We start from the raw sequence: 57,671 nt of genomic DNA, 5'->3' as shown, positions 1-57,671 counted from the left end.
GATATACGTTTAATCCTGATTTCGGTAAGTCGAACAATGTCGTCTTCGGTGACGGGACGCTTCAAATGTTTGATATGGGGTTGTAATCCTTTGTCGATGGCTGCAATCACTCCTTCCCATGTTTCCTCTTCTTCAATATCGCGATAGACGCGATTTTCAATGAAGATTCGTTCTAAGGAGGCATAATGCCATTGTTCTTCCAGTTCGTGCAACTGAATTTCCAACTCACTTTTCAGCAATTCAACAGTGCGATCCGTCGATCTTCGCAACATTTCAGAAACTCCAATAAACAGAGGTCTGTTGTCCTCGATGACACAGCCCAGGGGTGAAATTGAAGTCTCGCAAGCCGTAAAGGCATACAAGGCATCGATGGTCTTATCGGGTGAAATTCCGCCCGGAAGATGAATGAGTATCTCAACCTCAGCAGCGGTATTGTCTTCTATCTTTTTGAGTTTTATTTTTCCTTTATCATTGGCCTTTAAAATGCTGTCAATCAATGAAGATGTATTGGTTCCAAAGGGTATTTCGGTAATCACCAAGGTGTTTTTGTCCAACTGATTGATACGTGCTCTACTACGAACTTTTCCGCCACGGAGTCCATCCTGGTAATTTTCAATATCTACAATTCCGCCGGTTGGGAAATCCGGGAACAACGTAAAGCGTTTTCCTTGAAGGTGTTTTATAGAAGCATCAATAAGTTCCAAAAAGTTATGCGGAAGAATTTTTGTGGAAAGCCCCACTGCAATTCCTTCGGCTCCTTGTGCCAACAACAATGGGAACATCACCGGAAGGTTGATAGGTTCCTTCTTTCTTCCGTCGTAAGAAGCCTGCCACCCTGTTATTTTAGGATTGTAGACAACATCCAACGCAAACTTAGACAAACGCGCTTCAATATATCGTGAAGCTGCAGCACGATCCCCTGTCAATATATTTCCCCAGTTCCCTTGTGTATCGATGAGCAGGTCCTTCTGCCCTATTTGTACCATGGCGTCTGCGATACTGGCATCACCGTGCGGATGGTACTGCATGGTATGTCCCACAATGTTCGCCACCTTGTTATAGCGACCATCGTCCAGATCTTTCATGGAGTGCATGATTCGGCGTTGTACAGGCTTAAAACCGTCTTCTATGGCCGGCACCGCACGTTCCAGAATTACATAACTGGCATAGTCCAGAAACCAATCCCTAAACATGCCGGTAACCTTAGTGATGGTTTCCCCGCTGGTATCTTCGTTCTCTCCCAGATAATCGGGAGTTTTATTTATTGGTTCTTCGTTGTTGTCAAGCTCTTCACTCATTGTACGTCCACTCTGTCAAGTTCAACTTTCAAATTATTGATAATAAATTCTTGTCGGTCCGGAGTATTCTTGCCCATATAGAAAGACAACAGCTCTTCAATACTCATAGATTTGTCGAGCATCACCGGATCCAGCCTGATATCTGCTCCTATAAAATGTACAAACTCATCCGGAGAGATTTCCCCAAGTCCTTTAAAGCGGGTGATTTCAGGTTTGGGCTTTAGCTTTTCGATGGCGTTTACACGTTCTTCTTCGGAATAGCAATAAATGGTTTCTTTTTTATTGCGTACCCTGAATAACGGCGTTTGCAGTATGTACAAATGCCCTTCTTTAATTACTTCAGGAAAAAACTGAAGGAAAAAAGTGATAAGCAACAGCCTTATGTGCATTCCATCCACATCGGCATCGGTGGCAATTACAATATTGTTGTACCGAAGGTCCTCCATAGACTCTTCAATATTGAGTGCGGCCTGCAACAAATTGAATTCCTCGTTCTCGTACACGATCTTTTTTGAGAGTCCGTAGCTGTTTAAAGGCTTTCCCTTTAGGCTGAAAACCGCCTGCGTATTCACATCCCGACTTTTTGTGATACTTCCACTCGCCGAATCTCCCTCGGTAATAAACAAGGTCGATTCCAGATTGCGTTCGTTTTTAAGGTCTCCCAGATGCACTCGGCAGTCCCGAAGCTTTTTATTGTGAAGATTGGCCTTTTTGGCACGATCCTTTGCCAATTTTCTAATTCCCGAAAGTTCCTTCCGCTCCCGCTCAGCCTGCATTATTTTTCGCTGAATCTTTTCGGCAGTATCGGGATTTTTGTGTAGAAAGTTATCGAGTTGGGTTTTTATAAAATCGTTGATAAAAGTACGTACAGTTGGTAACCCGCCTCCCATATCGGTGGAGCCCAGTTTTGTTTTCGTCTGACTCTCAAAAACAGGTTCTGTTACTTTAATGCTTATGGCAGAAACAACCGATTTACGGATATCGCTGGCTTCGTAGTTTTTTCCGTAGAATTCGCGAATGGTTTTTACCAAACTTTCCCGAAAAGCCGCCAAATGGGTCCCACCTTGTGTAGTATTTTGTCCGTTTACAAAACTGTGGTATTCTTCGCTGTACTGTGTTTTACTATGTGTGAGAGCTATTTCAATGTCATCGCCGCGAAGGTGAATCACCGGATAAAGCATATCTTCGGAAGAAATGTTGTCTTCCAACAAGTCTTTGAGACCGTTTTCCGAAAAGAATTTTTCGCCGTTAAAGTCAATGGTAAGCCCCGGATTGAGATACACATAGTTCTTCAGCATTTTTGCAACGTACTCGCTTCGGTATTTGTAATTCTTAAAAATAGTTTCGTCCGGAACAAAAATCACTTTGGTTCCTTTACGTTTGGTGGTTTCTTCTATTTCGGGATTTTCAGTAAGCTCACCTTGAGAAAACTCGGCATACTTTAACTGATTGTCCCGAACCGATTCTACCCGAAAAAACGCAGACAACGCATTAACTGCCTTTGTTCCCACTCCGTTGAGTCCAACCGATTTCTTAAACGCTTTGGAATCGTATTTTCCTCCGGTATTCATTTTGGAAACTACGTCGACTACTTTTCCCAACGGAATTCCTCGTCCGAAATCACGAACTTTTACTTCTTTGTCTTTTATTCGAATTTCAATGGTTTTTCCGGCCCCCATTACAAATTCATCGATGCAGTTATCGATCACTTCTTTCAGTAAAATATAGATGCCGTCATCGGGTGTAGAACCATCCCCCAGCTTTCCAATGTACATGCCGGGACGCATACGAATATGCTCCTTCCAATCCAGCGAGCGTATGTTCTCTTCGGTATATTGTGTTTCTGCCATAAAGTCTTGTGAATGGTCGATAAATATAGGGGTTCACCTACAAAATTGAAACCCAAATGCGGTAAAGTAATTAACAAATGGGAAGCCTCAATTGTTAGTAAGATTTTCTTAGATTTTTTTAACAAATAAAACTCCCCTTTCCAAAACTTAACCCAAAGTTTATCTAATAAATTGTTAAATGAAAATCTTTGGTTGAGGAAGCAAACTATATTTAATTCATGAAAAAACTAACACTACTATTCGCAATACTTTTTACGTATACATTGATCAACGCTCAATCTGCTTCATCACCGTATGAATGGGATTGGACAACAGACGGTATCTGGACCGGTGCCGGACTTCTTGGAAGTGCCGGAGGGCTGTTAATCATCCAGAATAAGGATGACATGACCATGGAAGAGTTCAACAATCTCAATATCGAGGATATCAATAGTATTGATCGCTGGGCTGCCGGAAATCATTCTGAAACTGCCAGTAAATTAAGCGACATGCCTTTTGCCTTTTCTTTTGCCTCCCCACTCATTCTTTTATTTGATGATGAAATAAATGACAATACGGGTCAGGTACTGCTTTTGTATGTTGAAACACTGGCCACAACTGCAACCATGTATACATTTACTGCGGGATTAATAGATAGGTCACGTCCATATGTGTACGATGACAGTGGAGATACTTCACTGGGAAGAAGGATGTCTAACAACGGCCAACGCTCGTTTTATGCAGGACACGTTGCTGCTTCTGCGACCGCTACCTTTTTTGCCGCGAAAGTGTATAGTGATTTTAATCCGGACGCATCGGGTAAATTTTGGGTTTGGGCAGGAGCTGCCGCCATTCCTGCATCTGTTGCATACTTACGAATTGAAGCAGGACAGCATTTCTTAACCGATGTAACTTTGGGATATGTGTTGGGAGCTGCAACCGGAATTTTGGTTCCCGAATTACACAAAAAGAAAAACGAAAACGTTCAGGTGTATCCTACTACTGGAATGAGCCTTACTGGTGATGAATATCGAGGAATGGCTCTGCGATTAACTTTCTAAATTATACATTAAATCGGAAGTGCATTACATCACCATCCTGTACAATGTATTCTTTTCCTTCAACGCCCATCTTACCTGCCTCTTTTACTTTGGCCTCACTGCCGTAGTTGACGTAGTCACTGTACTTTATAACCTCAGCGCGAATAAATCCTTTTTCGAAGTCGGTGTGAATAACACCGGCTGCCTGTGGTGCAGTAGACCCAACGGGAATTGTCCAGGCACGCACTTCTTTCACTCCTGCGGTAAAATAGGTTTGAAGATTTAATAATTTATACGCTCCCCGAATTAATTTCGCCGATCCCGGTTCTTGCAATCCCAGATCTTCCAAAAACATTTGTCGCTCTTCGAAGGTTTCCAATTCGGTGATATCGGCTTCGGTACCTACTGCAAGTACGATCACTTCGGCATTTTCACCGGCAACCGCTGCTTTTACTTTCTCGACATAGTCATTTCCGGTCGCCGCAGCTTCTTCATCTACATTGCACACATACATCACAGGCTTGTCTGTAATGTATTGCATCGGTTCAATAAATTCCTCGCGCTCTGTTTCGGTAAGCGTAATGGCTCGCACCGAAATTCCTGCCTCCAGACCTTGTTTTACTTTTTGCAAGGCTACCTCCTCTTTTATTGCCTCTTTATTTCCTGTTCTCGCTGCTCGTTTTACCTTCTCTAGTTTCTTGTCGGTAGTATCCAGATCCTTCAATTGCAGTTCTATATCAATGGTTTCCTTATCTCGTACAGGATTTACACTTCCGTCTACATGTACAATATTGTCGTTGTCGAAACAACGTAGCACATGTAAAATAGCATCGGTTTCGCGAATATTCCCAAGAAATTGATTTCCCAATCCTTCACCTTTGCTGGCTCCCTTCACCAATCCTGCAATATCAACTATTTCAACTGTGGCAGGCAATACACGTTCTGGCTTTACCAATTCTTCCAACTTCACCAACCTGCTATCGGGAACATTAACCACACCAATGTTGGGTTCGATGGTACAAAAAGGAAAGTTGGCGCTTTGCGCCTTTGCATTCGATAAGCAATTAAAAAGTGTTGACTTTCCTACGTTTGGCAATCCTACGATTCCTGCTTTCATATTCGGTAATTTTTGAAATCCTTCAGAAGCAATAAATGCTTCAATTTTTGAAGTTGCAAATATACATCTTCATAGCAATAAATAACTGCTTTTGAAGCACATCATTTTCAGAAAAAATATAGGAAACATTTTAGACAGGTTTAATACTCTTTTAACAACTTATGGTTTAAGTTTACATTGTAATAACCAATAAACAATAATTAAGATGAAATTAATAGCAATAGTATGTGCTGCGCTTTTTTTAGGTATAAATTCAATATCGGCGCAAGAAAATAAAGATGTAGACCAGAAGACGACCATTAAAAAAGTGGTGACTAAAGACACCACCGTTCAGACCAAAGTAATTAAGGAAACAGATACCGAGGTAGGAGTTGTTGTGGTTGAAGGAAATGAAAAAGAAGATCAAAACACAAATGTCGTTACAAGAAAAGTAGATGATAAGCAGGTTGTTGTAGACGATGTTTCGGAAGACGCTAACAATAAAGCGATGCAGGAAGAAATTGCCAGAAAGAAAAAATTAGAGCTTGAAGCTTCCATTAAAGCAGAAAAAGAAAAAGCTGAAAGAGAAAAAGCAGCGTTAGCCGCTATAAAAGAGGCTCAATTAAAAGAGATGGAAGCCAATAGACAACGATTGGAACACCGTCCTAAAGGAATGGCGAAGTTGCAGAAAGACAACTAATTCATTAAAGATATTAAAGGAAAACCCTCAGTTAACTGGGGGTTTTTTATTGTAAAATAGTTTCAATTTCTGTTGTATAGGCATTAAAATTAATAAGATCGTTGTGGTTCCCCCCCGTAATTGTAATAAAACTTACCCTTTTAGGCGGAATAAGTACCACCAATTTTTTGGCAGACGCATAGGGCACAGTGTTATCTTCGGTTCCATGGAAAATCACTATGGGACATGTTACATCTTTGATAAACCGATAGGTTGGAAATTTATAGCGTAACAATAATTTAACGGGTAGGAATGGAAATCGGCTTTTCGCCACATCTTCCATACTGTAAAAAGGCGTTTCCAAAAGCAGCTGCTTCGGATTGTTTTGAGAAGCCACATACGCTGCCATACTGGTTCCCAAGGATCTTCCGTACACAATAATTTCATGTTCCCCATAGCTTTTCAGTAAATGATCATAAAATAATTGAGCGTCTTTAAAAAATGCCTTTTCCGATAAGGCGCCGCTACTTTTTCCGTAGGTTCGGTAATCCATGACCAGGACATCGTATTGAAATTGTGTGAAATAGGATGTGACCTCTCCCCAACGCGATAAATCGCCCGCGTTTCCGTGAAAATACAGGATTACACCTTTCGGGTTTTCATTTTTAAAATGAATTGCATTGAGTTTTGCACCATCCTCGGTTTCTAAAAAAATTTCTTCGAAAGTTTCTTCAAATTGGAAGGTGTATTCTTGTGGGAGAGTCGAGGGATGAAAAAGCAATTTTTCTTGCATAAAGTAGAGTACGGTAATTCCAAAAAGCACTGCAAAGAAAACAAAGACGAAGAGTTTCTTTAGCCTTTTCATATTATTTTTTAGCTGAATGTTGCACACTCAAACTCGTTGTTGACAAATCTATTTTCTGTTCTTTGGAAGCAATTATCTCGCTAAGTACTTCGTGGTATTCTTCAAAATTATTCAGGTTTTTATGTCCGCCGCCAATAATAGGATACAACTTTGTGAGTTTCGGCTTTATCTGAGCCAATTTTACACTACTCTTAAAAGGAATCAATTTATCCTGAGTCCCGTGAATTATCCGTATAGGGCAATCAACATACTTCAACCATTTATAGGTAGGCATAGGATATCGCAATATCACCGAAAGTGGCATAAATGGCATGTATCTTCCCGTAACCTTTGTTAAACTGTAATAAGGCGCATCCAAAATAAGCATCTTGGGAGTATTCATAGATGCCAATTTTGTAGCAAAACCCGATCCCAATGAGCGACCGTAGAGAATGATATATTTTTCATCAACTCGTTCTCTAATTTTATTATAGATGTATTGTAAATCGTTTTTTATAGCTTTTTGTGATCTCTTTCCTGTGCTTTTCCCAAATCCGCGATAATCGACCATAATCACATCGTGGTGGTTTCGGGTAAAATCTACCGCAAACTTACCCCAGCCCTTTATACTTTTGGAATTACCCTTCAAATACAAAACCACGCCTTTGGGCGATTTCACTCTAAAATGTAGTCCGTTGATAGTAGCACCGTCCCTGGTTTCCAAATTGTATTCTTCCACGATCTGATTTTCATATAAAAACTGAAAATCACTTGGTAATTTTTCGGGTTTAAACAGAAAATATTCTTGCAAATAATAGAGAAGAATGCTAATGATTATGTAAATCACCACTACAATTAAAAGAATATGCAACCATATTGGCATGTATTGTTTTTCTTTAAAATTACGAAAATAAACACATCAAGCAAGTGATGATAACCTTGTTTATAACAATTGATTGAGAATTAAAAACGTCTTTTTTTTATATGTAGCTTTAACATTAATATAACAGAGTACTAACAAAACAACCTATCCCATGAAAAAAATTACACTTTTATTACTATTAGCAATCTGCGGAATTGGCTTTTCCCAAAACACAGTCACAGGAACTGTTGTTGATGCGGACGGCATTGCGCTTCCCTATGTTAATGTGGTCGAAAAAGACACTTCTAACGGTACAATAACCGCCGATGACGGTACATATTCCATCGAAGTGGGTGACAATGCCATCTTGGTGTTCAGCTATATAGGGTTTACACCTCAGGAGATTGAAGTAGCCGGACAGCCTATGATAGATGTTTCGCTTACCGAAGGGGAATCACTGGAAACAGTAGTTCTTGTAGGCTCCCGTAGTCCGAAACGTACCGCAGTGAATACCGCAGTACCTATTGATGTAATCAATCTGGAAGATGTTACTTCTCAGATTGGTAAGGTAGAAATTAACGAGCTGTTACAATATGCAGCACCCTCCTTTAATGCCAACAAGCAATCGGGTTCGGACGGAGCAGATCATATTGACCCTGCTTCTCTTAGAGGTCTGGGACCGGATCAAACGCTGGTTTTAATTAACGGAAAAAGAAGACATCAGTCTTCCTTGATAAATATTTTTGGAACAAGAGGCCGTGGGAATACAGGAACCGATTTAAACGCGATTCCGGCTTCTGCTATTAAGCGAATTGAAGTGCTTCGCGACGGAGCAGCTGCCCAATACGGTAGTGATGCTATCGCCGGGGTAATAAATATCGTATTAAAAGATAATATCAATCAGTTGACCGGTAGTGTGAGTTACGGTGCCTACAGCACCAATGCCGATGTAGACACCAGCGCCTTCGCCGAAGACGACTACGGGGTTTGGAACACAGATGGGTTCCGCTTAGACACCGACAAGGATGGCAATGCCATAGGAGAAGACAAAAACTTTGACGGTGGGTCGGTAAAAATTGCTGCCAACTATGGCTTCGGAATTGGCGAAAGAGGCGGATTTGCAAACTTTACAACCGAATATATGAATAAGGAAAAAACGCTACGTCCTGCCTTCGATTTCAGAAAAGGATTTGGTGAAGCAGCCATTGAAGGGTTTAATTTCTTCGGAAATGCGGTAATCCCCGTAAACGACAACACAGAGGTGTATGCATTTGGTGGTAGAAATTATCGCGATACCGATGCCTATGCGTTTACCCGTAACGGTGGAGCCCGAGTGATCCCTTCAATTTATCCGAATGGTTTTACCCCTAGAATTACGTCGCTTATTTTGGACAATTCTGTTTCGGCAGGAGTGCGTACCAAAACAGAAAGCGGCTGGCATGTAGATATCAGTAATACCTACGGAAAAAATAATTTCCACTATTACATTCAAGGTACATTGAATGCATCATTGCAGGATGCTTCCCCAACCGATTTCGATGCGGGGGGTCACAGTCTTTCGCAAAACACCGTGAATCTGGATTTTTCGAAATATTATGACGATGTGTTAAGCGGAATGAACCTTGCTTTTGGTGCCGAATACCGCACCGAACGCTTTATTATTTTTGCAGGAGAAGCCGGTTCGTACGGGACTTTCGACGTAAACGGTGTTTTAATTACTAATCCCGCAGACCAGGAACAACCCACCGATCCGGATTCGGGGGATGTGCGCCCAGGAGGATCACAAGGATTCCCGGGATATGGCCCGGATAACGAGGTAGACCGCAGCAGATCGAACCTTTCGTTGTATGCCGATGGAGAATTTGATATTTCGGAAGCCTTCCTAGTGGGGCTGGCAGGACGCTATGAAAACTACAGCGATTTTGGAAGTACCCTGAACGGTAAATTGGCAATGCGTTTAAAAGCAACAGACAATTTGAATGTGAGAGGATCGGTAAGCACAGGTTTTAGAGCTCCATCTCTGGCGCAGATTTACTACAACCTACGATTTACCAACTTTATAGGTGGCGTTGCCAGCGACCAGCTGTTATCACCTAACAACAGTCCTGTTACTGCGTCTTTTGGTATTGGACCTCTTCAGGAAGAGAAATCGCTGAACGCCGGACTTGGATTTACAGCTAATTTTTCGAAATTCACTGCTACTGCCGATTTGTATTATATCGACGTTCAGGACCGAATTGTATTGACAGGTAATTTCCCGGCCCCGGATCTTCCGGCAGTCGACAGTGCTCAGTTTTTCGCCAATGGTGCCGATACCGAAACTACAGGTTTAGATTTGGTGCTAGCATACAAGGATAATATAAATGACAATAGAATTGGTGTGTCCTTATTGGCCAACTTTAATAATATGGTGATTAAGGAAGTTAAAAATGGTCCTTTGGATGAGCAGACATTTTTTGGAGAAAGAGACAAGGCTTTTTTATTGGCTTCTGCCCCCGAAAGTAAGATTTCAGGGAATTTAACTTACGGAAGAGACTGGTTTAGCGCAGCTATAACAGCGACCCGATTCAGTGATGTTGAGTTGTTAGACTTTCAAGTGTTTGAAGATTCTGCCGATTATGGAGGCTTTGCTAATAAAATTGCGGCCGCAACCGATACCTATACTGCAAAGTTTGTATTCGACTTAAATTTAGGATTCGAGCTATCCAATAATTTCACTTTAAATGTGGGTGGTAACAACTTATTTAATGTGTATCCCGATCAACAAGACGATTGGACAGAAGCCGGTGGATACTGGGATTCGGTTCAAATGGGCTTTGGTGGAGCCTATTACTACTCCCGTTTAAATTTCAGTTTTTAAAATAACTTCCTAAATAATATTGACTGATAAACCCTCTCACTCCATTGAGAGGGTTTTTTATGATTTTTTAAGATAAAACACGTTAATTCTATGGAAGTTTAGGATAGTATTATCAACCCGTTAGCTGTATTTAACAACGATCTTAGGTAGATTTGACAATACTAATTATTAAATTCTACAACGATGAAAAAGATATTAATTGTTTTAGCACTTGCGGGTTTTTCAACCGCCTTTGCACAGGAAACAAAAAATGAAAACGAAAAGAAAACTACAACTATCACTAAGACAACTGTCGAAGATAGTAAAGGTAAAGACGTTTCTACTAAAGAGGTCACAGAAACTGAAAGTCAGAAATTAGCACTTAACAATTTTGACGGAACCCATAATTTCAATACGGTAATGCAACCCATCGAAATTAATTCGGATGTCAATTATATGAATGATGGTGTAACCTATAGATTTGAGCCGCATACAACCAGCGGATTTCAGTTAATGACTTTGGGAGCCGACAATATTAAGCCCGTGGAATACGCTGTATTGCGTCCTTCATCTCAAAAAGGATACTATATAATGTCACAAAACGGACAAAGTTCATTTGGCTATTTTAATCAGAATGGAAATTTTGTAGTGGAAAGTTACGATGCTAAGAATGATGTGGTTGTTACTACAGTTTACAAATTGGAAATGAAAGAGAAAAAGATCGAGAAAAAAAGTAAAATGTAATTATACATATTCCCTACAAAAGAAAGGCGCTTCAGTTAACTCTGAAGCGTTTTTTGTTTTTTAACGCCCCTTTTACTTTTGATGCATAAAAGCCTGCTTTCCTAAAAGTGTTTCTTCACTTTCCACATTGTCTTCATCGGGCACACAACAGTCTACCGGACAAACCGCTGCACATTGTGGTTCATCGTGAAAGCCTTTACACTCGGTACATTTATCGGGAACAATATAATAGATTTCGTCACTAACAGGTTCTTGCGTTTCATTTGCATTCACAGCTTTACCATTAGGTAAAACCACATTTCCTTCCAGATCGGTTCCATCGGCATAACGCCAATCGTCTGCACCTTCGTAGATAGCGGTATTAGGGCATTCCGGCTCACAAGCGCCACAATTAATACATTCGTCTGTTATTATAATTGCCATCGGGGTTGAATTTTCTAACTTTGTCGCAAATTTAATGCCTTATAAGGGCATCTCCAAACTTAGTATGCAATTACAACAAAGAATTAACGCATTTGTTGCGTTGGGTAGGTTTTTAGGGCAGTTTGGCCCCGGAAAAACAAACAAACAGGAAGGGATTCCTCAAAATGATTTGTTCTTCGACGGAATGCTTCGGCAAATTACATTGGCCGAACATCACAACGGATGGTTTACACATAATAATATCCTATTTGCGGTAAGCAGTTGGGCCGAAGCACTTTCAGAAGAAAACCTGCAGACATGGATTTCAAATTATAATATTCCGGAATCGAAATCAAAAACCATTGCTATTATCATGGCGGGAAACGTCCCTCTGGTTGGATTTCACGATTTTTTATCGGTTTTGCTCACGGGACATAAAGTATTAGGGAAATTATCTTCAAACGACAAACAACTCCTGCCCTATTTGGCCAATTATTTAATCGCAGTGGAGCCTGAATTTAAAGACCATATTACTTTTACGGAGGAAAAAATGGAAAATTTTGAAGCCGTAATTGCAACCGGCAGTAATAATACAGCGCGTTACTTCGATTATTATTTCGGAAAATACCCGCATATTATAAGAAAAAACCGAAATTCGGTTGCAATACTAACAGGCGATGAGACTCCAGAAGAATTAGAAGCACTTGCCGACGATATTTTCAGGTACTTTGGATTGGGTTGTAGGAACGTTTCCAAAATTTATGTGCCTGAGAATTACAATTTTGATGCATTTTTCAACGGAATATTTTCATGGAAGGAAATAGTACATAACAATAAATACATCAATAATTACGATTACAACAAGGCGGTGTATTTGATGAGTGCTATAAAATTGCTGGACAACGAGTTTTTGTTGTTAAAAGAAGATGAAGGATTCTCGTCTCCTATTTCGGTGGTTTTCTATGAATACTACAAAGATACCGCAGCTTTAGATCGAAAGTTGGGAAGCGCATCAGAAGAAATTCAATGTATTGTATCAAGAGATCACATTCCCTTCGGAAAAGGACAATCTCCTATGCTGTGGGATTACGCCGATGGAGTTGATACTGTGGCGTTTTTGTTGAAACTATCTTAATAAATTATCAATTATTTAATCCATAATAGGTGTTTAATTCACATCTTTGCACATTGAAAAATTCAAACTATGAAAAAACATAATTTTAGTGCCGGACCTTGTATTTTACCTCAATCGGTGTTAAAAAAAGCTTCCGAAGCCGTACTTAATTTTAACGGACTTGATTTGTCCTTAGTAGAAATTTCACACAGAAGTAAGGATTTTGTAGATGTAATGGAAAATGCGAGGGAACTCGCCTTAGAGCATCTTGGACTTCAAGACAAAGGCTACAAAGCGTTGTTTTTGCAAGGAGGCGCGAGTCTTGAGTTTTTGATGGTGGCTTACAATTTACTGGAGAAAAAAGCCGCATATTTAAATACCGGGACCTGGTCTGATAAGGCAATTAAAGAAGCTAAATTAGTTGGAGATATTGTTGAAGTAGCCTCCTCTAAAGAGCAAAATTTCAATTATATACCTAAAAATTATACTATCCCTTCAGGGGTAGACTATTTTCATTGTACTAGTAACAATACCATCTTTGGGACACAGCTTCAATCGTTTCCCGAAACTGACGCATTACTCGTTTGTGATATGAGTAGCGACATCTTTTCAAGACAATTGGATTTTTCGAAATTCGATCTAATATATGCAGGAGCACAAAAGAATATGGGTGCGGCCGGAACAACTTTGGTTGTTGTTAAGGAAGAAATTTTAGGCAAGGTATCCCGCACTATTCCTTCAATGCTGGATTATAAGGTTCATATAAGCAAAGACAGCATGTACAATACTCCTGCGGTTTTTCCGGTCTATGTTTCTATGCTAACGCTAGAGTGGCTGAAAGACCAGGGAGGTATTTCGGAAATTGAAAAAATTAATAACGCAAAAGCAAAGCTTTTATATACTGAAATTGATCGAAACCCTTTATTTAAAGGATTTGTGGCTAATGCCGAAGACCGATCCAAAATGAACGCAACCTTCAATTTAACCAACACAAATGACAAAGATCGTTTTGAGGCCTTGGTGAAAGCTGCAGGTATCAACGGCTTAAACGGTCATAGAAGTGTGGGCGGATACAGAGCCTCCATGTACAATGCATTGCCGTTGGAAAGCGTTAAGGTATTGGTAGATGTTATGCAGGAGCTTGAAAACAAAGGATAGAGATAAGTTCTAAGTCCTAATCTTTAAGCTATGATTGAGGAAAGAAGTTTCTAATTTGCAATTAGAATAATTGACTTAGTAAAAACAAGCCAACAAAAAATTTAAAACTTAAAATTCAACATTTATAATTATTATGAAAGTATTAGCCAACGACGGAATTTCACAAACAGGTGTAGCAGCATTGCAGGCCGCAGGATTTGAGGTAATAACCGTTAAAGTAGCGCAGGAACAAATTATTAATTATATCAACCAGCATCAGGTAGATGTTGTATTGGTGCGTAGTGCTACGCAAATTCGAAAAGATGTGATAGATGCTTGTCCGAGTTTAAAAATCATTGGACGTGGTGGTGTAGGGATGGATAATATTGATGTTGCCTATGCAAAAGAGAAAGGATTGTACGTAATAAATACCCCTGCCGCCTCTTCTGCGTCGGTAGCCGAATTGGTGTTTGCTCACCTATTCACCGGTGTAAGATTCCTTCACGATGCAAACCGTACAATGCCACTCGATGGCGACAGCCGCTTCAACGATCTTAAGAAGGCATATGCAAAAGGTAGTGAATTACGTGGCAAAACGATTGGAATTATTGGTTTCGGACGTATTGGTAAGGAGGTTGCTAAAATCGCATTGGGCTGTGGTATGAAAGTGATAGCGAGTGATAGTCATGTTGGCGAGGCAGATATTACTTTAGACTTCTATGACGGCCAGCAAGTAACATTGAAGATTAAAACAGAACCAGTTTCAGAATTGATCAAGCATAGCGACTTTATTACACTTCATGTTCCTGCACAAAAGGGATATGTAATTGGCAAAAACGAAATTGCACAAATGAAATCCGGTGCAGGAATTATCAACGCTGCACGTGGTGGCGTAATTGATGAAGTAGCTCTTGTTGAGGCTTTGGATAGCGGAAAACTATCTTTTGCAGGTTTAGATACTTTTGAAGAAGAACCTACTCCCGCCATTAAAGTGTTAATGAACGATAAAATATCCTTAAGTCCGCATATCGGAGCAGCTACCGAAGAAGCACAAGACCGCATTGGTACTGAACTGGCCGAGCAGATTGTAGCCATATTGAAACCGGTGTAGATCACTTATCATTGATAAAGAACGACGAACATAAGATCGTAAAACATGGTCGTATCAATCGACTTGCAGTATGGTGATCCAGAAAAAACAAGAATAACAAAATGTGTCATTCCCATTTGGATAAGATGGATAATTAGGTCGTATGCTAGAAAATGGTCGCGAATAGGATACCGAAGGATGGTAAAAAAAGTGTTGAATTATTGTTAAAGGGTTTAAAAAAGCATGGGTAGGAAGGATTTGTTTTTGTAACTTTATAAAAATTGAAACTATGAAATATTTACTCGCGATTTTAATTGTAGCTCTGGGGATTTACAGCTGTGAATCCAGTAAATCTTCCGTGGAAGGTGTTGCAACCACAGGGACCAGCGACACACTACGTATTGCAAATGATAGTTTGGAATACGAAATATTGATTATTGAGCCCGGCTTCGACTCTTGGCTTGTTACACAACCACCAAAGGGTTTTAACGGAATTGGATATTTGGAAACAAGAAATTATCAATATGTTCTGGAATACAATAACAGAGTATACAATCCCTCCTATTCCAAAACTTTATATCCGCAGCAAATAGATTATGATCCAAATATTCATTACGGCCTGGAAGTAAACTATCTATTGTACAACTACTTCAAATATTTTGAACAAAAATACAAGCAGAAGCTTAGATGAACAAATTAAAGCAGCGTTGGAACATTCATTCCAATTGGCAATTATTTGTAGTGTTTCTGGTATTTGCTATCACAGGTAGTACCGCAGCAAAGTTTGCCGCTCCCATGACCGATTTTGTTGGGATTACAAGAGAAATGGGCTGGTTTATTTATTGGCCAACCCGAATCCTGATTATTTTTCCGCTGTACCAAGTACTTTTGGTGCTTTTTGGTTGGTTGTTTGGAGAATTTTCTTTTTTTTGGGACTTCGAAAAGAAAATGTTGCGAAGTATGCGATTGGGTTTTTTGATAAAAGCGTAAATGAAATTAAGACACTCTATTTTCACGATAATAGCTTCTGTGGTGCTTACCATAGGGTTATTATTGCCTAGTGTTATTCAGTTTACACATATTTTTGAGAATCACCACCACACTGTTTGTACAGATTATACGGTTCACCTGCATGAAAAGATAACCGAATGTCCAATTTGCGATTTTCACCTATCCACTTTCAGTTTTAATCCGTTAGACAATTCTTTTGTCGCTGAAGTAAAGCAGAACGAAAGAACAGAAACCCTCTATTTTTTTTCAGCAAAACTTATTCCTCTTCAACACCCCGATTCCAGAGGCCCTCCTCTATTTCTTATTTGTTAGTTTTCAAATTTTTAATTACTAATTTTTAAGAAAATATTCTCATGAAAATAAATTTCTTACTGTTGACGGTACTTTTTTGTACCGTTAACACCATTGCTCAGAATACAATTTCGGGCACAGTACAATCACAAACGCAAGAACCCATTTCGGCTACAATATATATTCCTCAATTGGAAAAGGGTATGGTAGCCGATTTCAACGGTAATTATTCCATCTCAAATATTCCGGACGGAACATACACTGTCATATACTCCATGCTGGGTTATACAACCCTTTCAAAAAAAATCACGCTTTCTGAAAATGAATCCCATACAGAGGACATTCAACTTCTTGAAAGTGTGGTAGAAATGGAAGAAGTTATCATATCTACACCTTTTCACAAACTGCAAAGCGACAATGTGATGAAGGTAGAAAGAATGAGCACCGATCAAATAAAGGCAACAGGTGCAGTTTCGCTGGCGGAAGGCATTACCAACATCGCTGGAGTTGAAACGATTAGCACCGGAGTTGGTATTGGAAAACCGGTGATACGCGGGCTCAGTGCTAACAGAGTACTAACTTATACGCAAGGAGTTCGCCTGGAGAATCAACAGTTTGGTGGCGAACACGGATTGGGTGTAAACGATGCCGGAATTGAAAGCGTCGAGGTTATTAAAGGTCCCGCTTCTCTGCTCTATGGCAGTGATGCCTTGGGAGGCGTATTATATCTCAATCCGGAACGATTCGCAGCCACCGGAGATTTTGAAGCCGATTTGAATACTACTTACTATTCAAACACAGTAGGTACTTCCAGTAATTTTGGAGCTAAAACTTCTTCCGAAAAGTTTAAATTTCTTGTGCGAGGAGCTTATGTTTCACATAGCGATTACAAAACAGGGACCGGGATTCGTGTAACAAATACACGTTTCAATGAAAAAGATATAAAGACCGGTTTTGGATATCAGGATACTAAGTTAAAATCTACATTAAGGTATAACTACAATCGGGCTAACATTGGGATTCCTGAAGAAATTGGAGTTCAAACTACGGCAAAAACACCACTATTACCTTTCCAGGAGATCGACAACCATATTGTTAGCCTGGACAACACCTTTTTCTTTACGAACTCAAGTTTAGATGCTAAGATGGGATATTTGTTTAATGATCGCAGTGAATTTGAAGAGACCGTAGATAATGCTGCCCTGCGCATGCAACTAAATACTTTTAACTACGATGTAAAATACAATTTTCCTCAGCTCGGTAATTTTGAAACAATAGTAGGGGTGCAGGGAATGTATCAATCCAATAGCAATTTGGGAGAAGAGGTTTTAATTCCCAATGCAACGACAACCGATTTCGGGATTTTGGGAACAACCCATTACCATCTGGAAAAAATAGATTTTCAAGCCGGCTTACGTTTAGACATTCGAAAGATTGACAGTGAAGCAGCAGGAACAAGTGGCGATGATGAGTACATAGCTCCTTTGCAGCAGGATTTTAATAGTTTTAATGCAGCAATTGGCGCCAAACTTGATATCACCGAAAATCTTGTGGGACGGCTCAATATTGCCAGCGGATTCAGAGCTCCTAACCTGGCCGAATTAACTTCAAATGGAGTTCATGAAGGCACAAATAGATATGAAATTGGGAATCCGAATTTAGACAACGAACAAAATATCCAAACCGATCTTTCTTTGGAGTTTAAAAACGAACATTTCGAAATTGCTGCCAACGGCTTTTACAACGCACTTGGCAACTATATTTTTATAAGCCCGACAGGTGAGACCATTGAAGAAAACCCGGTGTTCAATTATGTTCAGAACGATGCTTCGTTGTATGGCGGCGAGGTGGGTGTGCATATCCACCCGCATCCTCTGGATTGGTTACATATTGAAAGTAGTTTCGAAATGGTTCGTGGCGAACTGAAAGACGCATCTAATTTACCCTTGCTTCCGGCAAACTCACTTCAAAATACACTGCGAATTGAATTTAATGATTTCCGAAGCATAAAAACCCCTTACGCTTTTGTAGGTGTAAAAAACACATTTAAGCAAGATCGTATAAGTGCTTTTGAAACAGAAAGTGAAGGCTACAATTTGGTCAATTTGGGAGCGGGACTCGAACTGGTACTTAAAAAGTTATCCATTGAAAGCGGCTTGACAATAACAAACTTACTCGATACCACCTATATTGCTCATTTATCCCGGCTTAAACCGGATGGAATACCTAATATGGGAAGAAACATTACTTTTCATTTGAAGGTAACACTCTAAATAAAAAAAAGCCCGAATCGGGCTTTTTTTTTTAATCGTTTACTTTTACTTCAATGGTTTGCGGCTCGGGCTGTGGTTGGGCTGCAAAGACATAGGTATAGATCCACATAAGTGTAAAGGTTGGAATAAAGTCGCTTATAGGCAGCAATTCCTCAATAAATACAAGTACCGATGCAATTTTACCTTCGGTTCCTTTGTACATATCACTCATCTTCTTAGCCGCATAAGGCGCCCAGATTATATCGAGAAAAGGCCCCACTACAGGAATGAACATTGTCGCCATCCCTATTGCATCGTATAGAATTCCTTTTCGAAGTAATTTATATTTAGGATTTTTCATAATGGTTTCGTTTATTATTCTGAAATTAATAACGCAAGAAGAGTGCCAAAATTATGCGAGATCGCTGCTTATGAGTTTTAGAAATTCGTTGCGAGTTTCAATTTTCTCGAATTGTCCCCGAAATCCCGAAGTTGTAGTCACACTGTTCTGTTTTTGAACGCCGCGCATCATCATACACATATGAGCCGCTTCAATAACAACAGCAACTCCTGTTGGCTTTAAGGTGTCGTTGATGCATTCGAGAATATCGTGAGTTAAGCGTTCCTGTACCTGCAACCTACGGGCAAATACATCCACTACTCTGGGGATTTTACTAAGACCAACAATGTGTCCGTTGGGAATATATGCAATATGGGCTTTCCCGAAAAATGGTAACATATGGTGTTCGCACAGGGAATACAGTTCGATATCCTTTATAATTACCATATCGTGGTAACTTTCGGCAAACATGGCGCTACGCAATATTTCAGCAGGATCCTGACAATGACCCGACGTTAGAAATTGCATCGCTTTTGCAGCGCGTTCGGGAGTTTTTAGCACTCCTTCTCTTTTAACATCTTCGCCAATTCCTTTTAGAATTTCGGAAAAATTATTTTTTAAGCTGTCTGTGACTTCTTGATTGTATTCTTCAAAAAATGAATAGGATCCCATTAAGTGGTTTTTAGTTTTTCTGAATAGTATTTTTTTATTTTTTCAACTTTTGGCGCAATGATAAACTGACAGTACGATTGCTCCTTATTCTCATTGTAATAGTTTTGATGGTCTTCTTCGGCTTCGTAAAAAACCGTTAAAGGCTCCAGTTTTGTTACAATAGGCTTGTCGAACACCCGGTTTTTAGTAAGGAGCTCTATAAAATCGGCTGCTTTTTGCTTCTGAATATCATTCGCATAAAAAACAGCACTTCTGTATTGTGTACCAATGTCGTTTCCTTGTCGGTTTAATGTGGTGGGATCATGAGTTGCAAAAAACACCTCCAATAAAGTTTCCAAAGAGACTTGAGTGGGATTGTATGTAATTTGAATTGCTTCTGCATGACCGGTTCTTCCCGTGCAAATTTCACGATAGGCAGGGTTTTTAATGTTTCCTCCTGTGTAGCCCGAAATTACTTCTTCAACACCTTCAATCCGCTGAAAGACAGCTTCGGTACACCAAAAACATCCTCCGGCAAGCACTATTTTTTCAAAATTCTCTTCCATGTTCTATCCAATATGGGAATTATTTTAATGTATTGTTAAAATTTATGCGCTTTTTAACTTTTTCTTAATAGTTCACTCCACGAGAGTAAGCTAGCTTTGTTACTCATCCCCTTTACAAGGAGCATCAATCAAAAATCAAAAAATGAAACTTTATAGTTTTCATCTCAATCATTTTTTACATTTTCCAAAATCGACAGGTTTTTCACTATCCACAATTTTACGTCAAAAAATTGTGGATCGCGTACCTAACAACAAATCCTATAAATTTAGAGGAATCTTAGACGATGCTTATTTACATTCATTACGGATTGGTGCTTTTTTGGCATCACCTGTAACATTTCAAAATTCAATGAGTCTTTAAGCAAACATCTAACAACGCCATCTAATGAAATATCTTTTTATCATTTTTACCTTAATAGCAGCTTTTACAGCGTCCGCACAGGAAAAAAAATCCCTTCAAATAAATAGAACTTCAGATGCTCCAAAAATAGATGGAATCTTAGATGATGCAGCATGGCAAAATGCAGATGAAGCCAAAGATTTTACACAATTCAGGCCCGAAATGGGTGTTGTGGAAGCTCCTCATCAAAAAACCATTGTAAAGATGGTGTACGATGACAATGCCATTTATATAAGTGCTTATTTATACGACAACCCCGATAAAATTATGCGACAATTAACCAGTCGTGATAATTTTGGGCAATCCGATTTTTTTGGAGTTATTCTCAACCCAAATAACGATGCTCAAAACGACACCGAGTTTTTTGTATTTACCTCCGGGACACAGGCTGATGCAATAGCAACGCCAAGTAATGGTGAAGATTTTGGATGGAATGCGGTCTGGGACAGTGCCGTCGAAATTGTATCGGACGGATGGATTGTTGAAATGAAAATCCCCTATTCTACCTTGCGTTTTTCCAATGAAAAAATACAAACCTGGGGCTTGCAATTCCACAGACGCTTTAGAACAGATAACTCTCAATATTCCTGGAATCCCATAGATCGTACCAAAGGAAATATCGGGCTGTACCATGGTTTATTACAGGGTATCGAAAATATAGAACCTCCTACACGCTTAAGTTTCTACCCGTTTGCTTCGGCAGTAGTCAAATCGTTTGACGGCGAAACAATCGACGATTACAATGCAGGGATGGATGTGAAATACGGAATTACCGAAAATTTCACCTTGGATGCAACACTGGTTCCCGATTTTAGTCAGACAGGTTTCGATGATGTCCGCCTTAATTTAGGCCCTTTTGAACAGACTTTTTCTGAACAGCGCCAGTTTTTTACTGAAGGTGTGGATTTGTTCACCAAAGGTAATTTATTCTATTCCAGACGTATTGGAGGTCGCCCTTCGAGTTTTCCGAATGTTGCCGAAGATGAAGAAGTTACAGAATATCCCAACAAGGTTAGCATGCTCAATGCTGTAAAAGTTTCGGGACGTACCAAAAATGGATTAGGAATCGGATTTTTTAATGCCATAACCGAAAAGACGTATGCTTCCATAAAAAACCTCACTACCGGTGAAACCCGAAAAGAAGTGGTTGAGCCTCTGGCGAACTACAATATTTTTGTTTTGGATCAACAATTCAATAAAAACTCTTCTATTAGCCTGATTAATACAAGTGTTATTCGTGATGGGCATTTTAGAGATGCCAACGTAACCGCCGCGGTTTTTGATATCACCGACAAGGCCAATAAATGGAATGTCGATGGAACATTAAAAGTAAGTAGCTTGAATTTACCGATTGAAAATCGATCCGGATTCAGTTCTTCGTTAGAAATTGAAAAAGTAAGCGGAAGTTACAGGTACGGGGTTGAAAATACGATTGCCGACAGAGAATACAACATCAACGATTTGGGAATCTCTTTCAGAAATAATTATAATAATTTTCGTGCTTTTGGATCCTACAGAATCTTCGAACCCACCGAAACTTTTAATAATTTAAGCATTTACACCTGGGCCGAATACAATATGCTTTTCGATCCCGGAATCTACACTGGCAATAGTCTGGGTTTCGATATTTACGCCCAAAACAAAAAACTGTGGGAATATGGATTTAACGCAAACGTGCAACCCGGAAAACAACACGATTACTACGAGCCCAGAGCGGAAGGCAGATTTTTCACATATAAAAATCCATTTAATGTTAGCACCTGGGTGAATACAAATTACGCCAAGAAATTTGCCTTCTTTGCGCATACAGGCTTTGTTACCTTGTTCGATTCGGAACGGGATTTATTTGAATACTGGGTTGGTTTTGAACCCAGAATGCGATTTAACGAAAAGTTTACTTTGGGGTATAATTTTAATTACCAGGACGGAAGTGGAAGTCGGGGTTTCGTAAGTACCGTAAATGATGATATTGTTTTTGGGCAGCGTGCGCAGACTACTATTGTCAATAGTATTTCGGGCAATTATAATTTTAATTCCTTTCACGCCCTATCACTTACGTTTAGAAATTATTGGGCGACGGTGACTTACGACAATACCTTGTACACATTACAAGAAAATGGAACAGTTTCTACAGAGGATAACTATACGCTGGCCGATGTAAACAATCCCAATGTGAATTTTAATACCTGGAACCTGGATTTTGGCTATTCCTGGCAATTTGCACCCGGGAGTCAGTTAACAGCGCTGTACAGAAATTCGTTGTTTAATTCAAATTCCGAGTCGTCTGCTACCTATTTCGAAAGTCTGGAATCGTTGTTTAAACAACCCATCGAGCATGTGTTTTCGCTACGAATGGTCTACTACATAGATTACAACAACATCAAGAACATCTTTAAGAAAAACTCCTAGGCCTTAGTTGTGTAATCGATAGGTTTATGCTATTTTCACGAAGCAAAAACTGCTGCATGATTATAGCCCGAAACATTCATAAACATTACGATACCTTACACGTTTTAAAAGGCGTGGACCTGCAAATTGCAAAGAGTGAGATAGTTTCCATTGTAGGAGCTTCGGGTGCGGGAAAGACCACCTTGCTGCAAATTATGGGCACCTTGGATTCTTTTGAAGATGAAATAGGATCCCTTCACATCAATAACACAGATATTGCGACGCTCAATCAACGGCAATTGGCAAAATTCAGAAACGAAAATCTTGGATTTATTTTTCAGTTTCATCAATTACTGCCCGAATTCACAGCACTTGAAAATGTTTGCATTCCAGCCTTTATTAAAAATACCTCTAAGTCTGAAGCGGAAAAACGCGCAAAAGAATTACTTCAATTTCTCGGGTTGTCGCATAGAGAAACACACAAGCCAAACGAATTATCCGGTGGAGAGCAACAACGGGTTGCAGTTGCACGAGCGCTGGTAAACAATCCTGCTATTATTCTAGCCGACGAACCGAGCGGTAACTTAGATACCGAAAGTGCCGAAAACCTGCATAATTTGTTTTTTAAACTGCGCGACGAATTTGGACAAACCTTTGTGATTGTTACCCATAACGAGGAATTAGCTGAAATGGCCGATCGTAAACTCGTGATGCAAGACGGAAAAATTATATCGTAATTCATGAATGCGCAGGAACTGAAAGATTTTCTAGACGAAAAATCAAACCAGTACAATCACCCTAGATTTATTGAAACGGATCCTATACAAATTCCACATCTTTTTTCGAAAAAGGAAGACATTGAAATCGCTGCGTTTTTAGTTGCGACTATTGCCTGGGGAAATCGTAAAAGTATTATTAAAAACGGAACTAAATTGGCAGCTATTATGGGGAATTCACCTTATGATTATGTCCTTAATTTTTCAGAAAAAGAGTCGCACAATCTTGTGAGTTTTGTACATCGTACCTTCAATGAAACAGATTTATATTATTTTCTGAAAGCCCTTCAGAATATATATAGAAACCACGGCGGACTCGAATCAATCTTTTCAAAACACGCAGAAGGCACAACACTTCAGCCGGCGATTCACCATTTCAGAAAAGTATTTTTTAGTCTGCCTCATGAAACAAGAACTCTAAAACATATAAGTGATCCTTTTAAAAATTCGGCAGCCAAACGCCTCAATATGTTCTTACGATGGATGGTACGCAAGGATGCTGCGGGTGTCGATTTCGGAATTTGGGAATCGCTCTCCCCTTCCCAACTTTCCTGCCCGCTGGATGTTCATAGCGGGAATGTAGCCCGAAAATTAGCACTGCTACATAGAAAACAGAATGATGGAAAGGCATTATTGGAGTTAGACACTTCACTTCGAAATTTAAATCCGGATGATCCTGTAAAATACGATTTTGCACTTTTTGGACTAGGTGTCTTTGAAGGATTTTGATTCATAGAGGTCTTTTTTGAGGATCTTTTTATCCATTTAATCGATAAAATGCATTATTTTATCGATTAAATGAATTATTTTTATATATTTGGCGAACCGAATCCAAATATTATATACTTATGAAAACAAAAACTACGTTACTTGTCGCAATTATTGCAGTACTTTTTAGTTGTTCCCCGGAACACAACGAATCGAATATGGACTCCCTCGTTCTAGATCGTGAAGGAGAGACATCAGGAGATCCTGTTACCTTGTACCAGACAGATCTTATGGCCGGACAAAACATTCTAATGGGCTATGTAAGAGTGGATCTTGTAAATGGCGAAATAGTAGTAACCTATCAGTCCGACGGAGACTGGGTTATTGAAGAAACTCATTTGTTTATTGGCGAATTAAACCAGTTACCGACCAACAATGGAGGAAATCCGAAAATTGGACAATTTCCTTATATAGGAACACATCCCGCCGGAACTACTACGGTTGCATATACAGGACAGTCTATGTTAACAGGACAATGCGTGTATGTTGCGGCGCATGCTGTTGTAACTAATACTATTAGTGGTCAATCGGAAACTGCATGGGGTGCAGGTGTTCCCATTGGTGGTAACAGCTGGGCAATGATGTTCGAAGTATGTAATTAAAAAATAATCTTATTAGGGTTATTTTCAGAAAGATAGGAAAGTGGGTGAATTAAGATTTTATTTCACCCACTTTCTTTTTGCAATCTGGCTATTAATATTCTCTTAAATAGTCTATATTTACCTAACCGGTATCATCTAAGGTACCATTAACTATTAAGGAGAGCGACATCTTGATTACACCGAAACTTCCTGACAACGAGGCCGAAAGGCTTTTCGCTGTGAAAGAGTATGAGTTGCTGGATACCTTACCCGAAAAAGATTTTGACAATATCACTACGCTAACAGCAAGTATCTGTGACGTTCCTATTTCTTTGGTTACACTTCTCGATTCGGACAGAAATTTTTTAAAATCTCATTTTGGGGTTCCATTTAGCGAATCTCCCAGAGAGACCTCCTTTTGTGGCCATGCCATCCTCGATGAAACTGAAATATTTATAGTAGAAGATGCCAGAAAAGACGCCCGATTTAAGGACAACCCTATCGTAACAGAACAAGGGGTTGTCTTTTATGCAGGTGTAAGACTAATGAGTCCGAATGGCTTCCCAATTGGCACGCTATGTGTTTTCGACACCAAACCAAGAACGCTGGATATTAAACAGAAAAACGCAATGATTGCTCTGGCGTATCAGGTTATAAACTTGTTTGAAGTGCGAAAGAACAATGAAATGCTTCGAGATCTTCAGAAAGAAATGAAAAGAAAAAATGAAGAACTTAAGAATTTTGCCGGTATCGTTTCACACGATATGAAAATGCCTCTTGCGAATATGATCATCACGGCAGATATATTAATAGCGAAATATTCCGATCAATTAGATGAGCGGGCCCATGAATATTTATCCTATTTAAAACAATCCTCTTTCACCTTAAGCGACTATATAACCGGATTGTTAATGCATTACGAAAGTGATAATATTGCAGAGAAGGAATATGAAGAATTTGAAATACAGCATCTACTCGAAGAAATTGTAGATTTACTCAACATCAATGTAAACTGCGATATAAATTTTCCGCCCGAAGACATGAAACTTTCCTGTAACAGAGTGGCTTTAGAACAAATATTTCTGAACCTAATCGGAAACAGCCTCAAGTACAATGACAAGGAAAAAATTAAGATAGATATCGATTGTGAACAAAAAAACACTCAATATCACTTTACAATTACAGACAATGGAATTGGGATTCCTCAAGAAAAACTAGGTCAAATTTTCAATTTATTTACCATTGTGGGAGAGTTGGATCGAAACGGAAACAAAGGACACGGAATAGGTCTATCTACGGTTCAAAAGCTTATTAAGAAAATGGGAGGCGAAATTACGGTGGAATCGGAAGTTGGAAAAGGCACCACATTTCGCTTTTTCGTTTTTGGGCGCAGCACTTAATTTGTCGGAATTAACAATAGTAAAAACGAAACTTTTACGTTTAGGTTAAAGAAACCCTCATAATTGTGTCGCATTTTATATCTTTGACGCGAGTTTAATGGAAGGTATTCATAAAATATAATTACCAAAACCCTCGGATGAGAAATAATTTTTCGAATGCAGTTTAAACACCCTGAACTACTTTACGCACTTCTTTTACTACTCATTCCTATTTTTATTCATCTATTCCAACTTCGCCGTTTTCAAAAAATCGATTTTACCAATGTAGCTTTTCTGAAAAAAGTGACCATTCAAACACGAAAAAGTTCTCAACTTAAAAAGTGGATTACCTTATTATTACGGATGTTGGCGCTTGCCTGCATCATTCTTGCCTTTGCGCAGCCATTTACCGCTAGCAAATCGGCGCTATCTGCACAAAAGGAAACTGTACTTTATATAGACAATTCATTCAGTATGCAGGCTACGGGAGCGCAGGGGCCATTGTTGCAACGATCTTTACAGGATTTGTATTCACAAGCAGCAGGAACAGAAAAGATTAGCTGGTTTACCAACGATTTCGATCGAAAAAATGTGTCGGTTCAAGATTTTAAAGCTGAAATTCTTTCCGTAGGGTACTCGCAAAAACAACTCACTCCTACCGAAGTACTACTCAAAGCCAATCAGCTGTTTTCAAAGGATGCTAATGCGCAAAAACGCCTGATTTATATATCCGACTTTCAGCTAAAAGCTCCGTTCCCGGAAATTCCGGACGCAGTACAACTTGATGCTGTCCAATTAAAACCGGTTTCTTCTGCGAACATTTCTATCGATTCGGTATATGTGGCTTCAAAATCGGCCGAAACCATCAAACTCAATGTAAGGCTATCGGCTTCCGGAGAAATTAGACAAGACATTCCTGTTTCTTTGTACAACGGCGCGACCCTCATTGCCAAGTCGGGGGTAAATTTTTCAGAAAATAAAACAACTACTCTTACCTTCGATATTGCAAATTCGGAATCATTTCTCGGGAAACTGGAAATTACCGAACCCAACTTACCATTCGATAACGCCTTGTATTTTAGTGTAAATACCCCTAAAAAAATAAAGGTTTTAAGCATTAATGAGGCAAATACCAACTATTTACAACGCTTATTTGATCAGCCTGAATTCGACTACCAGCAGCAAACCGGTACTACGCTGAATTACAATCAAATTCCGGATCAAAATTTTATTGTTCTAAACGAATTGAAAGATATTCCCGCTTCGCTTACCACTGCCCTCAAGTCGTTTACAGATAATGGAGGAAGCGTACTGATAATTCCTTCAGCCGAAGCAAAAATAAACACATACAATGCATTGTTGAACACTTTTGGAGCAGGGACCTTTTCAGAAATAGCAACTCAGGAAAAGAAAATCACTCAGATTGTATTTGACCATCCGCTCTTTAAAAATGTCTTTGAAAAACGTGTGGTAAATTTTCAATACCCGAAGGTAAATTCGTATTTCGAGATACAAACGGGTGCCACTCCGGTATTGCGGTTTGAAGACGGCAAACCCTTTATGCTGCAATCCGGAACCATTTATGTGAGCACAGCACCTATCAATTCTGAAAATTCGAACTTTCAAAACTCTCCATTAATTGTTCCGGCACTATACAATATGGCGCAACAGAGTTTACTATTACCCAAATTGTATTACACCATTGGACGGCAAAACAATTTTTCGGTACCTGTTCAGCTTATGCAGGATGAAATTCTAACCGTAAAAGACAGTACTTTCCGTTTTATTCCGTTACAGCAAACCAAGGCAAACAAGGTGGATATTACCACTTTGGATGAGCCCGGAAAAGCAGGAACCTATCAAATTGAGAAGGAAACGCAGTTTGTAGAAAACATAAGTTATAATTTTAACAGGGCAGAAAGCGTCCTACAATATGCAAATAGTGAGGATTGGCAGGGTGTTACAACACATTCGAATGTAAATGAATTGTTCGACAGTATCGCTGAAGCGAATTCGATACACAGTTTTTGGAAATGGTTTGTTATTTTTGCCTTGCTGTTTCTCGTTTTAGAAATGCTTATCTTAAAATTCTATAAATGAACATACTACTAAAATCGGCTGCCATTGTTGACTCCACGAGTAAACATCATTTAAAAAAACGAGATATACTTATTGAAAATGGAACTATAAAGAAAATTGCAGCTTCCATTGTCAATACCAAGCAGGTTAAGGAGGTTTCTCTACTTAACTTACATGTCTCTCAAGGTTGGTTCGATTCGAGTGTATCGTTTGGAGAACCGGGTTTTGAAGAACGCGAAACTATTAATAACGGATTAAAAACTGCGGCCTACAGTGGATTTGCACACGTAGCTGTTAATGCGAATACTTTTCCGGTAACCGATAGCAAAGGAAACATCAAATTCTTAAAGTCGAAAGCCGAAGGAAATGCGGTTAGCCTCTACCCTATTGGTGCCCTTACCATGGGTAGCAAAGGCGTGGATTTAGCCGAATTATTCGATATGAAAAATGAAGGAGCACTTTCCTTCTACGATTATAAAAAACCCATAGAAAACGCCAATCTCTTAAAAATTGCGCTGCAATACGCTCAAAATTTCGATGGCTTGGTGCAGTCGTTCCCCTACGAAAAATCGGTTTCCCGAAACGGAATGGTAAACGAAGAACTCAACAGCACCCTTTTGGGTTTAAAAGGAATTCCTTCACTTGCCGAAGAACTGCAAATTACCAGAGATCTTTATCTGCTGGAATATACCGGAGGAAAACTTCATATTCCTACCATCTCCACCAAAAAAGCTGTGGCCCTCATTAAAGAGGCGAAAAAGAAGGGATTGAATGTGACTTGTAGTGTAGCGGTTTCAAATCTGTTTCTCACAGACGATGCCCTGGAGAGCTTCGACACAAATTACAAACTACTCCCTCCTTTGCGAACTTCAGAAGATACAAAAGCGCTCCTAAAGGGCCTGAAAGAAGGTACTATTGACGGAGTAACCAGCGATCACGATCCTATCGATATAGAACGCAAAAAAACCGAATTTGATCATGCCGATTTTGGAAGCATCGGACTCGAAAGTTGCTTTGGGGCGCTAAATAAAGTAAGCGGATTCGAAACTGCGGTGGCAGCACTGACCGGGTTAAAGAAAGTCTTCGGTGTAAAGCCAGCTCCAATCGAAGAAGGCAAGAATGCCAATATAACGCTCTTTAATCCGGAAATAAACTGGACTTTTTCTGAAAAAGATATCATTTCTTCCTCTAAAAATGCAGCACTTTTACATTGTAAATTAAAGGGAAAGGCCTACGGAATCTATGCAAACAAAAAACTGGCAGTAAACGGCTAATGGATACAAACCCTTCAGGAAAACAAAAAGCTTTGATTGCATATCTAACTTTTGTAGGAATGCTTATTGCCTATTTTATGAATAGGGACGATAAACATGAGTTTGCAAAATGGCATATTAAAAACATGTTCGGATTGGTAATTCTTTTGTTTGTTTCGGTAGCGCTTCAAAATTATGAAATTGGATTTTATGTGTACTGGATTTCCGTTGGTTTGTGGATTCTATCCTTTGTGATGGCCTTGTTAAACAAACAAAAAGCGATTCCTTTTTTAAGTGAGAAATTTCAGACGTGGTTCACCTTTCTGGACTAGAATAGCATATCTTTAGGTATACTTATTACTCCGTATTAACTTCAACTTATTTTTTATATGGAAAAGGCGTATTTTTTATGTGCTGTCTTCATATTGTGTTGTTTGGCGTGTGACTCACAGGATGAAATTCTAACTCCCGAAGCTGAATTATTATTTAAGAATGCAAGCTCCACTCTCACAAATTCCGAAAAGAACGAAATCTTTACGCTCACTCAATTCCAGGTTGCAAAAAACGGAAAACAGTTTCAATTTAAAGATGGAACAGCTTCGGGGTTTCCTTTTGATGTCGTTGTGTACCCGGTAGATCTAAATAGGGATGGTAAAGAAGAAATCGCCTTGCAATTTGGCAATTCTTTTACATCGGGAGCCGATGGTGTTTCCTACCATCTGTTCATAAAGGATACATCAAAACGATATACTTCAAGTTTTGGGTTCCCGGGAGTGTTGTTACTGGCAACCACCAAAAACATGAATTACCCCGATATTTTAGTTGGAGGTGCCGGTTTCTCCCCATATCCTGTATGGCGATGGAATGGATCTGCCTATGAATATTTCGACACTGTTGAGCGATCGGTGGTCGAATCCATGCCCCCTGTTTTTATAACAGATGCCAGTAAAGCCTATGTTGCTGCGTTAGAAGATCAATAAATGTCCTGCTGCTAAAAATTAGTGTTTCTTCAATATAGAAATTTATTGACGCCTCGCAATAATTAAATCAGATGCCTTATCTTTAAAGGATTTAACTTTTTACTAACCTAAACAAAAGTATTATGACAGAAACTTCTGCAGACAATGGTAAAACCGTTGGTATTATAGCGTATGTATTTCTAATTGGGTGGATTATCGCCTTGGTGATGCACAATGGAAATAAAACCGAATACGGGGCATTTCATATTCGACAAATGTTGGGCATCATGATAGTGGGCTTTGCTCTATATCTTCTAAATGTCGCGCTTATTTTTGCCATTAATATAGGGATTCTTTCCTGGATCATTCAAATAGCAATGCTGGTTTTCTGGCTTTTGGGCTTTATAGGAGCTATTCAAGGAGAAAAGAAACTTGTTCCATTACTGGGAGCGCAGTTTCAGGAATGGTTTAAGGGAGTTGCCTAGGACGTACAATGATTTTTTATAGATGCTGTTTTTTATACTGAATTTGTTTCGGTTATAAAGCGGCATCTTTTATTTTTGTCACATGACAAAACAAACCCTCTTGTTGGAGCACAATTATAAGGCTCCTGTAACTATTTCCGAAAAAGCGCCGGCGATTATTATGCTTCACGGCTTTGGAAGTGATGAAAACGACCTTTTTTCATTTGCATCAGAAATACCTGAAAACTATCATATAATTTCCTTAAAAGCACCCATTGCCATGCAACCCTACGGAAATGCCTGGTACAACATCTATTTTGATGACAATGACGGAAAATTTAGCGATGATGAGCAGGCAATTGTTTCACGGGATCTCATTTCCGATTGTATCGATGATATTATTGAAAAATATCCAGTGGATAAAAATAACATTACCCTCCTTGGTTTTAGTCAGGGAACGATTTTAAGCTTTGCTGTAGCCCTTAGCTATCCCGAAAAAGTAAAAAATGTGATAGGATTGAGTGGTTATATTAATGAAGCCATTTTGACAAAAGATTTTAAAAACAATGATTTTAGTGATTTACATGTGTATACGTCCCACGGCAGTGTAGACATGGTCATTCCAGTAACATGGGCCAGAAAAACGAAACCAATTTTAGATGCTTTGGGTATTGACTGCACCTATTCGGAATTTCCGGTGGGACATGGTGTAGCCCCTCAAAACTTTTTTGAATTCAAAAATTGGCTGGCGACCGTAAATTCGTTGTAATTAATCTATTTAAGTTTACTGTGGATATAACAACGAACCCAATGTATGAAGCTCCAATTCACTGGCTTCGTTAAAGGAATATTCCAAAAGCATTTCTCCCCAATACTTTCCATCCGAAAAATCGGCCAACAGCCATCTGTGATTTAAAAATTTTATTTTATTTACTAACATTGTGCCATTTATACCTGCAAAGGGCACCAAGGGATTACCCCCTTGTTCAAGATTTTGATCGTAAATTGCATCGCTAACAAAGGCTTCAACTGCTTTTGGATCACGGCCGGTGTTTTCAAGATATACCATTGCATTTTCATTGCCCTGTAGCGTAAAATAATTCAAATCGGCCACCAGACTTTGCATATTCAATAATGAATCCTGCGCAACTGTGTACTTTTCGGATAAAGATGTTATTTTCTTTTCCTGAGCTTCAAAAATCGATTTCTCGTTCATGTATTGAAAAATTATAAACAATACAGCAAAAAAGAACAGGTACATAAATATTTTATTCTTCATAATTATAAGGTGATTTTTAAGGTGTCGTAAGCCAGGAATACATTTTCCGGTAGTTGTTTTGAGACTTCATCATGAAAGCCCAGTAAATGACTTATATGCGTTAAATAGGCTCTTTGCGGATTTACTTCCTCAATAAAGTCCAATGCTTCAGACAGACTGAAATGTGACGCATGCGGGTGTTCCCGAAGCGCATTTATAACAAGAATTTTGGTGTTTTTTATTTTTTCAATTTCGGCGTCGGCCATTGTTTTTACATCTGTCAAATATGTAAAATCTTCAATTCTAAATCCTAAAATAGGCAACGTATCGTGATAAGCTTCAACCGGGATTACCTTTTTATCCCCAATGTTGAAAGGCGTTTCCTTATTAATTTCGATCTCGGTGATGGTGGGTGCGCCGGGATACTTATTTTCAGTTTCAAAAATATAGGCAAAACGTTGGTGCAGCGATTTAAAAACTCGTTTATGAGCATAAAAAGGAATGTCTCCTTGCTTAAAATAAAAGGGTCTTATATCATCAATTCCGGCCGTATGATCACTGTGTTCATGAGTAAGTAACACTCCATTTATTCTCGAGCATTTTTCGCGTAACATTTGCTGTCTGAAATCGGGCCCAATGTCAATTACAAAATTAAAATCAGCCCAACTTAACAGGACAGAAACACGCAATCTTTTATCTTTTGGGTTTTCACTTTTACAAACCGGGTGTTCACTGCCAATTACAGGGATTCCTTGTGAGGTTCCGGTGCCTAAAAATGTAATTGTGAGGGGTGATTTCATTCTCACAAAAATAACAGTATTTTTTTTGTTTGCCTATTGTATTTGTTACCTTTGTTATACAATACCCCCTAATAAAAAATTGTTATGCCGGATCACATTTTAGGCGACAAGGAATTTGAAAATATTCCGTCCATAAGAAGTAAGGCTCTTCGGATAAATTTAAACGAAAATATCTACGGAACTTTTGCTGAAATCGGTGCCGGTCAAGAGACGGTCCGAAATTTCTTTAGAGCCGGTGGAGCCTCCGGAACCATTGCAAAAACAATGTCGGCTTACGATAAAGATTTTAGCGATGCCATTTACGGGGAAGAAGAAGACGGACGTTATGTAACAGAATCCCGTCTTAAAAAAATGCTTTCACATGAAATGCAGCTTATTGAAGAGCGTATCATTCGTGAAAAACATCCTAATAAATTATTCTTTGCGTTTGCGAACACCGTTGCTACCATAGATTTTGCTAAGAAATACAAAGGGCATGGATGGCTGGGAATTCGCTATCAGGTAGATCCCAAAGAAGATTATAACGAAATTACTCTTCATATTCGTTTTCACGAAAATGACGCTATGCTACAGCAAATTACGCTGGGAATCCTGGGCGTCAATCTAATCTATGGAGCGTATTATAAGTATGATGCTCCCAAAAAATTGCTGCGTTACCTCTACGATCATATAGACAAGGATAAAATTGAAATCGATACTATCAACTTTTCAGGTCCAAAATTTGAAGATGTTGACAATCGATTAATGAGTTTACAGCTTATTAAAAACGGAATGACCGACGCCATTATGTTTGGTCCCGATGGGAATAATTTGTTGCCCGCCAGAGTGCTTTATAAGAAGAACATTCTTGCATTGCGCGGAAGTTTCAGACCCGTTACCAAGGTAAATATCGACATGTACGAGAAATCGTATGAGATGTTCCTAAACGAAAACAAGGTAGAAAAGGAACGTACTGAAGTTATTTTTGAAATTACACTTTCAAACCTTCGTGCCGAAGGAGAAATAGACGAAGAAGATTTTATGGATCGCGCTCGCCTCCTCTGTTCACTGGGTCATACGGTTATGATTTCCAATTTTCAAGAGTTTTACAAACTCGTGGAATACTTTTCCAGATATACAAAAATGCGCTTAGGACTGGCCATGGGTGTAAACAATCTGGTAGATATTTTTGATGAAAAATACTATCGTCATTTAAGTGGTGGTATCCTTGAAGCCTTTGGAAAGTTATTCTTTAAAGATTTAAAAGTGTACCTATATCCTATGCGGGATGCAGAAACCGGTGAATATACCGATAGTGAAAATCTGAAAGTTCACCCACGTATGAAAGAATTATACAAATTCTTTAAATACAATGGAAAAGTTGTGGATATCAAAGATTTCAATCCTAACATTCTGGATATTTTCTCCAGAGAAGTGCTTACCAAAATTGAAAACGGCGAAGAAGGCTGGGAAGAGATGTTACCTCCCGGAGTATCTGAAATTATTAAAGAAAAATGCTTGTTTAGCTGTATAGCCTCTCCTTCAAAAAAGACCAAAGAAGCTACTAACTAAGTATCTGCTCTGCGTGAATTTTGCTTTTCACGTCATCTATAACCTTGGTCACAATTCCTTTTTCATCGATCACGAATGTAATTCGGTGAATGCCATTAAAGGTGCGTCCCATGAATTTTTTAGGACCCCAAACACCAAAGGCATTGATAACTTCCTTGTTAGTATCGGCTAAAAGCGGATATTGAAATTTATATTTCTTACTGAAATTTTTCTGTTTTCGTTCCGTATCGGCACTCACTCCCAGAATCTCGTATCCTGCCTCTTTCAACACAGCATAGTTATCCCGAAGGTTACAGGCTTCTACCGTACATGTTGGCGTACTAGCAGCAGGGTAAAAGAAAACAACTAATTTCTTTCCTTTGTAATCTGATAATGAGACCGTATTTCCATCCTGATCTGTTGTTGTAAAATTTGGAACAGCTTCTCCTACTTGTAGTATTTTCATTTCCCTTATTTTTGTGTAAAAGTAGCTAAAATGACCAAACAGGAAAAGGTAAACTTCGTTATTAATACCCTAAAGAGCATTTACCCCGAAATTCCGATACCCTTAGACCATAAAGATCCATATACCCTACTGATTGCTGTTTTGCTTTCGGCACAAAGCACCGACGTGCGCGTAAATAAAATAACTCCCTTATTGTTTCGAATTGCCGACAATCCCTACGATATGGTCAAACTTTCGGTGGAAGATATAAGGGAAATTATAAAACCTGTTGGATTGTCTCCCATGAAGTCAAAAGGAATTCACGGACTTTCAGAAATACTAATCGAAAAATACAACGGCAGAGTACCTGCCAGTTTTGAAGCTCTGGAAGCTTTGCCTGCAGTGGGTCATAAAACTGCCAGTGTGGTGATGTCGCAAGCCTTTAATATTCCTGCCTTTCCTGTAGACACGCATATTCACAGGCTATTGTACCGATGGGGATTTTCGAATGGAAAGAATGTGGTTCAAACCGAAAAGGATGCCAAGCGCCTTTTTCCAGAGGATTTATGGAACGAATTACACCTGCAGATTATTTGGTACGGAAGACAATACTCTCCTGCCAGAGGCTGGGATATGGAAAAGGATATCATTACAAAAACCATAGGAAGAAAATCGATCCTTACAGCTTATTACAAAGCAAAAAGAGGTAAATAGAATGCATAAAAAAACCCCGAAAATTGATTTCGGGGTCTTTCCAAAGTTTAGTTTAGAAGTGCTTCAAACTTCAATTTATTATAATCTATAACACTTAAAGCCTTCGAGTAATCCAGAAGAAAACGAATAGTTTCTTCTTTTGGAGCCAAATCTTTATTCACGCGCTCCGTACGTGAGGTTTCAGAGTACATTTTTTGCATAGAACGTAATTTTGAGGTTAATGTTACCTAATAACGCCGCAAAAAATGGATTATTGTATTAGTTCGTTAATATAATATTGTGTTTTTCAATCACCTTCCGCAAATTGATAAGTGCGTAACGCATGCGTCCCAAGGCTGTGTTAATACTCACGCCGGTTTGCTCGCTAATTTCCTTAAAGCTCATATCCTTATAAATTCGCATCATAAGCACCTGTTTTTGGTCCTCCGGAAGTTCTTCAATAAGACGGCGTACGTCGTTTTCAACCTGACCTTTAATCATTTGTTTTTCAATGTTTAATGCACCATCTGAAAGCACAGAAAATATATTGAAATCGTCGTTGTTTTCAAACTTGGGCATCCTGTTATTCTTTCTGAAATGATCAATCACCAGGTTGTGAGCAATACGCATCACCCAGGGTAGGAATTTACCCTCCTCATTGTAGGCTCCTCGTTTTAATGTTTTAATGACTTTAATAAAGGTGTCCTGAAAAATATCTTCAGCGACATCGCGATCGAATACCTTGGAATAAATAAAACTGTAGATTCTTTGCTTGTGGCGCGTGATTAGCTCGCAAAGTGCAGGTTCGTCGCCATTCATATAAGCGCTTACTAAAAGCGCATCTGTTGTTGGGCTTTGCTTCATATCAATACTTTTTAAAATAAACAACTATTACTTTTGGTTGCTTAGTTGTTGTGAATTTTTTATTCTTAAAAGTAGTAATATGCTATAGGCAATAATTTTTATAAATGACGTTAAGTGGGGTAAATATAACAACAAACAATTCACAAATGCAAAAAAAAGTGGGTTTTTTCTTAAAAAAAATATAATTTATGTTAAGGTGTATAGCCGATTTCTATGTAGTATCTTTGCAAAAATCTACTGAAAAACTAGGCAAAAGGTGAATCTCGATACCATAGACACTAAAAAAAACATAGTTATCCAGGGTGCAAAGCTGCATAACCTTAAAAATATCTCGGTTGCCATTCCTCGCAACAAATTAGTAGTGATTACGGGGCTTTCAGGTAGTGGCAAATCCAGTTTGGCTTTCGATACCTTATATGCTGAAGGCCAGAGACGCTATGTAGAAAGTCTGTCGTCCTACGCACGACAATTTCTTGGAAGACTTAATAAGCCGAAGGTTGATTCCATCAAGGGAATCGCTCCTGCAATTGCCATCGAACAAAAAGTAAATGCAACCAATCCGCGTTCAACGGTAGGAACATCCACCGAAATTTACGATTACCTAAAATTATTGTACACCCGTATAGGAATTACCTATTCCCCGGTTTCCGGCAACGAAGTAAAAAAGGATACGGTTAGCGATGTTATCAATTATATTAAATCGTTTCAGGAAAACGAAAAATTACTGTTACTCGCTCCTATTCACCTTGAAGAAGGCCGAAGTATGGAGAACAAACTGCAGGCTCTTGCGCAACAAGGATATGCGAGAGTGAAAATTAATAAGGAAGTCGTTCGGATTGATGAATTAAAAGGCAGTTCTTTTCCCAAAGACATTCAATTGGTAGTAGATCGTATTATTACCAAAAACGAAGAAGATTTTTATAACCGACTGGCAGATGCGGTGCAGATTGCTTTTTTTGAAGGAAAAGGCGAATTGTTCATCGAAAAACTTTCGGATGGATCTTTTCAGGAGTTTAACAACCGTTTTGAAGCCGACGGGATTGCATTTGTGGAACCCAATGTGCATTTATTCAGCTTTAATAATCCGTATGGTGCCTGCCCTACTTGCGAAGGTTATGGCGATGTGATTGGAATTGACGAAGATTTAGTAATTCCAAATACAGCCCTTTCAATTTTCGACAATGCCATCTTCCCATGGCGTGGGGACAGCATGGGTTGGTATAGAGATCAGCTTGTAAACAATGCCTACAAATTCGATTTCCCCATTCACAAACCCTGGTTTGAGCTTTCGGAAGCACAAAAGCAACTCATTTGGGAAGGCAACAAATACTTTGAAGGCCTAAACGATTTCTTTTCATATTTGGAATCTAAAAGTTATAAAATTCAGAATCGGGTGATGTTATCTCGCTATCGCGGAAAAACAAAATGCCACACCTGCCATGGAAAGCGACTGCGTCCCGAAGCCGGGTATGTAAAGATTGACGGAAAGTCGATCCAGGAACTGGTCGAATTACCACTGGACAAAACCGCCGAATTTTTTAAAAATATCACCCTTACCGAATACCAATCGAAAGTTGCCAAACGCTTACTGTTGGAAATTAACAACCGTCTTGCGTTCTTAATGGACGTTGGCCTGAGCTATCTCACCCTCAACCGGAAATCGAACACGCTGTCCGGCGGGGAATCCCAACGAATTAATTTAGCCACTTCGTTGGGGAGTAGCTTGGTAGGTTCTATGTATATTCTGGATGAACCCAGCATAGGACTCCACCCAAAAGACACCGAACGCCTAATTGTGGTTTTACAGGCGTTACGTGATTTAGGAAATACGGTAATTGTTGTAGAACACGACGAAGATATTATGAAGGCCGCAGACGAAATTATCGATATTGGTCCGGAAGCCGGAACTTTTGGAGGGGAAGTTGTCGCAACAGGAACCTACAAAGACATTTTAAAATCCGATTCGCTAACTGCCGGTTACCTCAATGGCACGTTGCAAATTGAAGTGCCCAAAACACGCCGTAAGTGGAAAAATGCAATCACCGTTAAAGGGGCACGACAAAACAATTTAAAAAATATAGATGCGATCTTTCCTTTGGGCGTATTTACCGCTGTCACAGGAGTTTCGGGAAGTGGAAAGAGCACACTTGTAAAAAAGATTCTGTATCCGGCAATCCTCCGTCAAATTGGAGGTTACGGCGACAAACCGGGTCAGTTTTCAGCTTTGGAAGGAAATTTCAGCAGCATTGGCAGTGTCGAATTTATCGATCAGAATCCTATTGGACGCTCCAGCAGGTCGAATCCGGTGACCTATATAAAAGCCTATGACGATATAAGAAACCTGTATGCCTCTCAAAAACTATCGGATATTCGGGGTTATAAGGCAAAGCATTTCAGTTTTAATGTAGACGGAGGGCGCTGTGAGACCTGTAAAGGGGAAGGTGAAGTAACCATCGAAATGCAGTTTATGGCCGATGTGCATCTGGAATGCGATACCTGTAACGGAAAACGCTTTAAAAAGGAAATTCTGGAAGTTACCTATGCCGGTAAAAACATCCACGATTTACTTACTATGACGGTGGATGAGGCTGTTGCCTTTTTTATTGAAAACAAGGAAACAAAAATTGTAACCAAACTACAACCCTTGCAGGATGTAGGGCTTGGTTATGTGCAATTGGGACAAAGCTCCTCTACCCTTTCCGGCGGAGAAGCACAGCGTATTAAACTGGCTTCTTTTTTGGTGAAGGGAACCACCAAGGAAAAGGCGCTGTTTATTTTTGACGAGCCCACTACCGGATTACACTTTCACGACATTAAAAAATTACTGGCTTCCTTTTATGCTCTATTGGACAAAGGCCATACAGTTATAGTAGTTGAGCACAATCTCGACCTTATTAAATGTGCCGATTATATCATCGATCTGGGATTGGACGGTGGCGAAAATGGAGGCCAAATTATGGCGCAGGGAACACCCGAAGAGCTTGTAAAAAATAAGGACTCTTATACTGCTTCTTATTTGAAAGAAAAGATTTAGTATCTTTAAGAATCTCCCTGGTGTTTTAGTGTTCATTTCAATATATCGATATGAAAGTGCTATTTACTTTTCTACTCCTTTTAAGCGTTAACTTCATATATGCGCAGTCCTACCTTCCTATGTTGGAAGACGGGAATACTTGGGGTGTTGTCACTTACGATGTTTATGACCCAACCGTATATTACCAATTCAGTTTAGGTGAGAATGTTCCAATTAATAATTATATTTATAAGAGGGTAAACGTTGACGGAAGTGCTACGGATTGTTTACTCCGTGAAGAAAACGGGAAACTATACTTCTTAAATACATCCAATGTTGAAACAATCCTATTAGATTTTACGCTTGAAGTTGGAGAAGTCTTTGAACACGGCTATTTTTCGTGCTTACCGCGTTGTTGCAACTTAACCGTAGTTTCTATTTCAAGTCAATTTATTGCGGGACAAGATCGGAAGGTACTTGAAATGGAAAATAATTACTATAATGAATTTTGGATTGAAGGAATTGGATCAACAAATGGAGGATTATGTCCTGGACGATCAAATATTGAAGGAGGTAGTGAATTACATTGTTTCAGACATAATGGCGAAATAATACTTTTTAATAATGCAACGGAATGCTTCTTAGGTGTCGATGAATATTTAACAAATCAAATCATCCTCTACCCCAACCCGGTTAAAAACATTTCCATCCTTCAGCTACCCACTAAAGCAGCTGTTGACCAAATTAAAATTTTTAACCATAATGGAAAACTCGTTAGAGATGAAAAAATAACAAAGGAGTATGTTACCATTAGCAATATGGATTACGCCTCAGGTCTGTACTTCTATCAGGTTTTTTCAGAAAATAAACTGCTAAAAACAAACAAGTTTATTGTACAATGAAAATCCATTCTTTAACAATAGATTACCACTTTAAATTATTTTTTGGCACGATGATTGTAATTTAGTTTACAGAGTTACTTAGTAGCTCAAAAACATTAGAAAAAGAAAAATAGTTTTTTGGTTGGTTAGTTAAAAATCCGTCGCTCCCGTAAAAAGGTTTGGCGGATTTTTCGTTTACACCTTTCTTTTAAAAATTTCCACTCCTCCAAAACCCCCGTAATATATGAAGTTTACATTTTTGGCACGGTCGTTGGTTACTATTTTAATGTACAAAGCTGACCAAAAAAATTAAAGCAAGTACAACCCTAATTTTAGCAGTATGAAAAATGTAACCACAGTAATTATCGCTCTCCTACTTATAGGAGTCTCAAGTAAGACAGTGGCTTCAAGTATGGTAAGCCCTTCAAATTTCAGCTACGACGGTTCCGCATATATTTTTGTGGAAGGTGGCGTAGAATTTTCAGTCTTCCCGGACGGTCAGTTTGATTTTGTATATCTGGGACGTGACCGAGGCGGAAACGTTAACGTGAATATCAACACCCCGAATGTAAATATTAACTTTAACTCGGGATACGATTACGATACCTACGTGCAGTACGATGATTACGGTGCTGTGATTCAGGTGGAAGATGTGCCAATTTATTATGACAGATACGGTCGTATTTCACAAGCCGGAAATACCGAAATTCAGTATAACGACAGAAGAATTGTCCGTGTAGGCGGATTACATGTGTATTACAATCCCTATGGGCATTTTTCCCACTATACAGGATATATAAACGTTTGGACACCTCATTATATTTATCGTCCATGGCACGTGTACTATGCTCGTCCGTATTACGCAAGTTGTGTGGTGTATGATTATCCATATAGACAATATTACAACCCACACCGTTATAGTTATCATCACCACAGACAGTACTATAAAAACAGACATCGTGTAGCCTATAACAATGGTAGACGTGATTTTCACAGACCAGGAAGTCGTAAGCACTACAAGGATGGTCGTGTAGCTAAAAACAAAGATTACAACCCTAATCGTAGAAATTCGTATGCCTCCGCGAACCCAAGAGGAGAGAGAGATTTAGCTAGAGGAAATTACAATAATGGGAATTCGAAACGTGAGAATACATTATCCAGAAATGGAAACTCATCTAACGGAAACAATTCAGTTAATAGAGGAAGACCCTCCAATGATATAAATTCCGGAAATACAAAAGGCAGACCTGTGGTAAGTCGGGGTAATCCTGATAATGGTAATTCTAAAGGCAGACCTACTGTAAACCGCGGTAATCCGGGTAGCAATAACACCAAAGGCAAGCCTGTTGTGACTCGTGGTAACCCTTCGAAGGGAGATGCAAGAGTTTCCAATAGCTCCAGAGCGTCAAGATCGGGAGATAAGGCAAAAAATACCAGACCTGTAATTTCTCAGCAACGAGGAAATACCTCAAAGGGAAGTACTATAAAAGGTGCTACACAGAATAAACGAAACTCAGCTGCGAAACCTACTTCAAGTAGAAAGCAGGTTACAAAACGCAGCAATTCGTCTAAAGGCTCTTCAGGAACTAAAAGAGAAGGTTCCAACTCACGAAGAGGCGGCGGACAATAAGATTTTTTTGGTTGGTTAGTTGAAACCCCCGTGAGACATCGTGTCGAGCGGGGGTTTCTTTTTATAGTATTGAAATGATTTGAATTCTTAGCAAATGCTTTTTATAATTTGCGCCATTCTACTGGTAAGCTCCCTTCTGCTGAAAGCTTCCACAGACGAGGAAATTTGTGTGAGCGTTCCTTCTGAATACCTTGTATACAGCCGAAGAATTTCCAGCTTTAACTCCTCTTCATTGTAATAGGTAAAAAAGGCACCGCTTCCTGTTTCCGAAACAATCCCGGCCATATCACTTCCTTGAGGCCCTATTGCAATAATAGGTCTTTTGGCGGCGAGGTATTCGAATAGCTTTCCGGGGATGATAGAGCGTGTCTCGGGACGATCCATTTCTATTAACAATAACACTTGCGCTTTATGCTGCAATTGCAATGCTTCGGAATGAGAAACATATCCCAAAATCTCCAAATTATCTTTCAGCTTATATTTTTCGATAGAAGCCAGAATATCTTCACTCACGGTTCCGGCTAATTTCAATACAAGATCCTTTTTAAACATATCGTTTTCCGAAGCAATTTCAGCAAGTACCTTCCATAAGACTTTGGGATTGCGCTCGGATAATAGAGAACCAATATGAGCAAGGGAAAATTTTGTATCCAGCCTCACATTAATTTTTTCTGATATGTCATAGCCGTTGGTTACAACTTCAATGGGTGTATCGGTAATCATTCCGAATTCTGCCTTTGTGGTGGGACTGGTAACAACTACCAAATTAGCTGTATCCAGGACTTTTGCCTCTAATGCTTTGTGTTTTCTTTCTGAAGACTCTGTGAGGCGTAGCGATTTATGATAATGAATCGTTGTCCAGGGATCTCTGAAATCGGCCATCCATGTAACATTTAACTGCTTCTTTAACTCAATTCCAATTAAGTGCAGACTGTGTGGCGGCCCGGAAGTAATAATAACATCGACCGGGTTTTTGGAAAGATATTCCTTTAAAAATCGAACCGAAGGTTGTACCCACCCTACGCGAGCATCGGGAATAAAATAATTTCCCCGGATATACAACAGCATTTTTTCCAGAAAAGAAGACTCTTTTTTGGCGATAATACCACTGCTTATTTGCTTTGTCTTCTTTTTTGAAAGCAGGCCAGCAAAACGATACGGTTCTTTAATGGGAAGACTTATAATTTCAACGTCTTTTGGCACTTCAGCGACAAAGGTCTCATCTATAAGGGGGTAATGCGGATTTTCGGGAATATAAACAATGGGTTCAATTCCAAATTCCTTAAAATATGTTACAAACTTAAGCCAGCGCTGTACTCCGGGACCTCCGGCCGGTGGCCAATAATAGGTAATTACAAGAGCTCGCTTCATACTATTAGTCGCTTGAATGTGACGTTCGCTTCCTATATGTAAACCATGCTGTCCCCAGAATCATAGCTAATAATAAGAGACTGCTCGCCAAGCTTATGGTACTTCCTGTTGTAACTACTTGTGGCTCAAATTTAAATTCAATTTTCGAATTTCCTGAAGGAACTCGAATTGCACGTAGCACATAATTGGCTCGAATATATTGAGCTGGCTTGCCGTTAATATAAGCGTTCCATCCGTGGGGGTAATACACTTCTGAAAAAACAGCAAGTTGCGGTGAAGTTGTCGCCGCTTCATACACCAAATGATTTGGTTGATGACTTACGAGTTCGATAGTGGCAGTAGAATCCCTCACAATCTTGTCTAAAGGCACTTCCGAAAGAAAATCCTTGAGAATTATTGCCGTTTCTTTGGTATTTAAGCTGTCCAGCAGTCTAATTTCTTCGTCTGCATTTTCGGCTAACATTACATTTTCAACAAACCAGGCACTTCCGTTAGCGTACGGATTACGCTGTGCCACCGCTCCTCCATTCTTAGCCTGCGTAATGATATACCGGACATTCATCATATTCAGAATTCCAATATCACCTTTGTTCAAATAAAAATCGTCTAAATCCTGAATCCTTCCCGGTTTTGCCGCATGGTAACCCCCTAATGCATTGTGGTAATAGCTTGCGCGACCACTGTTAAAAGGATTGGTAGTAGCATCGTATACTCTAAAGTACCCATCGTCTTCCAAAATTTGGACGTCGGCGCCATTTTTCTCAAAAGGTGCTTCCACCTGTCTGGCCGAAACAAAATTTTCATTATTCACATACCTTCTGTCTACGCCAACAAGATCGATTACTATTAGAATTGCCAACAAAGTTACCGTTGCGGTTTCCTTCAGCTTGGCTTTCAGAAAAAGCCACAAACTAGTAGCGGCAAGCAATACAAATACCAGAGATCTAATGGTGTCGGACGTCATAAGAGACATTCTGTCTTCACGCATGGCTTCAACAAACGGTAAGCCTAAGTCTTCCAAAAAATAGGTGTCGTAGGGACTGGCAAAATCGAATAAGCTCGACTTAAACAATAAAAATACCAACGCAGCCCCGCCGGCTATTCCGGTTGCGAACAACAATGCCTTCTTTTTCCGTTCTTGCTTTTCAAATCCATTAAAAAATTGATGTAATCCCACTACAGCCAGTATTGGCAGCACTAACTCTATGATTACCTGAATAGAAGAAACCGCCCTGAATTTGCTGTAAAGCGGAATATTATCGATAAAAAATTCGGTTAAAAAACTAAAGTTCTTACCCCAGGAGAGGAATAAACTCAATAAAAAAGCTGCTATAATCCACCATTTCAGCCTGCCTTTTACTAAAAAGAGAGCTAATAAGGCAAGAAAAATAACCACTGCGCCAATATAGGCGGGAGCAGCAACAATAGGCTGTTCTCCCCAGTAAACCGGCACCTGATTTAAAACTTGATTGGCATCCTGCTGCGATGCGCCCATGCGGAGCAATACTTCAACCGTTTCCGAATTTTCAGGAAGAGGGTCACCGGAACCACCTCCCATAAAATTGGGAATAAACAGATTGAGACTTTCCAGTTTACCGTAACTGTATTCAGTTATATAATCGTAATTAAGTCCGGAAGAAGCCAATTTCGGAGTGCCATCGGGGTTGATTGTTAACTCGCTCTTTCCACGCGTAGAAGTATCTGCATATTCTTTTGTGGCAAGAATATTTGTGGCGTTAAGCCCAACTGCGATCACGGCACCAATGGCCATCACACCAACTGCCTTGCCAAAGTGTGCCAGTTTTTTCTTTTTAACGGCATCTATTAGATAGGCAATTCCAATAATTATGACCAACAACAAAAGATAATAAGTCATTTGAAAGTGATTGGTCACCAGCTCCAGTGCCAACGCAATAGTTGTGAGGATGAACCCGTAGGCATATTTCCCCCGAAAGGTGAGGAATATTCCGCTTAATACGAGCGGCATATAAGCAATGGCGTGTGCCTTTGCATTATGGCCTACTCCAAGAATTATAATAAGGTAAGTTGAAAAACCAAATGCCAAAGCACCTAAAAAGGCCAGTTTGTAGTCGACTTTCAGCACTAAGAAAAGTATATAAATTCCCATGAAATACAGGAAGAGATAGTCTGCCGGTCTTGGCAAGAACCGTAATGCAAGGTCTAATTTCTTGATATAATTGTGCGGATATTTTGCACCCAGTTGATAGGTGGGCATTCCTCCAAACGCACTATTTGTCCAATATGTTTCCTGACCCGTAACTTCCCGAAAATCGTTTTGCTGCTTCGCCATTCCCGTATATTGTACAATATCGCTTTGAAATAGCTGCTTTCCCTGTAATACGGGACTAAAATAAGCTAACGAAGCAATGACAAAGAGAAAAAGTATTACAATATGTGGTAAGAAATCCTTTAAAAACCGTTGCATAGATTGTGTATGTGATATGAAGTTTGAAAATTAATCAATTTCTTCGTAATCCACATACTCACCAACGGTAGACTTACTTTTTGTTTTTGAAGAAGGCGTTTTATCGATGGAAATACTGCCTTCCTTTTCCTTTTTTGGAGGCTGGAAGGGGTTATTTCCGAAGGCTTGCTCAAATTTCTGGCCGGCTTTCTTTGCGATATACCGCATAACATAAGGAGTTAGCAGTTTTACAAGAAACTTTAATCCGAAGTATACCAGAAGGATGATTAAAATCGTTTTTAAAAAAGTCATCATAGTGGGTTGTAATCTTTTTCAAAAGTAAGGATTGATGCAGAAAAAGACGAAAATCAACTATTAAATAAATGATAAAATCTTATATCTTTGAACTAAACCGAAAATACTATGCACACCCGAAACATTTTATTTCTTTTTCTTCTTATTCCTTTTTTAAATGTTTCGGCTCAATACACCGAAGAACTCAATTCTAATCGCCCGGGTGCTTCATTAGGAGCGTTTTCGGTTGGAAAAAAAGTACTTCAGTTTGAATCCGGATTAAGTATTGGGAAAGAAAAACATAGGTTATTACAAACTGAAACGAATGCTTTTATATTCGATTACAGCGTGAGATACGGTGTTTGGAAAGAAGAACTGGAAGTAAGCCTAATGGGCGAATATCAATCTAACACCAATACTTTTTTACAATTTAACCCTTCGGAAGAGCGAAAAGTAAGCAATTTTAGAAGCAATACGCTTGGCGCCAAATATCTGGTATACGACCCCTACCGCAAAATGGTACTGGAAGGTCCTAACTTATACAGCTGGAAGGCCAATAATAAAATGCAGTGGAAAGACCTTATTCCTGCAGTTTCGGTCTATGCAGGTGCTAATTTTGATTTTACTGAAAATCCGGTTGATAAACTTACTAATCCGTATTCCACCTCAGAGGACGGTTCGTCTATAAGTCCGAAGTTCGTACTTTCCACTCAGAATAATTGGATTGGCGGATTTGTATTTGTGACCAATATTATAGTAGACCGAATTACTACCGACGAACCCGTATATTCCTATATTTTAACACTTACTCATACGCCAACCGATTGGTTTTCAATTTTTGTAGAAAATCAAGGAATCAAAAGCGACTTTTATGCAGATCAGTTGTTTCGTGGAGGGGCAGCGGTATTAATTACTGAAAACTTTCAAGTGGATGGATCGGTAATCATCAATTTTAAGGATACCCCTTCCCGTTTTTATGCACGTGTAGGAGCTTCCTATCGCTTCGATATGCACGACACAGACGAATATGTAGAAGAAAAAGGGAAATCGGGTCGTAAGAACAAAAAAGCAAATAAAGAGAAGCGAAAAAAAGACAAAAAAAGCAAACGTAAAGATGGTGTTGAAGATGATGGTGGTGATGGAGGAACCGATGGTGGAGACGGCGGACTTTAGCGAAAGTGATATATGATAAAAGTACTACAAGTAACCAACAAAAAAGACTTAAAGCAGTTTGTAACCTTTCCGTTTCAACTGTATAAAAACTGTAAATACTGGGTTCCTCCGCTAATTAAAGACGAAATGGAAACCCTGGACAGTACAAAAAATCCTGTTTTTAAAAACGCAGAAGCCGCTTACTATCTTGCCTATATGGGCAGAAAAATTGTTGGAAGGATCGCGGTGATTGTGAATCATCTGGAAGTAGAAGAAATTGGAAAGAAGAAGGTGCGCTTCGGGTGGTTGGATATGATTGATGATCTTGAGGTTACTAAAGCCTTGATGGAGAAAGTTTATGAAAAAGGCCGAGCCAATAATCTTGAATATGCTGAAGGCCCTGTAGGTTTTTCCAATATGGAAAAAGCCGGTATTCTCACCAAGGGGTTCGAGGAGTTAAACACCATGATTACATGGTACCATCATCCGTATTATGCAAAACATATGGAGGAATTGGGCTTTCAAAAACAAGCGACCTGGGTTGAATATTCACTGCAAATTCCAGAAACTGCTTACGAAAAAGTGCAGAAGTTTTCAAGAATTATCAGAGAGCGCTACGAACTTACGGTCATTAGATTCAAAAATAAAAAGGAAATACTACCCTACGTGGATGCCATGTTTGGCTTGTTGAACAAAACCTATAATACCCTGCAGACATTTGTGCCGGTTCAGCAATACCAGATTGATTATTACAAGGAAAAATATTTCAGCTTTATTCATCCCGATTATATTACCTGTATCAAAGATAAAACAGGGAAACTAATCGCCTTTTCGGTGGTGATGCCTTCCTTTTCTGAAGCGCTAAAAAAAGCCAATGGTAAGTTGATGCCTACAGGATGGTATCATATTTTACAGGCTCAGAAGAAAAACGACAAAGCTGCCTTCTACCTTATTGGAATTGACCCTGAATATCAAGGCAAAGGGGTGACGGCAATCATTTTCGAAGAAATGCAGCATCTTTTCAATGCCAAAGGAATTAAAACGGTAGAAACCAACCCCGAATTGATTGAAAATACTGCCGTACAACTACTTTGGAAAGATTACAATCCTGTACAACACAAAGAACGCAGTACCTATAGAATAGACCTCTAATAGAGTTTTTATACAATAATTAGTTTGTTTTTGGGTTTAATACTCTGTTAACCCCAAATTAAACCGTTTATGAAGACCCCTATTAAATTATTTCTATGCCTATTGGTAATTGCCGCTTTCTCATTTACTACCCCTACTACTACTTCAAAAAAAGAAACTGTTGTCGTGATCGATTTATCACACGGCGGTGATGATTTCGGCGTGCAGGTGGATGGCATTTCTGAAAAAGATGTCGTGCAGCAGATTGGCTATAAAATAGCTGAAGCGAATTCAGATAAAGGCATAAAAATTCATTTTACAAGAACTCACGACACCGAAATGTCGCTTTCGGAACGGGTAAATTTTATCAACTCACTAAAACCCGACGTGGTGCTTTCGTTGCATATCAATTCAAGTGAAAATCCTGAACATTCGGGTGTTGAAATTTATGTTGCTGAAACATCACAAAAATCGAAAGAGCTCGCAGACAAACTGAGTTTGAAATTTATTGCAACCGATAATTTTAATGAGGCCAAGGTGAAAAAAGCAAACTTTTATTTATTGAAAAATACTAAAGTGCCTGCAATGACTGTCGAATTGGGTTTCTTAAGTAACGAAAGAAATAGAAATGATTTGGTAAATACCGAGCAACAAACGGAAATTGCCAAAACCATTCTGGAATTTGTTTCAGATTTATAACACTCTAAATTTTACAAAAAAAAAGAGGCTGTTTTAAACAGCCTCTTTTTTTATATGTTCAACTTTTTATTCGCCCATGGCTGCGGCAACTGCTGCCGAAAGACGTTTATAAGTTCCATTTTCAAGGCGTTCACGAATTGCCGAAAAAGCAACTAATGTTTCTTCAATATCCTCCATCGTATGCGATGCCGTAGGAATCATACGTAAAAGTATCAAGCCTTTTGGGATCACCGGATAAACCACAATAGAACAGAAAATTCCATGATTTTCTCGTAAGTCCTTTACCAATGCCATAGCCTCAGGAATACTTCCTTTTAAATATACCGGAGTTACACAACTTTGTGTGGTGCCAATATCGAAACCACGTTTTTTCAATCCGTTTTGCAACGCATTCACATTATCCCAAAGCTTTTCCTTAAGCTCGGGCATGGTGCGTAGCATATCCAATCGCTTCAATGCGCCTTCAACCAACTGCATTTGCAATGATTTGGCAAACATTTGAGAACGTAGGTTGTATTTTAGATAATTCATAATTTCCTCATCGCCGGCGATAAAGGCTCCCGTACTTGCCATTGACTTCGCAAAAGTGGCAAAATACACGTCTATATCATCCTGAATGCCTTGCTCCTCACCTGCTCCTGCTCCCGTTTTTCCAAGGGTTCCAAAGCCGTGGGCATCGTCCACAAACAATCTGAATTTGAATTTTTTCTTCAGTTCAACGATTTCCTTCAACTTTCCCTGCTCTCCTCGCATTCCGAAAACTCCTTCAGAAATTAAAAGAATTCCTCCTCCTGTTTTTTCAGCAACCTTTTCGGCACGACGTAAGTTCTTTTCAATACTTTCCATGTCGTTGTGCTTATACGTAAAACGCTGACCTAGATGTAGACGCACTCCGTCGATTATACAGGCATGCGCATCTACGTCATACACTATTACATCGTCTTTGGAAACCAAAGCATCTATGGTTGAAACCATCCCTTGATATCCAAAATTCAGCAAATAAGAGGCCTCTTTATTAACAAAGGCTGCTAATTCGCGCTGTAGTTGTTCGTGAAGATCTGTATGACCACTCATCATTCGAGCACCCATTGGGTATGCCGAACCGTATTTGGCACCTGCCTCGGCATCTGCCTTTCGCACCTCCGGGTGATTTGCCAAACCAAGGTAGTCGTTAATACTCCAGGTGATCACCTCTTTGCCCTTAAATTTCATACGGTTAGAGATAGGTCCTTCCAGTTTGGGGAAGACAAAATAGCCTTCTGCTTGTTCAGCCCATTTCCCTAGAGGCCCTTTATCTTTGTATATTTTATCGAATAAATCTCTCATAAATACAGCGTGTTTCTTTGTCTGGGGCAAAAATACTTAAATTTAATATGATAACATATTTATTTTTTTTCAGATTGTAGAAATAAAAAAGCCGCTGCTAATAGCAACGGCTTCCAGTATATTGATACTCAATATTATTTGATATATTCTATTGAAATACTGTGTTCTGATTCGGCATCAAAAAATCCTTGCTGACTCATCCACTTATCACTGAATACTTTACTCATATATCGTGAACCGTGGTCCGGGAAAATAACAACTACCTTACTTTCGGGCGTAAACTCACCTTCTTCTTCTAATTGCTTTAAGCCTTGCATAGCAGCACCACTGGTATAACCTACAAAAAGACCTTCTTTTTTCGCCAATTCGCGTGCTGTATGAGCACTGGTTTCATCGGTTACTTTTATAAATTTATCGATCATATCGAAATCGGTTGCGGTAGGAATTAAATTCTTTCCTAAACCTTCAATACGATACGGATAGATTTCATTTGCATCAAACTCTCTCGTTTCATGGTATTTTTGAAGCACAGACCCAAATGCGTCAATGCCTATTACTCTTATATTGGGGTTTTGCTCTTTTAAGAATCGTGCTGTCCCCGAAATTGTTCCTCCTGTTCCGCTACAAGCAACAAGATGTGTGATTTCACCATTTGTCTGCTTCCAGATTTCCGGTCCGGTGGTATTGTAGTGTGCATCCATATTCAGTTCATTAAAATACTGATTGATATACACAGAACCTTTTATTTCGCTGTGAAGTCTCTTAGCAACCTCATAATAGGATCGTGGGTCGTCTGCGCTAACATGAGCAGGACAAACATACACCTTCGCTCCCATTGTTTTCAGCATGTCAATTTTATCGTTTGAAGACTTAGAGCTCACCGCCAAAATACACTCATACCCTTTAATGATACTCACCATAGCAATACTAAATCCTGTATTTCCACTGGTAGTTTCAATAATGGTATCACCGGGTTTTAGAATGCCTTTTTTCTCGGCTTCTTCAATAATATACAGTGCGATACGATCTTTGGTAGAATGCCCCGGATTGAATGCTTCAACTTTGGCGAAATAATTGCCTTTCATTTTTGAAGTAATGTTGCTGAGCTTAATTAGCGGTGTGTTACCTATAAGTTCCAGCACATTAGCATGGGCTTGAATTCCTTGTTTCATAAAGGGAGTTTTTTTGTAAAACCTAAGCGATCTTCTTAAATTTAAAAACCGTACAAAGGTACACTAAAATTTTTAATTACTCTTTTATTCCTTCCAAATCGAGTAAAAACGCATAGTCCATCGCCACTTCCTTTAAGGCTTCAAAGCGTCCTGAAGCCCCCCCATGTCCAGCGTCCATATTGGTATGAAAGTAAATTACATTATCACCTTTTTTTAATGCTCTTAATTTCGCGACCCATTTGGCCGGCTCCCAATACTGTACCTGCGAGTCGTGGTATCCGGTTGTTACAAACAGATTGGGGTATACTTTTTCGGTCACATTATCATAAGGCGAATACGATTTCATATAATTGTAATAAACAACTTCATTCGGGTTCCCCCATTCGTCATACTCTCCGGTGGTTAGAGGAATACTATCATCCAACATAGTAGTAACTACGTCAACAAATGGTACCGAGGCAATTACTCCGTTGTAAATCTCCGGCGCCATATTAATAACAGCCCCCATTAGTAGTCCTCCGGCCGACCCTCCCGACGCATATAAATGTTCTTTGGAAGTATAGCCATCGGATATTAAAAATTTGGAAGCCGCGATAAAATCGGTAAAGGTGTTCTGCTTTTTAAGCAATTTACCGTCCTCATACCATTGTCGACCCAAATATTCACTCCCGCGAATATGGGCAATGGCAAAAATAAACCCTCGATCTATCAAACTTAAACGAGAAGAGGAAAAATAAGGATCGATAGTTACTCCATAAGAGCCGTAACCGTAAAGCAATAAGGGGTTTTTACCGTTCTTCTTAACTCCTTTTCTGTAAACGATAGAAATTGGAATTTTTGTACCATCCTCGGCGGTTGCCCAAACTCGTTCCGACTGGTAGTTATTCTTATCGAATTTTCCTCCCAGCACCTCAACCTCTTTCATTATCGTTTTCTCACGAGTGTCCATGTTAAAATCGATTACCGAAGCCGGGGTCGTCAACGAATTATACCCAAACCGCAGTACCTTCGAGTTAAACTCCGGATTCTGCGTGGTATAAGCCGTATAGGTTTCATTGTCGAAGGGTAAATAATAATCTTCCTTCCCGTCCCAACGAATAATACGTAGCTTATTTAAACCGTTATTACGCTCACTCACCACTAAAAATTCCTTGAAAATATCTATGTCTTCCATTAAAACATCGCCTCGATGCGGGATTACATCTTCCCAATTCTCTTGTGTGGTATTTTTCTCGGAAGTCTTCATCAACTTAAAATTGGTAGCATCATCCTTATTGGTAAGCACATAAAAACTATCCCCCATATGAGAAATTCCATATTCCAGCCCTCTTTCCCTGGGTTGAAAAATTTTAAAGTTTCCGGAAGGGTTATTTGCTTCGAGAATCTGAAACTCGGATGTAAGCGTACTGAAGCATCCTATCACCAAATATTTATCCGATTTGGTTTTGTATACATAGGTATTAAAGGTTTCGTCTTCTTCAGTAAAAATTAATACGTCTTTCGCAGTATCAGTTCCTCGTAAATGCCTAAATATTTGATTTGAGCGCAATGTTTGCTCATCCTTTCGAGTGTAAAATAAGGTTTTGTTGTCGTTTGCCCAGGTAGAGCTTCCGGTTGTAAGCTCGATTGCCTGAGGCTGGATTTTTCCTGTTTCGAGGTTTTTTATATAGATGGTATATTTTCTTCGGCTCACTGTATCTACACCAAAAGCTGCCCATTTGTTGTCCGGACTCACATTCACACTAGTCAAATTGTAAAAGGAATGACCTTCGGCCATTTCATTTACATTAAAGAGAATTTCTTCAACAGCGTCTAATGTTTCTTTTTTTCGGGTATATACGGGGTAATCCTTTCCTGTTTCAAAACGGGTAATATAATAGTACCCATTGTAGAAATAAGGGACCGATTCATCATCTTCTTTAATCCTGCTCTTCATTTCTTCAAAAAGATCCTCCTTGAATTTTTTGGTATGCGCGGTCATTTTTTCGTAGTAATCGTTTTCGCGCTCCAGATAATCAATCACTTCCGGCTCATCTTTCTGATTCATCCAATAGTAGTTGTCAACGCGCACATCACCATGGATTTCAAGATTTTTTGCGACTTTATCTGCCTTAGGAGGAGTGATATTCATTCCGGTATTGGAGGTTTCTTTAGTGTTACACGAAGCGGCAAAAATAAGCGAAGCTATGCAAATAACCCGTAAATTTTTCATAAAGGATGGCTGAAATGTTTCTATGCAAAGTAGTAAATTTGCTTCTAATAAAAAACAAAAAACTATGTTTGGAGATTTAATGGGAATGATGGGCAAACTAAAAGAAACCCAAAAGAAAGTTGAAGAGACAAAAAAACGATTGGATACGGTATTAATCGATGCACAAAGTAGCGACGGGCTTGTAAAAGTTACTTTAACAGCTAATAGGACTTTTAAAAAGATTGCTATAGACGATGTGTTGTTGAAAGACAAGGAACAACTGGAAGATTACCTAATCCTTACCCTAAACAAGGCAATTGAAAAAGCTACGAATGTTCATGAAACCGAAATAGCTGCTGTTGCAAAGGAAGGAATGCCAAATATTCCTGGAATGGATTTGTTTAAATAAAGCTTTTTATCATTCGAAATCCCGCTACATAGACACTTCACATTCCTAAGATTTTGGTTTTCGATAAGTTGCATTCTATAATAGGTTAAAAACAGTATTTGCCGTAAAATGAACTCCTTATAAACTTTATGGACTAATTTTTTTTTGCGATATTGTAAACTCGTGATTACAAGTCTAACTCTTAAATGAAAAAACATGTTTGAATTAAAGAAAAGCAAGGATAAATTCCACTTTGTCCTAAAAGCAGGAAACGGTCAGGTAATACTTTCCAGTCAAATGTATGCCACCAAAGCGTCTGCTATGAACGGAATTGAGTCTGTGAAGAAAAATTGTGGAGACGAAAAATGTATTGAAAGAAAAACCGCTAAAAACGGAAAAGTTCACTTTAATATAAAATCTACCAACGGACAAATCATTGGAAGCAGCCAGATGTACGCCAGCGACGCCGGAATGAAAAACGGTATCGCTTCGGTAGCTAAAAATGCTCCGGGAGCACAGGTAAAAGAGGTATAATATATAGTACTTTCAAAATTAAAAAAACCTCCACTTCGGAGGTTTTTTTATTCAATAAGAATCCAATATCGTCAACAATTTTCGATGCATGGCATCGGTATAATCCAAATGGGTAACAATTCGAAGTTTCCCTTGTCCCATACTACTAATACGAACGTTTAATTGTTGTAAATCGTCCAGGAATTTCTTTTCCGAAATACGTGAAGAAAGGTAAAATATCACAATATTGGTTTCGGTGGGTTCCACACGCTCTACATACGTTTGTTTAGCCAGCACTGAAGCAATTTCCAAAGCTTTTTTATGGTCCTCCTCTAGGCGCTCAATATGATGATCCAGCGCGTAAATCCCTGCTGCTGCCATAAACCCAATTTGTCGCATTCCTCCTCCCAATACCTTCCGAACCCGGATGGCGTTTTTCATAATTTCCTTTTTACCAACCAATACTGTTCCCATGGGTACTCCAAGACCTTTACTTAGACAAATCGAAATGGTGTCGAACAACCTCCCATAAATTTTCGGGTCTTCCTTTTTTGCTACAATGGCATTGAAAATCCTGGCACCGTCCAAATGCAAACCGAGGCTATGAGCATCACAAACCTCTCGAATCTTCTTAATTTCTTCAAGATCATAGCATGCGCCTCCTCCTTTGTTTGTTGTGTTTTCCAGACAGACCAAGGACGTTAACGGACTGTGATAAAAATCGGGCGGGTTGATATTCTCTTCCACTTGCCGGGCGGTAATCATCCCCCGATTTCCGTCCACTAATTTACAGGAAACGCCACTGTTAAATGATACTCCCCCGCCTTCGTAATTATAAACGTGGGCCCATTTATCACATATTAACTGTTCTCCCGGCTGGGTGTGCATTTTTATGGCCGCCTGATTTGCCATACTTCCTGTGGGAAAGTACAAGGCGTCCTCCATGCCAAACAATTCAGCAAGGCGACGTTCCAGTTCGTTTACAGTGGGGTCTTCTTTATACACATCGTCACCGGTTTCGGCCTGCATAATAGCCTGCATCATAGCAGGAGTAGGCCTGGTAACAGTGTCACTTCGTAGGTCGATAATCATAGGTGAATTTTATTGTCTTCTGAATTTCGACTCCATCTCGCCGATAACATCATCCAGCATACCATCTAATTCAACCACCTTTAAGGTTGAATTATAGTCGTAATGAATATTCAGATTTTTAGCTTCGTTTGTTAAATCGAAAGTGTGATACGTTTGTCCGAAAGTATCATGCGACGTTGTAAACTGAAACTGTCGATAACACGGATATGCATTAGTACGAAGCGTTGGACCATCACTGGCAACTGCAGTTTCGTAGTTTTTTACTTCGCCCATCCGCAATTCATCTTCATGAGTTTCAAAAAAGGTATGTACAGAAGTATCGGGCAATTCTAGCGAATAATACATCCCGCAGTTGTCAATTTTCTTAATCATGGGTTTTCCTTCATCCATCCAAAAAACATATACGGCATAATAGGTCTCTTTAGAAGTACACATGCTTCCATCCTCCAACTTAAACATTTCAATGGTTCCATTGCAATATCTTTTCGTTACAAACCAACTGTTTATGTCTCTGCCCTTTAGGCTGGTAACAAATTCGGCAGTTGTAAGATCTACGTAAGCCAGATCATGCTGACCCTCACAAATTGTACAAAAAGCGAGGGCGATAATTGTCATTATTTGTTTCATAGATTTCTATTAAGATTTTATACTAAAACACTGAAAACTTCCTATAGGGCTTCCGTCCGGAATAGCCGGTGCAGCTATTACTTCAAACTCTAATGGATCTTCTCTAAAAGTAGTAATTTCCCGCAATAATTGCTTGCTAAAATTATCCTTCTTTTTAGAAAGTAATGATTCCAGATGATCGATGGTGGTGTTTGCAATTCCCTTTGTCTGCGGAATGGCTTTTTTACTCAATACCAACCGAATTATATATTGTAGCGTCTCAAACTGAACGGCATGTTGCACTTCTTTTTCATAATCTGAAGCCACCGAAGCTTCAAAGGTTGTCTCAATTAATTGTTCCAGAACCTCTTCCAGTCCGATATTTTGAGCATCTACCGCTTTTTGTTGTACCAGTCTGTTGGCTCTTTCCGGATGCAGCAGCAATTCCAAAGTCATTTCACCGGCCGTAGCAGCAGCTCCCAATGCATCAAAAGCCACTCCCATATTACTTTTAAAAGATTCTCTGGAACGTGAATAACTATACGCTCGTGGAGGAAACAATTTTAATTTATCTTCCGGAATTGCCAGGGACTTTGCCTCCAATGTCTTTAGTACTGCTCGTAATGCGGCGGTTTGCTGTTGCTTCGGAAGGGTTTGCACAACAGTTCCGGGATTGCCTTTGGTGGCGTAATTGTAGTTCAAACCTCCAATAAGCTTGACGGCTGCTTCCGTTTGAAACCGATGGTAAAAATACAAGGGTACAAATACATCCTCCAAAACCGAATAAGGTTCGCCTTTTCGAATATTATCTTCCGAAAAATTAGCAATTGCCTTTTCCCGAAGCTGCAACAAGGCTTCCAACTCTTCCGAAGCATTTTTGCCGTTGTCCCAAAGATGGGCATTAACGTGAGCTCCATCCTGTGCTCTGGCATCGCTGTCTGAAATAAATTGCATTCCGTTTGCAAAGGCTGTTTCCAAAATTGCATTGAGGGCTGTTTTCTCATCTGCCGCAGCGGGCAAATCTGAATAACTGTACGCAACTGTCACCTTGTCCCACTCGCCTAT

General features: G+C 39.3%; 55 protein-coding genes (2 of these 55 cut by a window edge). 32 read left to right on the top strand and 23 right to left on the bottom strand.

Annotated features, from left to right (window positions below):
• Together ATE92_RS11095 and ATE92_RS11090 are read right to left on the bottom strand one after the other, a co-directional pair.
• On the bottom strand, window positions 1–1,298 hold the start of the coding sequence (locus tag ATE92_RS11095; protein ID WP_100803779.1) for a DNA gyrase/topoisomerase IV subunit A. It extends 1,381 nt beyond the left edge of the window; 1,298 of the gene's 2,679 nt are visible here — the first part of the coding sequence; it begins with the start codon at window positions 1,296–1,298; its stop codon lies off the left edge, out of view.
• Window positions 1,295–3,148, bottom strand: a complete 1,854-nt coding sequence (locus ATE92_RS11090; protein ID WP_100803778.1) for a DNA topoisomerase IV subunit B — start codon at window positions 3,146–3,148, stop codon at window positions 1,295–1,297. Before ATE92_RS11090 ends, ATE92_RS11095 begins: the two co-directional genes overlap by 4 nt.
• Window positions 3,149–3,366: 218 nt before the next feature.
• On the opposite strand from ATE92_RS11090, the gene ATE92_RS11085 reads away from it, so the two are divergent.
• Complete coding sequence (locus tag ATE92_RS11085; RefSeq protein WP_100803777.1) at window positions 3,367–4,188, top strand: phosphatase PAP2 family protein; 822 nt, start codon at window positions 3,367–3,369, stop codon at window positions 4,186–4,188.
• A gap of 1 nt (window position 4,189) precedes the next feature.
• On the opposite strand, the gene ychF is transcribed toward ATE92_RS11085, so the two are convergent.
• Window positions 4,190–5,284 carry a redox-regulated ATPase YchF gene (gene ychF / locus ATE92_RS11080; protein ID WP_100803776.1) on the bottom strand — a complete coding sequence of 365 codons (1,095 nt, stop codon included), beginning with the start codon at window positions 5,282–5,284 and terminating at the stop codon, window positions 4,190–4,192.
• Window positions 5,285–5,489: 205 nt separating this feature from the next.
• On the opposite strand from ychF, the gene ATE92_RS11075 reads away from it, so the two are divergent.
• Window positions 5,490–5,963: a hypothetical protein gene (locus tag ATE92_RS11075; RefSeq protein WP_100803775.1), complete on the top strand. Its 474-nt coding sequence runs from the start codon at window positions 5,490–5,492 to the stop codon at window positions 5,961–5,963.
• 46 nt (window positions 5,964–6,009) lie between these two features.
• On the opposite strand, the gene ATE92_RS11070 is transcribed toward ATE92_RS11075, so the two are convergent.
• The gene (locus ATE92_RS11070; RefSeq protein WP_100803774.1) at window positions 6,010–6,807 is read right to left on the bottom strand and encodes an alpha/beta hydrolase; all 798 of its coding nucleotides are present in this window, start codon (window positions 6,805–6,807) and stop codon (window positions 6,010–6,012) included.
• Window position 6,808: 1 nt separating this feature from the next.
• Window positions 6,809–7,669, bottom strand: a complete 861-nt coding sequence (locus tag ATE92_RS11065; protein WP_100803773.1) for an alpha/beta hydrolase — start codon at window positions 7,667–7,669, stop codon at window positions 6,809–6,811.
• A gap of 151 nt (window positions 7,670–7,820) precedes the next feature.
• Here ATE92_RS11065 and ATE92_RS11060 point away from each other — a divergent pair, with 151 nt between their 5' ends.
• Window positions 7,821–10,508 (top strand): TonB-dependent receptor, encoded by a 2,688-nt coding sequence (locus tag ATE92_RS11060; RefSeq protein WP_100803772.1) that lies wholly within the window; start codon window positions 7,821–7,823, stop codon window positions 10,506–10,508.
• Window positions 10,509–10,691: 183 nt separating this feature from the next.
• Complete coding sequence (locus tag ATE92_RS11055; protein WP_100803771.1) at window positions 10,692–11,231, top strand: hypothetical protein; 540 nt, start codon at window positions 10,692–10,694, stop codon at window positions 11,229–11,231.
• A 72-nt stretch (window positions 11,232–11,303) separates the two neighbouring features.
• On the opposite strand, the gene ATE92_RS11050 is transcribed toward ATE92_RS11055, so the two are convergent.
• Window positions 11,304–11,654, bottom strand: coding sequence for a 4Fe-4S dicluster domain-containing protein (locus ATE92_RS11050; RefSeq protein WP_100803770.1), 351 nt, complete (start codon window positions 11,652–11,654; stop codon window positions 11,304–11,306).
• A 64-nt stretch (window positions 11,655–11,718) separates the two neighbouring features.
• Between ATE92_RS11050 and ATE92_RS11045 the strand changes: the two genes are divergently transcribed.
• From ATE92_RS11045 to ATE92_RS11015, 7 genes are all read left to right on the top strand, one after another.
• Window positions 11,719–12,768 (top strand): acyl-CoA reductase, encoded by a 1,050-nt coding sequence (locus tag ATE92_RS11045; RefSeq protein WP_100804419.1) that lies wholly within the window; start codon window positions 11,719–11,721, stop codon window positions 12,766–12,768.
• A gap of 69 nt (window positions 12,769–12,837) precedes the next feature.
• On the top strand, window positions 12,838–13,905 hold the full coding sequence (gene serC, locus ATE92_RS11040; protein ID WP_100803769.1) for a 3-phosphoserine/phosphohydroxythreonine transaminase: 1,068 nt from the start codon (window positions 12,838–12,840) through the stop codon (window positions 13,903–13,905).
• A 133-nt stretch (window positions 13,906–14,038) separates the two neighbouring features.
• On the top strand, window positions 14,039–14,995 hold the full coding sequence (locus ATE92_RS11035; RefSeq protein WP_100803768.1) for a D-2-hydroxyacid dehydrogenase: 957 nt from the start codon (window positions 14,039–14,041) through the stop codon (window positions 14,993–14,995).
• A gap of 268 nt (window positions 14,996–15,263) precedes the next feature.
• Window positions 15,264–15,665 (top strand): DUF6146 family protein, encoded by a 402-nt coding sequence (locus ATE92_RS11030; RefSeq protein ID WP_100803767.1) that lies wholly within the window; start codon window positions 15,264–15,266, stop codon window positions 15,663–15,665.
• A complete protein-coding gene (locus ATE92_RS11025) occupies window positions 15,662–15,964 on the top strand; it encodes a DUF6787 family protein (RefSeq protein WP_100803766.1) in 303 nt (100 codons plus the stop codon). The genes ATE92_RS11030 and ATE92_RS11025 overlap by 4 nt, the downstream gene beginning before the upstream one ends.
• Complete coding sequence (locus tag ATE92_RS11020) at window positions 15,965–16,297, top strand: hypothetical protein (protein ID WP_100803765.1); 333 nt, start codon at window positions 15,965–15,967, stop codon at window positions 16,295–16,297. It abuts the gene before it with no gap.
• Between the two features lie 41 nt (window positions 16,298–16,338).
• Window positions 16,339–18,549: a TonB-dependent receptor gene (locus ATE92_RS11015; RefSeq protein WP_100803764.1), complete on the top strand. Its 2,211-nt coding sequence runs from the start codon at window positions 16,339–16,341 to the stop codon at window positions 18,547–18,549.
• Window positions 18,550–18,580: 31 nt separating this feature from the next.
• Here ATE92_RS11015 and ATE92_RS11010 read toward each other — a convergent pair whose 3' ends face one another.
• Genes ATE92_RS11010 through msrA form a run of 3 tightly spaced genes read right to left on the bottom strand, consistent with a single transcriptional unit; the run spans window position 18,581 to window position 20,085 of the window.
• Window positions 18,581–18,889 (bottom strand): hypothetical protein, encoded by a 309-nt coding sequence (locus ATE92_RS11010; protein WP_100803763.1) that lies wholly within the window; start codon window positions 18,887–18,889, stop codon window positions 18,581–18,583.
• 51 nt (window positions 18,890–18,940) lie between these two features.
• A complete protein-coding gene (gene folE, locus ATE92_RS11005) occupies window positions 18,941–19,540 on the bottom strand; it encodes a GTP cyclohydrolase I FolE (RefSeq protein WP_100803762.1) in 600 nt (199 codons plus the stop codon).
• The gene (msrA, locus tag ATE92_RS11000; protein ID WP_100803761.1) at window positions 19,540–20,085 is read right to left on the bottom strand and encodes a peptide-methionine (S)-S-oxide reductase MsrA; all 546 of its coding nucleotides are present in this window, start codon (window positions 20,083–20,085) and stop codon (window positions 19,540–19,542) included. The genes folE and msrA overlap by 1 nt, the downstream gene beginning before the upstream one ends.
• A gap of 385 nt (window positions 20,086–20,470) precedes the next feature.
• Between msrA and ATE92_RS10990 the strand changes: the two genes are divergently transcribed.
• From ATE92_RS10990 to ATE92_RS10940, 11 genes are all read left to right on the top strand, one after another.
• Complete coding sequence (locus tag ATE92_RS10990) at window positions 20,471–22,894, top strand: DUF5916 domain-containing protein (protein WP_100803759.1); 2,424 nt, start codon at window positions 20,471–20,473, stop codon at window positions 22,892–22,894.
• A 56-nt stretch (window positions 22,895–22,950) separates the two neighbouring features.
• Window positions 22,951–23,610, top strand: a complete 660-nt coding sequence (locus tag ATE92_RS10985) for an ABC transporter ATP-binding protein (protein WP_100803758.1) — start codon at window positions 22,951–22,953, stop codon at window positions 23,608–23,610.
• A 3-nt stretch (window positions 23,611–23,613) separates the two neighbouring features.
• Window positions 23,614–24,378, top strand: coding sequence for a TIGR02757 family protein (locus ATE92_RS10980; protein WP_100803757.1), 765 nt, complete (start codon window positions 23,614–23,616; stop codon window positions 24,376–24,378).
• A 119-nt stretch (window positions 24,379–24,497) separates the two neighbouring features.
• The gene (locus ATE92_RS10975) at window positions 24,498–25,019 is read left to right on the top strand and encodes a hypothetical protein (protein ID WP_100803756.1); all 522 of its coding nucleotides are present in this window, start codon (window positions 24,498–24,500) and stop codon (window positions 25,017–25,019) included.
• 170 nt (window positions 25,020–25,189) lie between these two features.
• Window positions 25,190–26,398, top strand: a complete 1,209-nt coding sequence (locus tag ATE92_RS10970; RefSeq protein ID WP_100803755.1) for an ATP-binding protein — start codon at window positions 25,190–25,192, stop codon at window positions 26,396–26,398.
• Between the two features lie 156 nt (window positions 26,399–26,554).
• On the top strand, window positions 26,555–28,477 hold the full coding sequence (locus tag ATE92_RS10965; RefSeq protein WP_100803754.1) for a BatA domain-containing protein: 1,923 nt from the start codon (window positions 26,555–26,557) through the stop codon (window positions 28,475–28,477).
• The gene (locus ATE92_RS10960; protein WP_100803753.1) at window positions 28,474–29,730 is read left to right on the top strand and encodes a dihydroorotase family protein; all 1,257 of its coding nucleotides are present in this window, start codon (window positions 28,474–28,476) and stop codon (window positions 29,728–29,730) included. Before ATE92_RS10965 ends, ATE92_RS10960 begins: the two co-directional genes overlap by 4 nt.
• Entirely contained in the window at window positions 29,730–30,041 is a 312-nt protein-coding gene (locus ATE92_RS10955; RefSeq protein ID WP_100803752.1) for a hypothetical protein, read from the top strand. The genes ATE92_RS10960 and ATE92_RS10955 overlap by 1 nt, the downstream gene beginning before the upstream one ends.
• 57 nt (window positions 30,042–30,098) lie before the next feature.
• Window positions 30,099–30,689 carry a hypothetical protein gene (locus ATE92_RS10950; RefSeq protein ID WP_157809622.1) on the top strand — a complete coding sequence of 197 codons (591 nt, stop codon included), beginning with the start codon at window positions 30,099–30,101 and terminating at the stop codon, window positions 30,687–30,689.
• Between the two features lie 122 nt (window positions 30,690–30,811).
• Window positions 30,812–31,153, top strand: coding sequence for a hypothetical protein (locus ATE92_RS10945; RefSeq protein ID WP_100803750.1), 342 nt, complete (start codon window positions 30,812–30,814; stop codon window positions 31,151–31,153).
• Between the two features lie 82 nt (window positions 31,154–31,235).
• Window positions 31,236–31,901, top strand: a complete 666-nt coding sequence (locus ATE92_RS10940; protein WP_100803749.1) for an alpha/beta hydrolase — start codon at window positions 31,236–31,238, stop codon at window positions 31,899–31,901.
• A gap of 15 nt (window positions 31,902–31,916) precedes the next feature.
• Here ATE92_RS10940 and ATE92_RS10935 read toward each other — a convergent pair whose 3' ends face one another.
• Both ATE92_RS10935 and ATE92_RS10930 read right to left on the bottom strand, forming a co-directional pair.
• Window positions 31,917–32,411 carry a hydrolase gene (locus ATE92_RS10935; RefSeq protein WP_100803748.1) on the bottom strand — a complete coding sequence of 165 codons (495 nt, stop codon included), beginning with the start codon at window positions 32,409–32,411 and terminating at the stop codon, window positions 31,917–31,919.
• A gap of 2 nt (window positions 32,412–32,413) precedes the next feature.
• Complete coding sequence (locus tag ATE92_RS10930; RefSeq protein ID WP_100803747.1) at window positions 32,414–33,190, bottom strand: MBL fold metallo-hydrolase; 777 nt, start codon at window positions 33,188–33,190, stop codon at window positions 32,414–32,416.
• An 84-nt stretch (window positions 33,191–33,274) separates the two neighbouring features.
• On the opposite strand from ATE92_RS10930, the gene ATE92_RS10925 reads away from it, so the two are divergent.
• Window positions 33,275–34,741 carry a nicotinate-nucleotide adenylyltransferase gene (locus ATE92_RS10925; RefSeq protein WP_100803746.1) on the top strand — a complete coding sequence of 489 codons (1,467 nt, stop codon included), beginning with the start codon at window positions 33,275–33,277 and terminating at the stop codon, window positions 34,739–34,741.
• Here ATE92_RS10925 and bcp read toward each other — a convergent pair.
• The gene (gene bcp / locus ATE92_RS10920; protein WP_100803745.1) at window positions 34,734–35,186 is read right to left on the bottom strand and encodes a thioredoxin-dependent thiol peroxidase; all 453 of its coding nucleotides are present in this window, start codon (window positions 35,184–35,186) and stop codon (window positions 34,734–34,736) included. The two genes, ATE92_RS10925 and bcp, sit on opposite strands and share 8 nt — an antisense overlap.
• Before the next feature lie 30 nt (window positions 35,187–35,216).
• Between bcp and nth the strand changes: the two genes are divergently transcribed.
• Entirely contained in the window at window positions 35,217–35,879 is a 663-nt protein-coding gene (gene nth, locus ATE92_RS10915; RefSeq protein WP_100803744.1) for an endonuclease III, read from the top strand.
• Between the two features lie 47 nt (window positions 35,880–35,926).
• On the opposite strand, the gene ATE92_RS14095 is transcribed toward nth, so the two are convergent.
• Entirely contained in the window at window positions 35,927–36,079 is a 153-nt protein-coding gene (locus ATE92_RS14095; protein WP_198515619.1) for a hypothetical protein, read from the bottom strand.
• Window positions 36,080–36,137: 58 nt separating this feature from the next.
• Window positions 36,138–36,722: an RNA polymerase sigma factor gene (locus tag ATE92_RS10910; protein ID WP_100803743.1), complete on the bottom strand. Its 585-nt coding sequence runs from the start codon at window positions 36,720–36,722 to the stop codon at window positions 36,138–36,140.
• Between the two features lie 256 nt (window positions 36,723–36,978).
• Here ATE92_RS10910 and uvrA point away from each other — a divergent pair, with 256 nt between their 5' ends.
• The 3 genes from uvrA to ATE92_RS10895 all read left to right on the top strand — a co-directional run bounded on the left by uvrA (window position 36,979) and on the right by ATE92_RS10895 (window position 42,246).
• A complete protein-coding gene (gene uvrA / locus ATE92_RS10905) occupies window positions 36,979–39,756 on the top strand; it encodes an excinuclease ABC subunit UvrA (protein ID WP_100803742.1) in 2,778 nt (925 codons plus the stop codon).
• A 50-nt stretch (window positions 39,757–39,806) separates the two neighbouring features.
• Window positions 39,807–40,637: a T9SS type A sorting domain-containing protein gene (locus ATE92_RS10900; RefSeq protein WP_100803741.1), complete on the top strand. Its 831-nt coding sequence runs from the start codon at window positions 39,807–39,809 to the stop codon at window positions 40,635–40,637.
• Window positions 40,638–40,956: 319 nt separating this feature from the next.
• Window positions 40,957–42,246 (top strand): hypothetical protein, encoded by a 1,290-nt coding sequence (locus tag ATE92_RS10895; RefSeq protein ID WP_100803740.1) that lies wholly within the window; start codon window positions 40,957–40,959, stop codon window positions 42,244–42,246.
• Between the two features lie 87 nt (window positions 42,247–42,333).
• Here ATE92_RS10895 and ATE92_RS10890 read toward each other — a convergent pair whose 3' ends face one another.
• From ATE92_RS10890 to ATE92_RS10880, 3 genes are read right to left on the bottom strand one after another with little or no spacing between them, the layout of a single operon-like run.
• Window positions 42,334–43,617: a glycosyltransferase family 4 protein gene (locus ATE92_RS10890; protein WP_100803739.1), complete on the bottom strand. Its 1,284-nt coding sequence runs from the start codon at window positions 43,615–43,617 to the stop codon at window positions 42,334–42,336.
• Window positions 43,618–43,621: 4 nt separating this feature from the next.
• Window positions 43,622–46,063, bottom strand: coding sequence for a YfhO family protein (locus ATE92_RS10885; RefSeq protein ID WP_100803738.1), 2,442 nt, complete (start codon window positions 46,061–46,063; stop codon window positions 43,622–43,624).
• Window positions 46,064–46,093: 30 nt separating this feature from the next.
• A complete protein-coding gene (locus tag ATE92_RS10880) occupies window positions 46,094–46,357 on the bottom strand; it encodes a DUF4834 family protein (protein WP_369819710.1) in 264 nt (87 codons plus the stop codon).
• A 108-nt stretch (window positions 46,358–46,465) separates the two neighbouring features.
• On the opposite strand from ATE92_RS10880, the gene ATE92_RS10875 reads away from it, so the two are divergent.
• From ATE92_RS10875 to ATE92_RS10865, 3 genes are all read left to right on the top strand, one after another.
• On the top strand, window positions 46,466–47,509 hold the full coding sequence (locus tag ATE92_RS10875) for a transporter (protein ID WP_100803736.1): 1,044 nt from the start codon (window positions 46,466–46,468) through the stop codon (window positions 47,507–47,509).
• 12 nt (window positions 47,510–47,521) lie between these two features.
• Window positions 47,522–48,640, top strand: coding sequence for a GTP cyclohydrolase (locus ATE92_RS10870; protein ID WP_100803735.1), 1,119 nt, complete (start codon window positions 47,522–47,524; stop codon window positions 48,638–48,640).
• Window positions 48,641–48,709: 69 nt separating this feature from the next.
• Window positions 48,710–49,318, top strand: coding sequence for an N-acetylmuramoyl-L-alanine amidase (locus tag ATE92_RS10865; RefSeq protein WP_100803734.1), 609 nt, complete (start codon window positions 48,710–48,712; stop codon window positions 49,316–49,318).
• Between the two features lie 66 nt (window positions 49,319–49,384).
• Here the strand turns inward: ATE92_RS10865 and ATE92_RS10860 are convergent, their stop codons facing one another.
• From ATE92_RS10860 to ATE92_RS10850, 3 genes are all read right to left on the bottom strand, one after another.
• Complete coding sequence (locus tag ATE92_RS10860; RefSeq protein WP_100803733.1) at window positions 49,385–50,644, bottom strand: aminotransferase class I/II-fold pyridoxal phosphate-dependent enzyme; 1,260 nt, start codon at window positions 50,642–50,644, stop codon at window positions 49,385–49,387.
• Window positions 50,645–50,778: 134 nt separating this feature from the next.
• Complete coding sequence (locus ATE92_RS10855) at window positions 50,779–51,816, bottom strand: PLP-dependent cysteine synthase family protein (RefSeq protein ID WP_100803732.1); 1,038 nt, start codon at window positions 51,814–51,816, stop codon at window positions 50,779–50,781.
• A gap of 76 nt (window positions 51,817–51,892) precedes the next feature.
• Window positions 51,893–54,028 (bottom strand): S9 family peptidase, encoded by a 2,136-nt coding sequence (locus ATE92_RS10850; RefSeq protein WP_100803731.1) that lies wholly within the window; start codon window positions 54,026–54,028, stop codon window positions 51,893–51,895.
• 64 nt (window positions 54,029–54,092) lie between these two features.
• Between ATE92_RS10850 and ATE92_RS10845 the strand changes: the two genes are divergently transcribed.
• Both ATE92_RS10845 and ATE92_RS10840 read left to right on the top strand, forming a co-directional pair.
• Window positions 54,093–54,416 carry a YbaB/EbfC family nucleoid-associated protein gene (locus ATE92_RS10845; protein ID WP_100804418.1) on the top strand — a complete coding sequence of 108 codons (324 nt, stop codon included), beginning with the start codon at window positions 54,093–54,095 and terminating at the stop codon, window positions 54,414–54,416.
• 195 nt (window positions 54,417–54,611) lie between these two features.
• The gene (locus ATE92_RS10840; protein ID WP_100803730.1) at window positions 54,612–54,929 is read left to right on the top strand and encodes a YegP family protein; all 318 of its coding nucleotides are present in this window, start codon (window positions 54,612–54,614) and stop codon (window positions 54,927–54,929) included.
• Window positions 54,930–54,980: 51 nt separating this feature from the next.
• Here ATE92_RS10840 and ATE92_RS10835 read toward each other — a convergent pair whose 3' ends face one another.
• The 3 genes in view from ATE92_RS10835 to ATE92_RS10825 are tightly spaced (at most 9 nt apart) and all read right to left on the bottom strand, a layout consistent with a single transcriptional unit that may run on beyond the window.
• Complete coding sequence (locus ATE92_RS10835) at window positions 54,981–56,000, bottom strand: low specificity L-threonine aldolase (protein ID WP_100803729.1); 1,020 nt, start codon at window positions 55,998–56,000, stop codon at window positions 54,981–54,983.
• Between the two features lie 9 nt (window positions 56,001–56,009).
• Window positions 56,010–56,627: a hypothetical protein gene (locus ATE92_RS10830; RefSeq protein WP_100803728.1), complete on the bottom strand. Its 618-nt coding sequence runs from the start codon at window positions 56,625–56,627 to the stop codon at window positions 56,010–56,012.
• Window positions 56,628–56,636: 9 nt separating this feature from the next.
• A protein-coding gene (locus tag ATE92_RS10825) for a zinc-dependent metalloprotease (protein WP_100803727.1) crosses the window boundary here: on the bottom strand, window positions 56,637–57,671 show its 3' portion. Its footprint extends 1,374 nt past the window's final position; only the last 1,035 of its 2,409 coding nucleotides appear in the window; its start codon lies beyond the right edge, outside the window; its stop codon occupies window positions 56,637–56,639.

The sequence above is a fragment of the Ulvibacter sp. MAR_2010_11 genome, assembly GCF_002813135.1.
In the GTDB taxonomy this organism is placed as follows: Bacteria; Bacteroidota; Bacteroidia; order Flavobacteriales; family Flavobacteriaceae; genus Altibacter.
The sequence above is the reverse complement of the archived record's forward strand: the minus strand, read 5'-3'. Positions and strand labels throughout refer to the sequence as shown.

Bases quoted from the DNA above. Each gene is read 5' to 3' on its own strand.
- ATE92_RS11090 (WP_100803778.1), bottom strand. From the start codon at position 3,148: ATGGCAGAAACACAATATACCGAAGAGAACATACGCTCGCTGGATTGG.
- ATE92_RS11085 (WP_100803777.1), top strand. From the start codon at position 3,367: ATGAAAAAACTAACACTACTATTCGCAATACTTTTTACGTATACATTG.
- ychF (WP_100803776.1), bottom strand. From the start codon at position 5,284: ATGAAAGCAGGAATCGTAGGATTGCCAAACGTAGGAAAGTCAACACTT.
- ATE92_RS11075 (WP_100803775.1), top strand. From the start codon at position 5,490: ATGAAATTAATAGCAATAGTATGTGCTGCGCTTTTTTTAGGTATAAAT.
- ATE92_RS11070 (WP_100803774.1), bottom strand. From the start codon at position 6,807: ATGAAAAGGCTAAAGAAACTCTTCGTCTTTGTTTTCTTTGCAGTGCTT.
- ATE92_RS11065 (WP_100803773.1), bottom strand. From the start codon at position 7,669: ATGCCAATATGGTTGCATATTCTTTTAATTGTAGTGGTGATTTACATA.
- ATE92_RS11060 (WP_100803772.1), top strand. From the start codon at position 7,821: ATGAAAAAAATTACACTTTTATTACTATTAGCAATCTGCGGAATTGGC.
- ATE92_RS11055 (WP_100803771.1), top strand. From the start codon at position 10,692: ATGAAAAAGATATTAATTGTTTTAGCACTTGCGGGTTTTTCAACCGCC.
- ATE92_RS11050 (WP_100803770.1), bottom strand. From the start codon at position 11,654: ATGGCAATTATAATAACAGACGAATGTATTAATTGTGGCGCTTGTGAG.
- ATE92_RS11045 (WP_100804419.1), top strand. From the start codon at position 11,719: ATGCAATTACAACAAAGAATTAACGCATTTGTTGCGTTGGGTAGGTTT.
- serC (WP_100803769.1), top strand. From the start codon at position 12,838: ATGAAAAAACATAATTTTAGTGCCGGACCTTGTATTTTACCTCAATCG.
- ATE92_RS11035 (WP_100803768.1), top strand. From the start codon at position 14,039: ATGAAAGTATTAGCCAACGACGGAATTTCACAAACAGGTGTAGCAGCA.
- ATE92_RS11030 (WP_100803767.1), top strand. From the start codon at position 15,264: ATGAAATATTTACTCGCGATTTTAATTGTAGCTCTGGGGATTTACAGC.
- ATE92_RS11025 (WP_100803766.1), top strand. From the start codon at position 15,662: ATGAACAAATTAAAGCAGCGTTGGAACATTCATTCCAATTGGCAATTA.
- ATE92_RS11020 (WP_100803765.1), top strand. From the start codon at position 15,965: ATGAAATTAAGACACTCTATTTTCACGATAATAGCTTCTGTGGTGCTT.
- ATE92_RS11015 (WP_100803764.1), top strand. From the start codon at position 16,339: ATGAAAATAAATTTCTTACTGTTGACGGTACTTTTTTGTACCGTTAAC.
- ATE92_RS11010 (WP_100803763.1), bottom strand. From the start codon at position 18,889: ATGAAAAATCCTAAATATAAATTACTTCGAAAAGGAATTCTATACGAT.
- folE (WP_100803762.1), bottom strand. From the start codon at position 19,540: ATGGGATCCTATTCATTTTTTGAAGAATACAATCAAGAAGTCACAGAC.
- msrA (WP_100803761.1), bottom strand. From the start codon at position 20,085: ATGGAAGAGAATTTTGAAAAAATAGTGCTTGCCGGAGGATGTTTTTGG.
- ATE92_RS10990 (WP_100803759.1), top strand. From the start codon at position 20,471: ATGAAATATCTTTTTATCATTTTTACCTTAATAGCAGCTTTTACAGCG.
- ATE92_RS10985 (WP_100803758.1), top strand. From the start codon at position 22,951: ATGATTATAGCCCGAAACATTCATAAACATTACGATACCTTACACGTT.
- ATE92_RS10980 (WP_100803757.1), top strand. From the start codon at position 23,614: ATGAATGCGCAGGAACTGAAAGATTTTCTAGACGAAAAATCAAACCAG.
- ATE92_RS10975 (WP_100803756.1), top strand. From the start codon at position 24,498: ATGAAAACAAAAACTACGTTACTTGTCGCAATTATTGCAGTACTTTTT.
- ATE92_RS10965 (WP_100803754.1), top strand. From the start codon at position 26,555: ATGCAGTTTAAACACCCTGAACTACTTTACGCACTTCTTTTACTACTC.
- ATE92_RS10960 (WP_100803753.1), top strand. From the start codon at position 28,474: ATGAACATACTACTAAAATCGGCTGCCATTGTTGACTCCACGAGTAAA.
- ATE92_RS10955 (WP_100803752.1), top strand. From the start codon at position 29,730: ATGGATACAAACCCTTCAGGAAAACAAAAAGCTTTGATTGCATATCTA.
- ATE92_RS10950 (WP_157809622.1), top strand. From the start codon at position 30,099: ATGGAAAAGGCGTATTTTTTATGTGCTGTCTTCATATTGTGTTGTTTG.
- ATE92_RS10945 (WP_100803750.1), top strand. From the start codon at position 30,812: ATGACAGAAACTTCTGCAGACAATGGTAAAACCGTTGGTATTATAGCG.
- ATE92_RS10940 (WP_100803749.1), top strand. From the start codon at position 31,236: ATGACAAAACAAACCCTCTTGTTGGAGCACAATTATAAGGCTCCTGTA.
- ATE92_RS10935 (WP_100803748.1), bottom strand. From the start codon at position 32,411: ATGAAGAATAAAATATTTATGTACCTGTTCTTTTTTGCTGTATTGTTT.
- ATE92_RS10930 (WP_100803747.1), bottom strand. From the start codon at position 33,190: ATGAAATCACCCCTCACAATTACATTTTTAGGCACCGGAACCTCACAA.
- ATE92_RS10925 (WP_100803746.1), top strand. From the start codon at position 33,275: ATGCCGGATCACATTTTAGGCGACAAGGAATTTGAAAATATTCCGTCC.
- bcp (WP_100803745.1), bottom strand. From the start codon at position 35,186: ATGAAAATACTACAAGTAGGAGAAGCTGTTCCAAATTTTACAACAACA.
- nth (WP_100803744.1), top strand. From the start codon at position 35,217: ATGACCAAACAGGAAAAGGTAAACTTCGTTATTAATACCCTAAAGAGC.
- ATE92_RS14095 (WP_198515619.1), bottom strand. From the start codon at position 36,079: ATGCAAAAAATGTACTCTGAAACCTCACGTACGGAGCGCGTGAATAAA.
- ATE92_RS10910 (WP_100803743.1), bottom strand. From the start codon at position 36,722: ATGAAGCAAAGCCCAACAACAGATGCGCTTTTAGTAAGCGCTTATATG.
- ATE92_RS10900 (WP_100803741.1), top strand. From the start codon at position 39,807: ATGAAAGTGCTATTTACTTTTCTACTCCTTTTAAGCGTTAACTTCATA.
- ATE92_RS10895 (WP_100803740.1), top strand. From the start codon at position 40,957: ATGAAAAATGTAACCACAGTAATTATCGCTCTCCTACTTATAGGAGTC.
- ATE92_RS10890 (WP_100803739.1), bottom strand. From the start codon at position 43,617: ATGAAGCGAGCTCTTGTAATTACCTATTATTGGCCACCGGCCGGAGGT.
- ATE92_RS10885 (WP_100803738.1), bottom strand. From the start codon at position 46,063: ATGCAACGGTTTTTAAAGGATTTCTTACCACATATTGTAATACTTTTT.
- ATE92_RS10880 (WP_369819710.1), bottom strand. From the start codon at position 46,357: ATGATGACTTTTTTAAAAACGATTTTAATCATCCTTCTGGTATACTTC.
- ATE92_RS10875 (WP_100803736.1), top strand. From the start codon at position 46,466: ATGCACACCCGAAACATTTTATTTCTTTTTCTTCTTATTCCTTTTTTA.
- ATE92_RS10870 (WP_100803735.1), top strand. From the start codon at position 47,522: ATGATAAAAGTACTACAAGTAACCAACAAAAAAGACTTAAAGCAGTTT.
- ATE92_RS10865 (WP_100803734.1), top strand. From the start codon at position 48,710: ATGAAGACCCCTATTAAATTATTTCTATGCCTATTGGTAATTGCCGCT.
- ATE92_RS10860 (WP_100803733.1), bottom strand. From the start codon at position 50,644: ATGAGAGATTTATTCGATAAAATATACAAAGATAAAGGGCCTCTAGGG.
- ATE92_RS10855 (WP_100803732.1), bottom strand. From the start codon at position 51,816: ATGAAACAAGGAATTCAAGCCCATGCTAATGTGCTGGAACTTATAGGT.
- ATE92_RS10850 (WP_100803731.1), bottom strand. From the start codon at position 54,028: ATGAAAAATTTACGGGTTATTTGCATAGCTTCGCTTATTTTTGCCGCT.
- ATE92_RS10845 (WP_100804418.1), top strand. From the start codon at position 54,093: ATGTTTGGAGATTTAATGGGAATGATGGGCAAACTAAAAGAAACCCAA.
- ATE92_RS10840 (WP_100803730.1), top strand. From the start codon at position 54,612: ATGTTTGAATTAAAGAAAAGCAAGGATAAATTCCACTTTGTCCTAAAA.
- ATE92_RS10835 (WP_100803729.1), bottom strand. From the start codon at position 56,000: ATGATTATCGACCTACGAAGTGACACTGTTACCAGGCCTACTCCTGCT.
- ATE92_RS10830 (WP_100803728.1), bottom strand. From the start codon at position 56,627: ATGAAACAAATAATGACAATTATCGCCCTCGCTTTTTGTACAATTTGT.